Source organism: Halomonas gemina, from assembly GCF_023554995.1.
Classification (GTDB): Bacteria; Pseudomonadota; Gammaproteobacteria; order Pseudomonadales; family Halomonadaceae; genus Halomonas; species Halomonas gemina.
On the sequence record NZ_JAMJPK010000006.1, the window covers coordinates 281,341 to 339,011 of the forward strand.

47 protein-coding genes (1 of these 47 running past the window's edge) are annotated in these 57,671 nt (G+C 64.6%); 32 read left to right on the forward strand and 15 right to left on the reverse strand.

The features are described 5' to 3' along the window. Positions 1-90 precede the first annotated feature (90 nt). Positions 91-213 carry a hypothetical protein gene (locus tag M8009_RS19130; RefSeq protein ID WP_284047841.1) on the forward strand — a complete coding sequence of 41 codons (123 nt, stop codon included), beginning with the start codon at positions 91-93 and terminating at the stop codon, positions 211-213. A 324-nt stretch (positions 214-537) separates the two neighbouring features. After that, complete coding sequence (locus M8009_RS14700) at positions 538-687, forward strand: hypothetical protein (protein ID WP_250062494.1); 150 nt, start codon at positions 538-540, stop codon at positions 685-687. Between the two features lie 118 nt (positions 688-805). Here M8009_RS14700 and M8009_RS14705 read toward each other — a convergent pair whose 3' ends face one another. Continuing rightward, entirely contained in the window at positions 806-1,936 is a 1,131-nt protein-coding gene (locus M8009_RS14705; RefSeq protein WP_250062496.1) for an alcohol dehydrogenase family protein, read from the reverse strand. 557 nt (positions 1,937-2,493) lie between these two features. On the opposite strand from M8009_RS14705, the gene M8009_RS14710 reads away from it, so the two are divergent. After that, the gene (locus tag M8009_RS14710; RefSeq protein ID WP_250062498.1) at positions 2,494-2,664 is read left to right on the forward strand and encodes a hypothetical protein; all 171 of its coding nucleotides are present in this window, start codon (positions 2,494-2,496) and stop codon (positions 2,662-2,664) included. A gap of 158 nt (positions 2,665-2,822) precedes the next feature. Continuing rightward, the gene (locus M8009_RS14715; protein WP_250062500.1) at positions 2,823-3,731 is read left to right on the forward strand and encodes a LysR substrate-binding domain-containing protein; all 909 of its coding nucleotides are present in this window, start codon (positions 2,823-2,825) and stop codon (positions 3,729-3,731) included. 33 nt (positions 3,732-3,764) lie between these two features. Here M8009_RS14715 and M8009_RS14720 read toward each other — a convergent pair whose 3' ends face one another. Further along, complete coding sequence (locus M8009_RS14720) at positions 3,765-4,352, reverse strand: HD domain-containing protein (protein ID WP_250062502.1); 588 nt, start codon at positions 4,350-4,352, stop codon at positions 3,765-3,767. Beyond that, positions 4,353-5,489 (reverse strand): TauD/TfdA family dioxygenase, encoded by a 1,137-nt coding sequence (locus M8009_RS14725; protein ID WP_250062504.1) that lies wholly within the window; start codon positions 5,487-5,489, stop codon positions 4,353-4,355. Positions 5,490-5,817: 328 nt separating this feature from the next. On the opposite strand from M8009_RS14725, the gene aldA reads away from it, so the two are divergent. From aldA to M8009_RS14780, 11 genes are all read left to right on the forward strand, one after another. Next, positions 5,818-7,242, forward strand: a complete 1,425-nt coding sequence (gene aldA, locus M8009_RS14730) for an aldehyde dehydrogenase (protein WP_250062505.1) — start codon at positions 5,818-5,820, stop codon at positions 7,240-7,242. Positions 7,243-7,512: 270 nt separating this feature from the next. Next, complete coding sequence (locus tag M8009_RS14735) at positions 7,513-8,748, forward strand: mandelate racemase/muconate lactonizing enzyme family protein (protein ID WP_250062507.1); 1,236 nt, start codon at positions 7,513-7,515, stop codon at positions 8,746-8,748. 4 nt (positions 8,749-8,752) lie between these two features. Further along, the gene (locus M8009_RS14740; RefSeq protein WP_250062509.1) at positions 8,753-10,369 is read left to right on the forward strand and encodes a GMC family oxidoreductase; all 1,617 of its coding nucleotides are present in this window, start codon (positions 8,753-8,755) and stop codon (positions 10,367-10,369) included. A gap of 104 nt (positions 10,370-10,473) precedes the next feature. Further along, on the forward strand, positions 10,474-11,229 hold the full coding sequence (locus M8009_RS14745) for an IclR family transcriptional regulator (RefSeq protein ID WP_250062518.1): 756 nt from the start codon (positions 10,474-10,476) through the stop codon (positions 11,227-11,229). 5 nt (positions 11,230-11,234) lie between these two features. Beyond that, on the forward strand, positions 11,235-12,152 hold the full coding sequence (locus M8009_RS14750; protein ID WP_250062520.1) for a LysR substrate-binding domain-containing protein: 918 nt from the start codon (positions 11,235-11,237) through the stop codon (positions 12,150-12,152). A gap of 270 nt (positions 12,153-12,422) precedes the next feature. Further along, the gene (locus M8009_RS14755; protein ID WP_250062522.1) at positions 12,423-13,400 is read left to right on the forward strand and encodes an NAD(P)-dependent oxidoreductase; all 978 of its coding nucleotides are present in this window, start codon (positions 12,423-12,425) and stop codon (positions 13,398-13,400) included. Positions 13,401-13,530: 130 nt separating this feature from the next. Then, positions 13,531-14,952: an aldehyde dehydrogenase family protein gene (locus M8009_RS14760; RefSeq protein WP_250062524.1), complete on the forward strand. Its 1,422-nt coding sequence runs from the start codon at positions 13,531-13,533 to the stop codon at positions 14,950-14,952. A 334-nt stretch (positions 14,953-15,286) separates the two neighbouring features. After that, entirely contained in the window at positions 15,287-15,952 is a 666-nt protein-coding gene (locus tag M8009_RS14765) for an ABC transporter permease (RefSeq protein ID WP_250062526.1), read from the forward strand. Between the two features lie 39 nt (positions 15,953-15,991). After that, positions 15,992-17,152: an ABC transporter ATP-binding protein gene (locus M8009_RS14770; RefSeq protein ID WP_250062528.1), complete on the forward strand. Its 1,161-nt coding sequence runs from the start codon at positions 15,992-15,994 to the stop codon at positions 17,150-17,152. Positions 17,153-17,156: 4 nt separating this feature from the next. Further along, entirely contained in the window at positions 17,157-17,888 is a 732-nt protein-coding gene (locus M8009_RS14775; protein WP_250062530.1) for an ABC transporter permease, read from the forward strand. Positions 17,889-17,938: 50 nt separating this feature from the next. After that, positions 17,939-18,820 (forward strand): glycine betaine ABC transporter substrate-binding protein, encoded by an 882-nt coding sequence (locus M8009_RS14780; RefSeq protein WP_250062532.1) that lies wholly within the window; start codon positions 17,939-17,941, stop codon positions 18,818-18,820. 462 nt (positions 18,821-19,282) lie between these two features. Here the strand turns inward: M8009_RS14780 and M8009_RS14785 are convergent, their stop codons facing one another. The 6 genes from M8009_RS14785 to M8009_RS14810 all read right to left on the reverse strand — a co-directional run bounded on the left by M8009_RS14785 (position 19,283) and on the right by M8009_RS14810 (position 27,098). Continuing rightward, the gene (locus tag M8009_RS14785) at positions 19,283-20,632 is read right to left on the reverse strand and encodes a NarK family nitrate/nitrite MFS transporter (protein WP_250062534.1); all 1,350 of its coding nucleotides are present in this window, start codon (positions 20,630-20,632) and stop codon (positions 19,283-19,285) included. Positions 20,633-20,941: 309 nt separating this feature from the next. Beyond that, entirely contained in the window at positions 20,942-21,310 is a 369-nt protein-coding gene (gene nirD / locus M8009_RS14790) for a nitrite reductase small subunit NirD (protein ID WP_250062536.1), read from the reverse strand. A gap of 100 nt (positions 21,311-21,410) precedes the next feature. Further along, positions 21,411-23,933, reverse strand: coding sequence for a nitrite reductase large subunit NirB (gene nirB, locus M8009_RS14795; RefSeq protein ID WP_250062538.1), 2,523 nt, complete (start codon positions 23,931-23,933; stop codon positions 21,411-21,413). Further along, complete coding sequence (locus M8009_RS14800) at positions 23,930-25,222, reverse strand: NAD(P)/FAD-dependent oxidoreductase (protein WP_250062540.1); 1,293 nt, start codon at positions 25,220-25,222, stop codon at positions 23,930-23,932. The genes nirB and M8009_RS14800 overlap by 4 nt, the downstream gene beginning before the upstream one ends. 236 nt (positions 25,223-25,458) lie before the next feature. Next, positions 25,459-26,502 (reverse strand): CmpA/NrtA family ABC transporter substrate-binding protein, encoded by a 1,044-nt coding sequence (locus M8009_RS14805; RefSeq protein WP_250062542.1) that lies wholly within the window; start codon positions 26,500-26,502, stop codon positions 25,459-25,461. Further along, positions 26,499-27,098, reverse strand: a complete 600-nt coding sequence (locus tag M8009_RS14810) for an ANTAR domain-containing response regulator (RefSeq protein WP_250062544.1) — start codon at positions 27,096-27,098, stop codon at positions 26,499-26,501. The genes M8009_RS14805 and M8009_RS14810 overlap by 4 nt, the downstream gene beginning before the upstream one ends. Before the next feature lie 408 nt (positions 27,099-27,506). Between M8009_RS14810 and M8009_RS14815 the strand changes: the two genes are divergently transcribed. The 3 genes from M8009_RS14815 (at position 27,507) to M8009_RS14825 (ending at position 32,516) form a co-directional block, all read left to right on the forward strand. Then, entirely contained in the window at positions 27,507-30,254 is a 2,748-nt protein-coding gene (locus tag M8009_RS14815) for a nitrate reductase (protein WP_250062546.1), read from the forward strand. After that, the gene (cobA, locus tag M8009_RS14820) at positions 30,211-31,155 is read left to right on the forward strand and encodes a uroporphyrinogen-III C-methyltransferase (protein WP_250062548.1); all 945 of its coding nucleotides are present in this window, start codon (positions 30,211-30,213) and stop codon (positions 31,153-31,155) included. Before M8009_RS14815 ends, cobA begins: the two co-directional genes overlap by 44 nt. Before the next feature lie 335 nt (positions 31,156-31,490). Next, positions 31,491-32,516, forward strand: a complete 1,026-nt coding sequence (locus tag M8009_RS14825; RefSeq protein WP_250062549.1) for a D-alanine--D-alanine ligase family protein — start codon at positions 31,491-31,493, stop codon at positions 32,514-32,516. A gap of 6 nt (positions 32,517-32,522) precedes the next feature. Here the strand turns inward: M8009_RS14825 and M8009_RS14830 are convergent, their stop codons facing one another. Beyond that, positions 32,523-34,556: a CocE/NonD family hydrolase gene (locus M8009_RS14830; RefSeq protein WP_250062551.1), complete on the reverse strand. Its 2,034-nt coding sequence runs from the start codon at positions 34,554-34,556 to the stop codon at positions 32,523-32,525. Between the two features lie 240 nt (positions 34,557-34,796). Here M8009_RS14830 and M8009_RS14835 point away from each other — a divergent pair, with 240 nt between their 5' ends. Next, positions 34,797-36,806, forward strand: a complete 2,010-nt coding sequence (locus M8009_RS14835) for a CocE/NonD family hydrolase (protein WP_250062553.1) — start codon at positions 34,797-34,799, stop codon at positions 36,804-36,806. Between the two features lie 141 nt (positions 36,807-36,947). Continuing rightward, positions 36,948-38,126: a cation diffusion facilitator family transporter gene (locus tag M8009_RS14840; protein WP_250062555.1), complete on the forward strand. Its 1,179-nt coding sequence runs from the start codon at positions 36,948-36,950 to the stop codon at positions 38,124-38,126. A 97-nt stretch (positions 38,127-38,223) separates the two neighbouring features. On the opposite strand, the gene putA is transcribed toward M8009_RS14840, so the two are convergent. Continuing rightward, positions 38,224-41,889, reverse strand: coding sequence for a bifunctional proline dehydrogenase/L-glutamate gamma-semialdehyde dehydrogenase PutA (gene putA / locus M8009_RS14845; RefSeq protein ID WP_250062557.1), 3,666 nt, complete (start codon positions 41,887-41,889; stop codon positions 38,224-38,226). Between the two features lie 269 nt (positions 41,890-42,158). On the opposite strand from putA, the gene M8009_RS14850 reads away from it, so the two are divergent. From M8009_RS14850 to purU, 12 genes are all read left to right on the forward strand, one after another. Next, positions 42,159-43,079: a beta-keto acid cleavage family enzyme gene (locus M8009_RS14850; RefSeq protein ID WP_250062559.1), complete on the forward strand. Its 921-nt coding sequence runs from the start codon at positions 42,159-42,161 to the stop codon at positions 43,077-43,079. Next, positions 43,076-44,032 (forward strand): L-carnitine dehydrogenase, encoded by a 957-nt coding sequence (locus tag M8009_RS14855; RefSeq protein ID WP_250062561.1) that lies wholly within the window; start codon positions 43,076-43,078, stop codon positions 44,030-44,032. Before M8009_RS14850 ends, M8009_RS14855 begins: the two co-directional genes overlap by 4 nt. Beyond that, a complete protein-coding gene (locus M8009_RS14860) occupies positions 44,032-44,487 on the forward strand; it encodes a thioesterase family protein (RefSeq protein WP_250062563.1) in 456 nt (151 codons plus the stop codon). Before M8009_RS14855 ends, M8009_RS14860 begins: the two co-directional genes overlap by 1 nt. 60 nt (positions 44,488-44,547) lie before the next feature. After that, positions 44,548-45,513 (forward strand): GlxA family transcriptional regulator, encoded by a 966-nt coding sequence (locus M8009_RS14865; RefSeq protein ID WP_250062565.1) that lies wholly within the window; start codon positions 44,548-44,550, stop codon positions 45,511-45,513. A gap of 104 nt (positions 45,514-45,617) precedes the next feature. After that, positions 45,618-46,838 carry a TauD/TfdA family dioxygenase gene (locus tag M8009_RS14870; RefSeq protein ID WP_250062567.1) on the forward strand — a complete coding sequence of 407 codons (1,221 nt, stop codon included), beginning with the start codon at positions 45,618-45,620 and terminating at the stop codon, positions 46,836-46,838. A gap of 372 nt (positions 46,839-47,210) precedes the next feature. Further along, positions 47,211-48,266, forward strand: a complete 1,056-nt coding sequence (locus tag M8009_RS14875) for a GlxA family transcriptional regulator (protein WP_250062569.1) — start codon at positions 47,211-47,213, stop codon at positions 48,264-48,266. A 284-nt stretch (positions 48,267-48,550) separates the two neighbouring features. Further along, on the forward strand, positions 48,551-49,870 hold the full coding sequence (gene glyA, locus M8009_RS14880) for a serine hydroxymethyltransferase (RefSeq protein WP_250062571.1): 1,320 nt from the start codon (positions 48,551-48,553) through the stop codon (positions 49,868-49,870). Positions 49,871-49,908: 38 nt separating this feature from the next. Beyond that, on the forward strand, positions 49,909-51,159 hold the full coding sequence (locus tag M8009_RS14885) for a sarcosine oxidase subunit beta family protein (protein WP_250062573.1): 1,251 nt from the start codon (positions 49,909-49,911) through the stop codon (positions 51,157-51,159). Positions 51,160-51,323: 164 nt separating this feature from the next. Continuing rightward, positions 51,324-51,698 (forward strand): sarcosine oxidase subunit delta, encoded by a 375-nt coding sequence (locus M8009_RS14890; protein WP_250062575.1) that lies wholly within the window; start codon positions 51,324-51,326, stop codon positions 51,696-51,698. Then, positions 51,695-54,745, forward strand: coding sequence for a sarcosine oxidase subunit alpha family protein (locus M8009_RS14895; RefSeq protein WP_250062577.1), 3,051 nt, complete (start codon positions 51,695-51,697; stop codon positions 54,743-54,745). Before M8009_RS14890 ends, M8009_RS14895 begins: the two co-directional genes overlap by 4 nt. Continuing rightward, on the forward strand, positions 54,738-55,388 hold the full coding sequence (locus tag M8009_RS14900; protein WP_250062578.1) for a sarcosine oxidase subunit gamma: 651 nt from the start codon (positions 54,738-54,740) through the stop codon (positions 55,386-55,388). Before M8009_RS14895 ends, M8009_RS14900 begins: the two co-directional genes overlap by 8 nt. 62 nt (positions 55,389-55,450) lie before the next feature. Next, positions 55,451-56,317 (forward strand): formyltetrahydrofolate deformylase, encoded by an 867-nt coding sequence (gene purU, locus M8009_RS14905; RefSeq protein WP_250062580.1) that lies wholly within the window; start codon positions 55,451-55,453, stop codon positions 56,315-56,317. A gap of 80 nt (positions 56,318-56,397) precedes the next feature. On the opposite strand, the gene M8009_RS14910 is transcribed toward purU, so the two are convergent. The 4 genes from M8009_RS14910 to M8009_RS14925 all read right to left on the reverse strand — a co-directional run. Continuing rightward, the gene (locus tag M8009_RS14910) at positions 56,398-56,838 is read right to left on the reverse strand and encodes a DUF411 domain-containing protein (protein ID WP_250062582.1); all 441 of its coding nucleotides are present in this window, start codon (positions 56,836-56,838) and stop codon (positions 56,398-56,400) included. Continuing rightward, positions 56,835-56,978 carry a hypothetical protein gene (locus M8009_RS14915; protein ID WP_250062584.1) on the reverse strand — a complete coding sequence of 48 codons (144 nt, stop codon included), beginning with the start codon at positions 56,976-56,978 and terminating at the stop codon, positions 56,835-56,837. The genes M8009_RS14910 and M8009_RS14915 overlap by 4 nt, the downstream gene beginning before the upstream one ends. Before the next feature lie 78 nt (positions 56,979-57,056). After that, complete coding sequence (locus M8009_RS14920; RefSeq protein WP_250062586.1) at positions 57,057-57,359, reverse strand: hypothetical protein; 303 nt, start codon at positions 57,357-57,359, stop codon at positions 57,057-57,059. Positions 57,360-57,478: 119 nt separating this feature from the next. Further along, positions 57,479-57,671, reverse strand: the final stretch of a protein-coding gene (locus tag M8009_RS14925) for a Spy/CpxP family protein refolding chaperone (protein WP_250062588.1). 458 nt of this gene lie beyond the right edge of the window; only the last 193 of its 651 coding nucleotides appear in the window; the start codon falls outside the window, past its right edge; it ends in the stop codon at positions 57,479-57,481.

A 57,671-nucleotide genomic window follows, 5' to 3' on the forward strand; every position in this document is an offset into this window, starting at 1 on the left:
TCACTACGTGGTCCGCATGCTGGGAGAGCTGGATCTGCCCAGTGTGGCCACTGTCGGCGCGGCCAACGCTACGTTACGGTGTTCCTCGAGATGCAGCGCAAGCAGGAGCCGGTCATCTTCGCTGTGCCCGGGTATGGCAAGGCCACCATTACGGCCTTCAGCTCCTTTCTGGCGGAGCATGACGGCAACCCGGACAATCTTCAGGGACGTTGACGGGGGGCTGGGATATGTCGCAAGCCTTCCTGAGCGGGATTGCCGAGAACCTCCCCAACGGCGAAGTTACGGTCTTCTGGTTCCACACCTGCAGACCGCGCTGGACGAGGTCCGCAAGAAAGGGCGCCGTGAGAAGGGGTATCCCAAAGTGCTTCGGTGGGCGGTCTTGAAGCGCCTGGATAGCGGTAACCTGACGGCCAGGCAGATTACCTTGCTTCAGGAACTGTTGAGTGACTGGAGCGCCTCGGCCGATGCCTGGGTCATCACCGATAAGCTGTGCTGGATTCAGCATGCTCTGACGCCGCGTGCCTCCTGTGGCGCATCATGAACTACCTCAAGGTCATGCGGGAGGCCGTCCCCGGCCAAGCATTGCTCAAGCCGATAACGAAGGCCCTGACGGCGCTGAAGCGGCATGCTGAGCAGGAGGTGAGGCTCTGGATCCCCGGCCTGAGAAGGATATTCCAGGTGGCCTGATTAAGCACCCGTGGCTACCTGAGCGAAGCCAACGTCATCGTGATGATCTACCTGATCGGCAGCACCGTCGGTCATCTTTTTGATCAGGCCAAACCCACATTATGTGACGAAGAATCTTTCATAGTGGTGGCACCAGTACAAAGTTTCCAAAATGTTCCTTCTTGAGAAATTCCTTTTGCGCAGTCGCTATGTCTTTTAACTCGAACGTTCTTGCGACCAGCGGGCGTATGTCATCTTTTTCAATGTAATCTATGAGGTTTGAAAAGATTGGTTCATCCCAGGCTGTGCAGCCAATAAGCGTTAAATCCTTGAGATAAAAATCGCGCATATCGATGGTGGTCATCGCCCCGGCAATTGCTCCAGACGAAGCATATCGACCACCGCGAGCCATCAGCTTTAAAAGCTTTCCGACCTGCTCACCAGCGACATTGTCGATAACAACATCCACCGATGAATCCTGAACCTCAGTGCTAAGGTCCGAGCCTCGGGGAATCACTTGGTCGGCTCCCAGACTCCGGACAACATCCAGCTTACTTTCGCCGGTTACGGCGATAACATAAGCACCCCGACGTTTGGCCAACTGCACGACTGCTGATCCGACTCCACCCGACGCTCCAGTAACCAACACGCGATCAGCTTCTTTAACGTCTGCACGGTGCAGCATGTTTTCCGCCGTTCCATAGGCACAAGGTATTGTCGCAAGCTCTACATCGCTCCAATCGCAATCGATTTCAAATACTTCGCTGGCCGGAGCCGTGACGTATTGAGCAAACGCTCCATCAAAGTCCGAAGCGATCCAAAGATTATCCAGATAATCAAAGCCGTTAAGACGCATGCAGGCCCTGACAAGAACTCGCTTCCCAATATCCGGCCAGTTAGTACCCTCACCCCAGGCAACAACCTCGCCACAGCAATCCGTACCCTGAATAAATGGAAAAGGAGTTTCTTCGTTCCAGCCGCCGTCCTTGATATCTGGCTCATGAACGTTTTCAGATAAGTGCTCGGTCCCACCCTGAACCGATGAAGAATACCAGCCAAGTCGGGTGTTGATCTCTGTGTTATTGACCCCGGCCGCCAAGACCCTGAGTAACACCTCGCCTGGCCTCGGTATGGGAATCGGGACATTGCAGTAGTCAAGTTTCTCATAACCGCCGTTGCCCGTCGTCACTACTGCTTTCATCGTCGGTTGGTCACCATGAATTTTGAAACGGTTGGGATCGAGTGTTCGCAGGTAACTTAAATCAGGCATTTTTACCCCATAGAATAATGTGAGAATTCCGTGACTAAAGAGTCTTCGTTCACAACTATTGTAAATCATTGAGCCATAGTTTTGAAATGATCTGTCACCAAGGGGAGTGACCCTTCCGCTTGGGCTCAGCCGCCGTTTTGGAGGCGCAGCGCGCTGGAAAAGCAGTCGGCTTGCAGCCTCTAGTTAGGCATGTTTACCACGGTTCTCCACAAGCCGGCACAAAATCTGGTTCTTCGCAGACTGGAGTGAAAGAAAAGTGATCTTAGGGGACGTCGGAACAGAGAAACGGCGGTAAATCCGATTAAGCTGATGTTCACTACAAATGTCAGCCTACTGATACCGCCGTTGCCATGGATGCTACCCCGCTCTGCCTGTTCTGGAAAAGTTTCACCGTCGTCCATCATTAGCTCCTGGACCCCCAGACGCTGAGGCTGCAACTGGAGCCGGAGACCGCGTGCCGCCTGCTCTGCCCCGTCTGTGGCCCGACTCACGAAGTATCGACTGGCTGCCGGGCCGTTCACCCGTGCATCACGCTGCGCCAATGGGTGGAGGGCCTGATGACCCTGCTGCCGGTCCGGCACGTCGCCGACCTGGTTGGGCTGCACTGGCATACCCTCAAGGCCAACGACAAGCAGCAGCGCCCTTCAGCGCGACCTGCCGGCGCCGGACCCGACATGGCGTACTTCTTCCTGAAGATCCGTGCCGCGTTTCCCGGTAAAGTGTGGTGAACCAAAAAGGAGGCGATCCTCGTTCTATCCAGCACGCAGAGTGCGCTTTCTCACCCAGCAGGCCGACCTCGCGACACTGATGCAATATTCGAGCTAGGCAGGCAGCTGCTACATTTGGCACGCTATTAATATCTTGTGCCCGAGAAGTGACTGCCCACGTGAGCCAGCGTCCCCCTTCCATGGCCTCTCTCATCGCGTTCGAAGCCACGGCGCGCCTAGGCTCCATGACGTCGGCCGCCGACGAGGAGCGCACCACCCAGCCGACCATTTCCCAGCGCATTCGGGCTCTGGAAGAGCGGCTGGGGGTGCCGCTTTTCCACCGTCAGGGAGGCCGCTTGACCCTGACTGCCCAGGGCGAGCGTTTCTATGACGAGATAGCCCCCGGCTTGAAGCAGATCCGGGAATCCTGCGAGCGGTTGATACAGGATGGCAAACGTCCCTCTCCTTCCGTGGTGATCGCCGCCGGCTCCGGCTTCACGCACCTGTGGCTGCTGCCGCGCCTACCGGCGCTCAAACGGGCCTTTCCGGACTTGACCTTCAAGCTGATGCCGATAGATCGCGCCGACGCTCCAGAGCTACAGGGGGCCGATATTGCGATTCGCTTTGGCCCTTACGTACCGCAGGATCGGGGACGCCTGGTGGCTAGTGAAGCCGTGTTCCCCGTGTGTAGCTCTGACTATGCCCGCCAGTACGACCTGAAGGACACGCTGACCACTGCGGATCTGCCGAGGATTTCCCTGCTTCACCAAGACATTCGCGACCCCCGCTGGCTGAACTGGGCGCAGTGGTGCCGGCATGCCGGCCTGACCCTGGCGCCCCGGGACGACCTCTTCGCCTACCACAACTACGCCCTGCTGCTGAATGCTGCCCTCGCCCATCAGGGCGTTGCGCTGGGCTGGTCGATCCTCGTTCAGGACTATCTGGCGAGCGGCCAGCTGGTTGAGCTGGGGCCCCGGGTCACGCGCAAGGACTACGGCTACTGGCTCAGCGTCAAGCATCACCGCAGCGCCGTGGTCGAGCCGGTCAGCGACTGGCTGCTCGAGGCCGTCCCGACGCTGCCTTCCTGAGCCCGGCGAACCACCGCCTTCCCGGGAGCCGACTCATGGCTCCAGCGGCCGCTCCTCGCCGATCACCGCCGGATCGAAGGGCGTGCGCGAGAAGACCCGCCGCAGCATCGGCTCGAAGTGCTCAAGCGACGGCGTCGGGTAATCCGGGTCGAAGGCGGCCTGGTCGTAGCGCTCGCAGAAGTCGACGCAGCTCTGGTACCAGGGATGGTCGCGGTAGCGATCACGCTCATGCGGGTCGTCGCCGAAGTGGTGCGCGTAATAGACCTTCTGGAACAGGCCATGGTGGTGCACTACCCAAGTCACCTCGCCGCGCACATAGGGGCGGATGATGGCCGCGGCCAACTGGGAGTGGTTGTAGGGCGCCAACTCGTCGCCGAGATCGTGCAGCAGGGCGCCGATGATCATGTCCTCGTCGGCGCCGTCCGCCTCGGCGCGCCCAGCCGATTGCAGGGAGTGCTCCAGCCGCGTGACCTGGTAGCCGCTCAGGGTGTTCTCCAGGTTGCGCAGCGCCTGCAGTAGACGATCCACCAGCCCCTGATTGAACGCCTCTTCCAGGCGGTCGAGAAAGACATACTCCTCACGGGTGCCGTCCTTCATCTGTCGAAATGCGACCTTGTCCATTCAGGCCACCTCCTCGATGGATTCATGATGTTTCAGCAGGCTGGCGAATCGTTCGCGCGGACCGTCGGTGTCCAGGTAGCAGCCCTGCAGGTGACGCTGCCCTTCGCTGGGGTCGTAGCTGGTGCGCCCATGCAGCACACGGCTGTTGTCGAACAGCATCAGCTCGCCTGCATCGAGGGTAAAGCGTGCCTCGTAGGTGGGATCCGCCAGCAGCTCGCCGAGCCGCTGACGCGCCCGGTGGAACTGCCGGGTCTGGGCATCGGAGAGCAGCGGCAGCGCGTCCAGACGAGGGCTGTAGTGAACCCCGGTGGGATGGCCATCATCGTCGGTCTGGATCATGGTGCGCTGGGTGACCAGCTCGGTACCGGCGTCGACGAAGCGAAAGCGCACCGGCGTGGTCTTGAGCAGCGCATAGCCCTCGGGCTCTTCCCGGCGCAGCCGCTCGAGAACCTTGAGGCTGTCAGCCAGGGTCGACAGCCCGCCGCTGGTCTCGTTGACCAGGCAGTGCAGCAGCTGGATGCCCGGCACCGGGTTGCGATAGGGGTTATCGGTATGCGGCCCCAGCGCCACGCTGCGATAGGCCAGATCGTTGCCGCTGGGCCGCGAGTAGACCTCGAAGTAGCGCCCGAAGTTGGTCTCCTTCACGTAGCCGTAGTGGCTGCCCACCTGGAGGATACGCTCGGGGTCGGTGGGCACGCCGTAGAGGATGAGATAGCCATAGCGCAGGTAGGCGTCCAGGGAGTCGCGGAAATAGGCCGGTTCCTTGAGCACCCGCCGCCAGTCGAAGCGCACCCGCGCCTGATCCAGGCTGGCATCCCAGGGTTCGGCGGCAGGAAAGATCGCCGCGGCGTCGTCGAGCTCATCGGCCAGTACGCGGAGATCATACGTCTCGCGATGCCCATCGCTGAACGCCAGCGCCACATGCTGCTCATCGACCCGTGACGCACTCTCCAGCGTCAGGGCCGCGTCGATGGCGTGGGAATCGAATAGGCGCTGCCGGGTCATCGCCTCCAGCTGGTCCGACGCCTGGGTGCGCTCGCGCAACCACAGCGGACTGATCTCTCGCGTCTGCTGGCCGTCGTCGAGGACGACCGCCGGGGGCTGCTCGTGAATGACAAAGGCGTAGGGGGTGGACATCTCGGGCTTCCTCGGTTGGCTTCGGTCATCACGCTAGCGCTGGTGAGCATGATGAGCCCCATGCCGGGAAGCGAGTAGAGCTCATCGCTTATCCCGATGCATGCAATTTTCTTATGCCCTTGAGTTAAACATGATCGTCAGGCCTCCCAACTCATAGGGGAAATAGGGAAGGAGTGTCACGGGACCAGCCCGGTGCAATTTCCGGGCTAAGGCTCATCACCGCGGAGAATATAATTCCATATATGGAATTATATTTTTACATGCGGAATTCCATTGACAGCCCTGGGCCCGCTTCTTAGTCTGGCGCAACATATTTCAGGAGTGAGCAATGAGCACCGACGGGAATTTCATCAACAACGACTTTGTCACCTCTCCGCAAGGCGCCATGATCCCGGTCTACAACCCTGCCACCGAAGGGCTGGTGGGGCAGGTGCACGCCGCGACTTCCGAGCAGGCTCTCGAAGCAGTTGACGGTGCTGCCAAGGCTCAGAAGGCGTGGCGCCGCCTGACGAGTGCCGAGCGGGCGAGCTATATGCACAAGCTTGCCGAAGCCTTGATGGAACGCCGAGACGCGATCGGACGGGCATTGGCCGACGAGTCGGGCAAGAGTCTCGAGGATGCGACGAACGAAGCGGTCTACGCCGCGGACATCACTCGTTACCACGCTGAGTGGGCGCGCCGCATTGAGGGCGACATCGTGCCAAGCGACACGCCGGACGAAAGCCTGCTGCTTCAACGCGAGCCGATCGGGGTGGTGGCCTGCCTGATTCCGTTTAACTACCCTGTCTTCACCCTGCTTAGAAAGATAGCTCCGGCGCTGATTACCGGCAATACCGTGGTGGTGCGACCCAGCAATAACACTCCCTGCTCGGCCTTTGAGATCGCCAAGGCGGTCAAGGATGCGGGGATCCCTGCCGGTGTGGTGAACATCCTGACAATGGATCACGCTACCGCAGAAGCTGTTTGCACTCACCCGAAGATCGGCATGATTACGTTGACCGGCAGCGTCGGCGCGGGCCGCAAGGTGCTTGAGTATTCTCAGGTCAATATCGCCAAGGCCTCACTGGAACTGGGCGGTAAGTCACCGGCCATCGTCGAACCGGATGCAGACCTTGAACAGGCCGCACAACAGATCATCGGTTCCAAGACCACCAACTGTGGTCAACTCTGCACAGCTATAGAGCGTGTCTATGTGCATGAATCGGTCTCCAAAGAGTTTATCGGTCTACTGAAATCGAATCTCGAGGCATGCTCATTCGGCAATCGCGCCGAGAATAGCAGGCTCATGGGGCCGCTGATTAATGAGAATACTCGCCTTAACGTTCATCAGATGGTAGAACGGGCAATTGATGATGGTGCGAGCCTGCAAAGCGGGGGCTATATTCCAGAAGGTCCCGGGTACTTCTATCCTCCGACCTTGCTGACGCAGTGCCGGCAGGATATGGAAATCGTTCAGGAAGAGATATTTGGTCCCGTGCTACCGGTACTGACCTACGGCAATATCGATGAAGCACTGGCCATGGCGAATGACCATCAGTTCGGTCTCGCGTCAGTTATCTTCACCGAGAACTACCGTACAGCCATGAAAATTGCCAACAATATTGAGGCAGGCGAAGTCTACATCAATCGTACGCCCTCAGATCCTTTTCAGGGCTATCACGCTGGCTGGAAGCGTTCCGGCCTGGGCGGAGATGACGGCAAGCATGGCATGCTGGACTACACCCAGACGCGCCTGGTAGTGATGAGTTACTGACCGATGTTTCTCGGTGATGTCGCTGACGTTCCGAACAGGTCATTCTCTTAACATCCTGATTTCATCAACTTCCAGGACCGTTAGTCCCTACCTGGTTGAAGAGGCCTTCTTCGACCAGGTAAGAAAATGCTAGATACAGCGGCGGCGGCAAGATGACTCAATGCCTGAATTTGTAGGAGGACTTAGGTGCTTTTTCGGCTAATGGCTGGCTTACCCTTCGCACGCTAGTCACGTCATCTTCCAGCATGCCAGCTTGAAAAGGATTCTTTCATGAAAATTGTCAGTTGTGAGACCTACGTTGTTGCAACGCCTCCACCACATGTCGGAGGTATGTATTGGATATTCCTCAAGCTTGGTACGGCGTGCGGCGTCGAGGGCGTCGGAGAAGTCTATGCTGCTTCGTTTCATCCACAGGTCATGACAGCGGCTATCGAGGATGTTTTTGATCGCTATCTGAAAGACAAGAATCCGCATCAAATCGAGCGTCTATACCGTGAAGCTTACTCGAGTGGGTTTACCCAGCGTCCAGACCTTACCTTGATGGGCGTACTCAGCGGCCTCGAAATTGCTTGCTGGGATATAGTGGGAAAGGCCTTAGGCAAGCCTGTCTATGAACTGATTGGTGGCAAGGTTCATGACAAGCTGCGTTCCTATACCTACCTCTACCCAAGTGATGCCAGAGGTAACTACGACTACGACAACGTGGAACTGGCTGTTGAGTGTGCGCAGGAAAACAGAGCGCTTGGCTTTACCGCACTCAAGTTTGACCCGGCCGGTCCCTACACCGCCTACTCGGGCCATATGCTTTCCCTGGAAGCCATGGCGAAGAGTGCCACCTTCTGCCAACGCATCCGGGAAGCAGTAGGTAACGACTGTGACCTTCTGTTTGGTACTCATGGCCAGATGACGCCAGCGGCGGCTATCCGTCTTGCCAAAAGGCTCGAGCCTTTCGATCCATTGTGGTTCGAGGAGCCGGTGCCGCCGGGCCAGAGTGAAGCTATGGCCCGGGTGGCGGATAACACGACCATCCCGATTGCGACGGGTGAGCGCTTGACAACAAAGTATGAATTTCACGACTTGCTCACCCACAAGGCGGCATCCATTCTGCAAATGAACCTGAGTCGAGTTGGTGGCATTCTAGAGGGAAAGAAGATCGCTGCCCTGGCAGAAGTTCACTACGCTCAGATCGCTCCTCATGTCTATAACGGTCCGATTGGTGCAGCAGCAAGTATACAGCTGGCAACTGCCACTCCTAACTTTCTTATACAGGAAAGCATCGGAACCTGGGAAGGGTTTCATGCAGATGTTCTCGAAGAGAAGATCGAATGGCGTGATGGCTACATCATCCCTTCGAACAAGCCGGGGCTGGGAGTGGAACTCGACATGGCCGTGGTCAGAGAGCACTCGCCTTATTCCGGCAGGAGGCTTCACCTGAGCATGGATCCAAAACCTTACGACTACAAAGACCAGTCGGCCACAGACTGGAAAAGCATTCCGGAGAAATGATGTGATGGAATACGACTTCATCATCGTCGGAGCGGGGTCGGCAGGGTGTGTCCTGGCCGATCGCCTTAGCGCCTCTGGGCATAATCGCGTGCTAGTGGTCGAAGCGGGTGGGCGCGATGCTTCCCCGTGGATCAAGGTGCCGGTAGGTTTTGCGAAAACTTATTATAATCCGAAATACAACTACATGTACTATAGCGACGCACAAGCGGCGTTGGGCAATCGCAGGATTTATGCTCCTCGAGGAAAAGTTCAGGGCGGCTCTGGCTCTATCAATGCCATGATCTATGTCCGGGGGCAAGCCTCGGACTTCGATGATTGGGAGCGTGCCGGTAACAAAGGTTGGAACTACTCTTCCCTGCTTCCCTATTTCAAGAGGCTCGAAGAACATCCTGCTGGTGACACCGAGTATCACTCCAGTCAGGGGAAGATCGGTATTACGCAGCTGAAGGACGGTGCCCATTCGATCTGTCAGTCATATCTTCAGGGTGCTCGCGAATTTGGCTACCCGCTAAATGAGGATTTCAATGGTGCTTCGATTGAAGGGGCAGGTATTTACGAGGCGAATATTCGTAATGGACAACGTGACTCCAGCAATACTGCCTATCTGAAGCCTGCCTTGTCACGATCGAATCTCGATTTGAAGCGGGTTTGTCAGGTGGAGAGAATTCTCCTAGACGACGACCGTCATGCTACGGGAGTCGAATATCGCGTCGAAGGGGGTACAAGAATTGTTACGGCTAAGCGCGAGGTTATTCTCTGCGCTGGTGCGGTAGATTCCCCCAAGATTCTGCAACTTTCCGGTATCGGAGATGCCGAGCTCCTGGCAAGGGTAGGTATCAAGCTAGGCTTACACTCACCAGCGGTAGGAAAAAATCTCCAGGACCATTTGGCTGTCAGCTACTATTATCGGGCCAATCGAAGAACTCTGAATGACGATTTTTCCTCTTTCTGGGGTAAAGTCAAAGCAGGCATACAGTATTTGGTAAATCGCAGCGGCCCTCTGGGAATGAGTGTTAACCAGGCGGGTGGGTTCTTCAAGGGGCGGGAGCAGGAAACGCAGCCAAATATCCAGCTCTACTTCAATCCTATGTCTTACCAGATACCCAGCAACCCGAATGCCAAGCTGTCACCAGAGCCTTACTCTGGTTTTGTGCTGGCGTTCAATTCCTGCCGCCCAACGAGTCGTGGTAAAGTTGAAATTTCATCTTCTGACCCGACTGTTCCACCGGCGATTTGCCCCAACTATCTCAGCACGCAAAGGGACGTGGATGAGGCTATACAAGGGAGCAAACTGATCAGAAAACTGATGAGAGCAAAGGGATTGCAGGCGATCACGGAGGCTGAAGTAGCACCAGGCGCGGACGTTAACGACGAGGAGAGTATGCTGGAGTATTTTCGTGCTAACGCAGGCTCTATCTATCACCTTTGTGGTACCTGCACCATGGGACCGGATCCGGATAAGGCGGTTGTGGACAGTCGCCTGAGGGTACATGGTATTACGGGGCTGAGAGTGATTGATGCCTCAATTTTTCCCAACATTACCTCCGGCAACCTCAATGCCCCTGTGATGATGGTAGCCGAAAAGGGCGCTGAGCTGGTATTGGAAGATCACGACACCTGAGGGGCGAATGGCGTAGACTACCCTTGATCGACAAGGCCTGTTGAAGGCAAGAACGTCAAGGCCCGTCGGCCTCCGCTTACACGTTTTGGAGCGTCATCCTGATCATGAATTCTGAAAAGACCAAGGCACCAGCGGTCGATCATAGCGTCATGATCCTGGACCTTCTTGCCGCATCGTCCTATCCGTTGACCTTGTCTGAAATCTGCGAAGATACTGGTATTGCGCCTGCAACGGGTCATCGAGTCATCAACTCCCTTTTGCATCACCAACTGGTTGCACAGGATCCTGGCAGGAAAAAGTCATACTGCATCGGGTCCAGGATATTCCAGATATCATCTACTATCTACAATAAACAGAGTGTGATACCATTTTTTTACCCAATTGCTGAAATTCTCAAGAATGAAATTCATAAGTCTATTTTCTTGAGTGTGCCTATCGGAAGCAAGGTGGTTGTCGTGTCCAAGGTGGATAGCTCATCTAATAATAACTTTAGCATCTACATTGGTAAGACCATGGGGTTTAATGAGGCGGCTGCCGGGAAGGCGATACTTGCCATGCGCCCTGAGGCATCGTGGAAATATTACCTTGAAAAAGAACTGTGTCTAGCACGAGAAGGCAATAGCTATGAAGGCCTCATGTCAGAGCTTCAACGGACGCGTCGCCTTGGCTACGCGACCTCGTCAGGAGAGACACAGAAGGGTATGAACTGTTTAGCAACACCGGTTCTAAACTTTCGCAACGAGCCCATTGCGGCAATCAGTGCAGCAATCAGCAGTGACTTCTTGAGTGCTCAGGATGCCCGTGATTACTCAAAATTTCTCGTTCAGGCTGCTCGCCAGCTATCATCCCGTGTTATTTGATAACCATGCTTACACCCCTGCCACTTAACAAGCTTCCTCCACTGAGCTCTCTGAGAGGGTTTGAAGCCGCAGCTCGTCTGCAAAATCTTCGTGCAGCTGCTGAGGAACTGCATCTGACTCACCCTGCTATTGCCAACCAGATTCAGCGCCTTGAGGAGAGCCTGGGCGTCAAGCTGTTTGAACGCCAGGGGCGTCATGTCGTTCTGACGGAAGCGGGCCATCGCTTTTATCCTCATGTACGAGAAGCCATCTCGACCCTGATCAATGGTGCCGAAGCGGCTCGCCAGTTGCATCATGCTGACCCACTCCGCATGCAGGTCTACGTCACCACATCTATACGCTGGTTGGCGCCTCGTCTTGTCCATTTTTATGAAAGTCATCCTGACGTAGAATTACAGGTGATGACTTATAGTGTGGGTTGGGAGTTCGATGAAGCCAACGCCGATATTGCTATTATATATCGTGATAAGCCTCTCCCTTCACACCTTCATTGGGTGCCCTTGTTTCCCTCTCAGATTTTCCCGGTTTGTAGTCCGGACATGGTGAAGGCGCTTGCTCCTTCTTTGCCCTTGGAGGAACTGATGAACTACCCACTCATCGAAGTCTATACAGAAAGCTGGAGCTGGGAGAGCTGGTTCAGCGCACTATCGCCATCGCTGCCGACATACGAGTCTGATTTTCCTCGAGGGAAAATTGTCGTTGATACCTTGGCTGCTGCTCTCGAGATGGCCGAGAGAGGTGAAGGGGTGGCACTTGTCAATGGTCCCTTTGCCGATGACGCTCTTGCTGAAGGTCGCTTGATCAATCCTGCAAATCAGGTAAACGAGTCTCAAGGTGAATGGGGTATCGTATGCCATAAGGATATTGCCTTCAACAGAAGGACCAGCTCCCTCATCAGTTGGCTTGCTTCTCAAACCTCCTGATCTATCAAAGTTTTTTCGGTTCTCATTAATTAGGAGATAAAGTTTTTTTCGGCATTGTCATGTCAGGAAGAGTTTATTTTCGGCCATCTAAAGGGATTTTACCAATACCAAAAAAAACGTGAATTGTCTTGGCGCCCTGTCTTCCATAGCCTTCCTTCGTATCGGCTTGACAGCGACAAGGCTTGAGAAATTTCTACTTCGAATTTCTCTTCGTGTTGTCTGTGATGAAGCGCGATCCGCCGAACGTGAATCTGGATGGGAAGGCAGCACATGAAAATCGGTTTTGTAGGTCTCGGAAACGTGGGGGGCAAGCTTGCAGCCAGTCTGCTCCGTAATGGTCATGATGTGACAGTCCGTGATCTGGATCCTCAGCTCGTACAGACCTTCATCGATCAAGGTGCTTCCCGAGCCGACTCTCCCAGGGCGCTTGCAGAAGCCTGCGACCTGATCATCACCTGTCTTCCGTCACCAGCAGCCTGCAGCGCCGTGATGGAAGCCGAGGATGGCATCATTGCCGGGCTTTCGGAGGGCAAGGTATGGCTCGAGATGAGTACCACCGACGACAAGGAACTCATCCGCATTGCCGATAGAGTGCACGAGACTGGCGCCATGGCCATGGAGACGCCGGTATCCGGTGGCTGTCATCGTGCCGCCACCGGCAACATCTCGATCTTTGCCGGGGGTGACCGAGCTACGTTTGACCGTGTGCTACCGGTGCTGACCACACTTGGTCGCCGTGTCCTGCATACTGGACCGCTGGGCTCGGCCTCGGTGCTCAAGGTCCTGACCAACTATCTGGCAACCGCCAACCTGTGTTCCCTTGCCGAGGCCCTGACCGTGGCGCGTAAGGCCGGTATGGACATGAATACGACGTATGAGGCGATTCGCATCTCCTCGGGAAATTCCTTCGTTCATGAGACAGAGTCTCAGGTCATCCTTAACGGCAGTCGTAATATCAGTTTCACCATGGATCTTGTCCTCAAGGATGTTGGCCTCTTCGACTCACTGGCCAGGAGTCTGGATATCCCGCTGGAAATCTCACCCTTGCTACTGGATATCTTCCATGACGGCCAGGAAGCCTTTGGTGCCCGGGAGTGGTCTTCCAATATCATCCGCCGTCTCGAGGAGCGTTGTGATATCAAGGTGCTTGGCGAGGGGTTTCCTGCCGAGCTGACCGACGACGAGCCGGAAGAGGTTGGACACGAAGTCCACGTAAGAACTCAGCAGGCCACAGAAGCGTCGCGCTGAGGTTCCGCGACAGGGCTGACTTCTTGCCCTTACCTGACACAAGCTGTCGTTTTTTCGATCCACGGTACGAGCGGAAAGGAACGCAACGTAGCGTCTTCCACCTCGCGCCCAGCGTCATCGGAGGTCGCGCATGCAACATAGAGACCATTTCTATCTCAACGGCCAATGGCAGGTCCCTATCAGCAGCGAACGTATGGAGGTGCTGGATCCGGCCACCGAAACGCTCTGTGCTTCCGTACCTCGCGCAGGCTCGGAGGATGTCGAGAGGGCCATCTCGGCAGCGCGTGAAGCGTTCCCCGCCTGGGCAGCCACACCGGCACAACGTCGCTACGAGCTGCTGATGGCTGCCGCGGACGAGATGCAGCGCCGCTACGATGAGCTTTGCGATGTCCACATCATGACCCTGGGCAGCCCGGTCCAGGTAACTGGAGCCATCCATGTGGATGGTCCTATCGAAGGCATGCGCTACTACGCGGAACGTGCCTTCAGGATGGAGCAGGTCGAACGCAAGGAAGGCGTCGCCATCGTTCGTGAGCCTATCGGCGTCTGCTCCCTGATCAATCCCTGGAACTATCCATTGCACCAGCTCATCGGCAAGCTGGCGCCCGCCCTGGCGGCAGGCTGCACCGTGGTGGCCAAGCCCGCGGAGCAGACACCCTTGCAGGACTTCATCATGGCCGAAATCTTTGACAGTGTCGGGGTGCCGCCGGGTGTCTTCAATCTGGTGACCGGCGTGGGGAGCGAAATTGGCCCGGTCATGGCGGGCCATCCGGACGTGGATATGGTCTCCTTCACCGGGTCCACCGCGGCCGGTATAAAGGTAGCGGAAAACGCGGCGCCAGGCGTCAAGCGAGTCTGTCAGGAGCTTGGCGGGAAGTCCCCGCTGTTGATCACCGAAGAGGCAGACATCAACGCGGCGGTCCGCCTGGGCGTGGAAAACGTGATGGCCAATACCGGACAGACCTGCGATGCCCTGACACGTATGCTGGTACCGAGGTCGCAACTTCAGAAAGCCGCCACCCTGGCCGGCGAAATCGCAAGGGAACAGGTGGTCGGTGATCCCGGGGATAAGCGAACGACGATGGGACCCTTGGTTTCTCGCCGCCAGAAGGATACTGTACTGCGGTTCATTCGAAGAGGCCTGGAAGAGGGCGCCACCTTAATCGAAGGGGGAGCGCAGGAGCCCGAAGGGCTCTCCCGGGGCTACTATGTTCGCCCCACCATCTTCAGCGATGTGCACAATGACATGGCAATCGCTCGCGAAGAAATCTTTGGTCCGGTGCTGTGCATCATTGCGTACGACACGCTGGAGGAAGCGATCGAGATTGCCAATGACTCGGATTATGGACTTTCCTCGGCGGTGTTCGCCCGCAGCGTCGATGATGCACTTCCCATCGCTCGACGCCTGAAGGCTGGCCAGTGTTATCTTCAGGGCGCGGAATTCTCGTTCGATGCCCCCTTCGGCGGCTACAAGCTATCGGGTAACGGTCGCGAGTGGGGGGACGAGGGCCTTCTCGAGTACGCCGAGACCAAGGCGCTACTCGGCGCCTGATACCTCGGCGCTGTCTGACACGCTCCCCCTCCGCGGGGAGCGAACGATCGCCAACAACCTCGTGGTGAAAGGGAAGGGCGGTGTCGTTACCACACCGCCCTTGAAACGTTGCCGACACCTCCTTTCCCTCGGTTTTCGTCACGCCTTCATTGCTTGCCCTTTTCACGGCGACCGGGAGCGATCGCCGTGCGTCTGTCCGAACCGGCCAGGCGCGAGCGTCGACGTTCATGCCCCGCCAAAGTACTGGAAAGCTACGGTGGCCAAGCATCTCGCCATGCAACAGTAGCGAGCCATGCGTATGGCGCACGACCCTTCGATCAAGAGGAGAGTTGACTTGGAACTGATTCAGTACGCACTGGACAACCTCGACCTGCTGGTCACGCGCACCCTGGAGCACATCTCGCTGGTCGGCGTGGCCGTCGGCATCGCCACCCTGACCGGTGTACCGATCGGTATCGCCATCACCAAGAACGAGCGTGCCGCCAAGAGCGTGCTCTACGCCGCCTCGATCATCGTCACCATTCCGTCGATTGCGCTGTTTGGCATCATGATCCCGGTGCTCTCGCTGATCGGCCAGGGCATCGGCTACCTGCCCGCGGTGATCGCCGTGCTGCTCTACTCCCAGCTGCCGATCATCCGCAACACCTATACCGCCATCAACAACGTCGATCCGGCGCTGCGCGAAGCGGCCCGGGGGATCGGCATGAGCCCCAACCAGCGCCTGCGCTTCGTGGAGATTCCGCTGGCGGTGCCGGTGATCATGGCCGGCGTGCGCATCGCCGTGGTGCTCAACATCGGGGTGATGGCGATCGCCGCCTACATCGGCGCCGGGGGCCTGGGCACCTTCATCAGCCGCGGCATCTCGCAGTCCGACCCGCGCCAGCTGATCGTCGGCGCCGTGGCGGTGAGCCTGCTGGCGATCATCGTCGACTACACCCTGCTCTTCGTGCAGAAGCGCCTGACGCCCCGCGGCATGGAGCTCGACGCCTCCACCGCCTGATCGCGAGCCTCTGACGACCGAGACGACAAGGACACCCGAATGATCCAACTCGATAACCTGACCAAGGTCTTCGACACGCCCGAGGGCGCCGTGGTCGCCGCCGACCACATCAGCCTGGAGGTGCCCAGCGGCGAGATCTGCATCCTGCTCGGCCCCTCGGGCTGCGGCAAGACCACCACCCTGAAGATGATCAACCGCATCGTGACGCCGACCTCCGGCAAGGTGTTCATCAGCGGGGAGGACACCACCGACATGAATACCCAGGATCTGCGCCGCAATATCGGCTATGTGATCCAGCAGATCGGCCTGTTCCCCAACATGACCATCGAGGAGAACATCACGATCGTGCCCAAGCTGCTGGGCTGGGACAAGGCCAAGTACAAGGCGCGGGCCCGGGAGATGATGGCGATGATCTCCATGGAGCCCGACGCCTTCCTCAAGCGCTTCCCCAGTGAGCTCTCCGGCGGCCAACAGCAGCGCATCGGGGTGGCCCGCGCGCTCGCCGCCGACCCCCCGGTGATGCTGATGGACGAGCCCTTCGGGGCCATCGACCCCATCAACCGGGCGGTGATCCAGGACGAGTTCCTCAAGATGCAGCAGGAACTCAACAAGACCATCATGTTCGTCAGCCACGACATCGACGAGGCGATCAAGATGGGCGATCGGGTGGCGATATTCCGCGAGGGCAAGCTGGTGCAGCACTCCTCGCCCGACGACCTGCTGGCCGCGCCGAAGAACGCCTTCGTCGAATCCTTCCTGGGCGAGGACCGCGCGCTCAAGCGCCTCAACCTGGTCAAGGTCGAGGAGGTGGTCTCCGACGAGATCGCCACCGTTTCGCCCGGCGACACCCTGGAGACGGCACTCGCGCGTATCGAGGATTACGGCTACCAGAACGCCATCCTGATGGTGAACGACCGGCGCCAGCCGGTGGGCCTGATCACCCGGGCCAAGGCGCGCACCACCAAGGGCTACTGCCGCGACCACTTCGAGAGCGTGCCGGGGACCGTGACCCTGGATGACGACCTGCGCAAGGTCGCCTCACTGATGTTTTCACAGGACGCCACCTGGCTACCCTGCGTAGATGATCAGGGACGGGTCTGCGGCCAGATCACCCAGCGCGCCATGACGCACCACCTGGGGTCGCGCTTCCGCGCCCGCGAGGCCGCCGCCCGGAAACCCGACAGCGCCGTCAAGGAGTGAGCCGATGCCGATCCAGAGCCTGAACGGGGCCCTGCGCGCACTCCTGCTGGTGGCGATCTTCTTCGCCGGGGTATGGAGCCAATCGAGCGGGGTCATCGAAGACTTCCTGTGGTACCTGCCCGATGTGCAGTACCTGGCCATCCAGCACCTGTGGCTGACGGCGATCTCCGGCGGCCTGGCGATCCTGGTGGCCATCCCGCTGGGCATCGTGCTGTCGCGCCCCAGCATGGCGCGCTGGGCGGAATCGCTGATGCAGGTGCTCAACGTCGGCACCACCATCCCCACGCTGGCGGTGCTGGCCCTCTCCATGAGTTTCCTGGGCATCGGCGCGGTACCGGCGATCTTCGGGCTGTTCGTCGCCACCCTGCTGCCCATCACCCGCAACACCTATGCCGGACTCAAGGGCGTGGACCCCGCGCTGATGGAGGCCGCCGCCGGCATCGGCATGTCGTCGACCCAGCGGCTGATGCGGGTGGAGCTGCCCAATGCCCTCTACGTGATCTTCGCCGGCATGCGCACCGCCCTGACCATCAACGTGGGCACCGTGCCGCTGGCCTTCCTGATCGGCGCCGGGGGCTTGGGTGAACTGATCTTCACCGGCATCGACCTGTACGACCCGGTGATGATGCTGTCCGGCGCCATTCCCACCGCGCTGCTGGCGATCGTCGTCGATGCCCTGATCGCCACCGTCGCGTTTCTGGTGGTGCCACGCGGGGTCAACCCGTCACGTGCCTGACCGCTCGTGCCAGGCCACACCATCCACTCGCAAGACAAGGAGAAACCTCCATGAAACACCTGATGACCACCCTTTCCGGCCTGGCCCTGGCCGGTGCCATGACCACCGCCGGTGCCGCCGAGATCACCGTCGGGGGCAAGAACTATACCGAGCAGCTGATTCTTTCCAACATGACAGAGCTGTATCTCGATGCCCTGGGCCATGACGTGACCCGGCGTGACGGCATGGGTTCCGCCGTGCTGCGCCAGGCTCAGGAGAACGGCCAGATCGACCTCTACTGGGAGTACACCGGCACCTCGCTGATGGTCTATAACGATATCAGCGAATCACTGTCACGTGAGGCCACCTATGAACGAGTCAAGAAGCTGGACGGTGAGAAGGGCCTGGTGTGGCTGAAACCCTCTGATGCCAACAACACCTATGCCCTGGCCATGCGTGAAGACGATGCCGAGCAGCGCGGTATCGAGACGATCGATGATCTGGCCAGTGCAGTCAATGACGATAGTATGCTGACTTTCGGCATCGACACCGAGTTCTATTCTCGGGATGACGGCTGGCGACCGCTACAGAAGGCCTACGACTTCAACGTTCCGCGTAGCGAGATCGTTCGCATGGACACCGGCCTCATGTATTCAGCCCTGCGTGATGGTGATGTCGATGTTGCGGATGTCTTTTCTACCGACGGTCGTGTGCCGGCCTTCGATTTACGGATCCTGGAAGACAACCGTAGCTTCTTTCCGGCCTATGCGCTGACCCCGGTGGTACGCGAGGAAACACTTGAGACCACCCCCGAGCTGGCCGAGCAGATGAACGACCTATCCGCGCTGCTTGATGACGCGACCATGGCCTCCCTTAACGCCCGCGTCGACGTGGAGCGCGAGACCATCGAGGACGTGGCCGAGTCCTTCCTCGAGGAGAACGAGCTGCTGTGAAGGGCCCCAGCAGGGCTGGCATAATGCCGGCCATTGCCTACGGCAAGGGAGGCCGCCCACGGGCGGCCTTCCTTGCCGTTAACGGGAGGGATGAAGAATGCATACCGCCTGAGACTGTGTACCGTGCAGATCAACGCCCAACTCGGCGCCTCTTCCAGTTGCCGGCGGCGTACTTCATGAAACCGAAGACCCGCTGCTTCTCCCAGGTCTCTCGAAGCGGATGGCCGACGCGTAGTCGATGTCCAGGGCCAGCTTGGTCTCAGGGACAGGGCCGATGATGACGCGGCGAGGGTTGATGGGCAGCGTAGCTCACCTGCCGCAAATGCGAATAATTCTCCATAAGTGCCTTGCTGCCGATGGTCATCTGTCCGGATTGTGACACCTGGCGATTTCAATGACCAAGCACAACACCACCGCCCGATGGGGCGGTGGTCTGGTTCGGGCACTCAGGTACAGCAGGGGTCAGCGCAGCGACAGGGCGGCACCTCCCTGACTGGCCTCAGCCTCGCGGTAGGCGCTGGCTTCCTGGGCCTCGACCTCCGGCGTAAAGCGCACCAACAGGGTACACAGGGCGGCGATGATCACGGCCACGCCCAGGTAGAAGAGCCCCTGCTGGTAGCTGAGCGACTCGGAGCGGAACAGGAAGCCAGCGGCTACCGCGCCGGCATTGCCGCCGGCACCAACGATCCCGGCCACGGCGCCCAGTGCCCGCTTGTTGATGAAGGGCACCACACCGAAGGTGGCGCCCTCCGCCATCTGCACGAAGAGACTGAATACCAGCATGATGCCGATGGCCAGGGCCAGCACATGCATCTGCGAGAAGAACATCAGGGCGGTGCCCTCGCAGAGCATGGCGATGAACAGCCAGCGCACACGCCCCTTCAGGCCAGCCTGCCGGGCGAAGAGGTCCGAGAAGATGCCGCCCAGGGTGCGGGCGAAGATGTTCATCAGGCCGAAGAGGCCGGCGATCATGCCGGCGGTGGCCAGGGTCAGCTCGAAGTTGTCGAAGAAATAGATGGCGGCGATGTTGTTGATGGTCAGTTCGACGCCGAAGCAGGCGGCATAGACCACGAACAGGGCCCAGACCCGGATGTCCTTGGCAGCGGCCAGGAAGGTCTGGCCGGCACCACTCTCGCCGCTGGCCGCCGGGAGCTCGCCGCTAGCACGTAGCTCATCGAAGTTGCCGTTGGGGGCATCCTGGGTGAAACGGTAGTAGGCGATGCCGGTGAGGAACAGCACCACGCCCGGGACCACCATGGCCAGGCGCCAGCCGAAGGCCTCGTTGACGCCCAGCATCAGCAGGCCCGAGAAGATGAGCGGCATGAGAATCTGGGTGGTACCGCCACCGAGGTTGCCCCAGCCTGCCGAGGTGGCATTGGCGGTGCCCACCACGTTGGGCGCAAACATGATCGAGGTATGGTACTGGGTGATCACGAAGGAGGCGCCGATGGCGCCGATCGCCAGGCGGGCGAGGAGGAAGGTCTCGAAGCTGTTGGCGAAACCGATGCCCATCACCGGCAGGGAGCCGAGGCAGAGCAGCCAGGTATAGGCCTTGCGCGGCCCGATGCGGTCGCAGAGCACGCCGATCAGTAGCCGAACGACCACGGTGATGGCCACCGAGGCGATGATGGTGTTGCCGATCTGGGTCTTGGTCAGGCCCAGATCGTCTCGTACCACTGCCATGAGCGGGGCGATGCCGAACCAGCCGAAGAAGCAGATATGGAAGGCGAACCACGAGAAGTGGAAGGCACGCATCTGTGGCGTATTGAGGGTGAACAGGCGAATCCTGTTGGCCTTGTTGCGGATCTCCATGGGAGTACCTCGTCGAGTGATGGTCGAACACACGATCCTGGGCCTTCGCCATTGAAGGTCGGGTCCGACGCACTCGTACTCCCCGGGAGCCTGGTCCACGCCTGCCTTGCTGTACATGGATAAAGCAAAGTGACTGCCAATCCATTAAAACTCTTTTATTATCAGATAATTGTTGCTGGGATAGATGATGTCGGGCAGCGATGCATGCCCCGAGGGCGGTGCAGGTGAGGGCAACAAAGCGCTCAGCTGCCCTGCCATGGTGCCGCCCATCGTGGAGCTCGGGTCAATTCAGGGTCGGTCGTGCCTGGTTCATGCCTCGATCCATACCGCATTGCCCTTGAAGCTTACCGCCCAGGTGCGCAGGCGTACGCCGGGGTTCTCCAGGCACTGGCCGTCCGCCAGCCGGTAGTGGTGCTTGTAGAGCGGCGAGGCCACGACCGGCTCGCCCTTCAGGTCACCGACGATCCCCCGGGCGTTGACGTTGGCGCCCGCCATGGGGTCGTGGTGGTCGAGGGCATAGAGTTCGGGATCCTTGCCGGGGAGATAGAAGAGGGCCACCTGGGCGGGGCCCTCGGCGGTCTCCACCCAGGCGGCGACGCCGGAGTATTCGACCAGATCGGCCTTGGTGCACAGCTTTTGCCAGGTTTGAGTCATGGTCTTGGCCGTTGCGGTGTTCATGAAATGCTTCCTCGGTTGATATAGGGCGCCTGCCGGCGCCAATCACCCAATGAAGTGGGCTCCCACAACCCCAAGTGACCAGGGGCATGGGAAGTGTCGGTCAAGCGGGGCGGAGCTGGCCGCGCTCTTCGGTCACGATGATGTCCGGGTCGGGGCGGCTGTCGTTGACGAAGCTGCGAAAGCGCTTGAGCTTCTCCGGGTCGTCGATGGCATTGGCCCACTCGCACTGGTAGGTGTCGACCACGGTCTGCATCTGGCGCTCCAACTCCTCGCCTATCCCCAGGCTGTCGTCGATGACCACCTCCTTGAGGTAGGCCAGGCCGCCCTCGAGATTCTCGCGCCACACCGAGGTGCGCTGCAGCCGGTCGGCGGTGCGCACGTAGAACATCAGGAAGCGGTCGATGAGCTGGACCAGCCGCTCGTCGTCGAGGTCGGTGGCGAAGAGCTCGGCATGGCGCGGGCGCATGCCGCCGTTGCCGCAGACATAGAGGTTCCAACCGTGCTCGGTGGCGATGACGCCGATGTCCTTGCCCTGGGCCTCGGCACACTCGCGGGTGCAGCCGGAGACACCGAACTTGAGCTTGTGGGGCGAGCGCAGGCCCTTGTAGCGATGCTCCAGCTGGATCGCCATGCCCACGCTGTCCTGCACGCCGTAGCGACACCAGGTGCTGCCCACGCAGGACTTCACCGTGCGCAGCGACTTGGCGTAGGCGTGGCCGGTCTCGAAGCCGGCGTCGAGCAGTTCGCTCCAGATGTCCGGGAGATCCTCCAGGCGGGCACCGAAGAGATCGATGCGCTGTCCGCCGGTGACCTTGGTATAGAGGCCATATGTCTCGGCCACCCGGCCGAGCACCACCAGCTTGTCCGGGGTGATCTCGCCGCCGGGCACCCTGGGCACCACCGAATAAGTGCCGTTCTTCTGCATGTTGGCCAAGAAGGTGTCGTTGGTGTCCTGCAGCGGGATATGGGCGGCATCGGTGATCGGCTCGTTGAAGCAGGAGGCGAGTATCGAGGCCACCGCCGGCTTGCAGATATCGCAGCCGAGGCGGTGGGTCTCGGGGTTGCCGTGCTTCTCGATCAGCTCGCTGAAGGTCTTGATGCCCTCGACACGCACGATGTCATAGAGCCCCTGGCGGGTATGGGCGAAGTGCTCGCAGATCGAGCGGTCGACCTCCACGCCTCGACTCTCCAACTCGTGCTCCACGACGCTCTTGAGCAGTGCCGCGCAGCCGCCGCAGCCGGTGCTCGCCTTGGTCTCGCCCTTGACCGCGCCCAGGTCCACTGCCCCGCCATCCAGCGTTGCACAGATATCGCCCTTGTTGACGTTGTGGCAGGAACAGATGGTGGCCGTGTCAGGCAGGGCATCCGGCCCCAGGGTCGGAGCGCCTTCACTGCTGGGCAGGATCAGCGAAGCCGGGTCCTCGGGAAGGTCCAGGCCGTTGCTGTAGTACTGCAGCAGGGTGTCGTAATAGCCGTTGTCACCCACCAGCATGGCGCCGACCAGGCGCCTGCCGTCGCCGGAGACCACCAGCTTGCGGTACTGCTGCTTGAGCTGGTCGAGGTAGCGGAATACCCGGGCACCGGGTGTCCGGTCGCCATGGGCATCGCCGATGGCACCGACGTCGACCCCCAGCAGCTTGAGCTTGGTGCTCATGTCGGCACCGCGGAAGCTTTCGCCCTGGGGTTGATCAGGAGAGGCGAGCAGGGTGGCCGCGGCCACCTTGGCCATCTGGTAGCCGGGGGCGACCAGGCCGAAGATGCTGTTGTTCCAGAGCGCCACCTCGCCGATGGCCAGAATCGCCGGGTCGCTGGTCAGGCAGCGGTCGTCGATCACTACACCGCCGCGCTCGCCCATCTCCAGGGCGCTGTCGCGGGCCAGTTCGTCACGCGGGCGGATGCCGGCGGAGAATACGATCAGGTCGGTCTCCAGAATCTTGTCGTCCTGGAAGACCATGCGATGTGTGGCATCCACGCCATCCTCGATGCGTTGGGTGGCTCGGTCGGTGTGTACCTGGACACCCAGCGCCTCGATCTTCTCGCGCAGCAGTTCGCCGCCCTCGCTGTCGACCTGCATGGGCATCAGCCGCGGCGCGAATTCCACCACAGCGGTCTCCAGGTTCAGGCCGCGCAGGGCATTGGCGGCTTCCAGGCCGAGCAGGCCACCACCCACCACCACGCCGGTAGAGGCGTGCTCGGCGGCGGTGCGAATGGCATCCAGGTCATCCAGGGTGCGGTAGACCAGGCAGCCCGGACGATCGCTGCCGGGCATCGGCGGCACGAAGGGGTAGGAGCCGGTGGCCAGCACCAGGCGGTCGTAGGGGGTGCGGCCATTGGCGGTCACCACTTCCCCGGCGTCGCGGTTAATGGCGGTCACGGACTCCGAGAGGCGCAGCTCGATGCCGTTGGCGGTGTACCAGTCGACGTCGGAGAGGGCCAGGGAGTCGGCATCGCAGCCGGAGAAGTACTCGGAGAGGTGCACTCGGTCGTAGGCGCGGTGACGCTCCTCGCCGAAGACGGTGATGGCGTAGCGCTCCGTGGCACCGCGCTCGATGAGCTGCTCGACCAGGTGATGGCCGACCATGCCGTTACCGATGATGATGAGTCGTTGGGCGTCGCTGTTCATGCGGCCTCCTTGGCGGGGCGGTCCGGATTGTCGGAGTGGTGGGCATCGAGCAGGGCGTCGGCATCGGCCGTGCCGAGCAGCAGTGCCCGGCGACAGGCGGCGAGATCGCTGCCCGCCTGGGCCTGGCTGAACAGCCAGGGGCCCATGGCGGTGTCGCCGTAGAGCACGGCGCCCTCCAGTCGGCCATCGCGCAGCAGCAGTCGGCGGTAGTCGCCCTGCTCGGGGTCGTGGTAGGCGAGCACGTCGTGGCCGGCGTCAGCCTCGGTAGGGCCGAAGGCAAACAGCGAGATGCCGCTGACCTTGAGCTTGGTGGCGCTGGGCCTTTCCTCGTAGCGGGCGCTCTCGGCCGGATTCGCTGCCAGGTGCTCGGCGAGCACCTCTACCTGGCGCCAGATCGGCTCCACCAGCCCGTAGGTGGTGCCCTCGAACTGGCAGCACTCGCCCAGGGCGTGGATCGCCGGGTCGCTGGTGGTGAGATGGTCATCCACCACGATGGCGTGCTGCGTGGCCAGGTCAGCCTCACGTCCCAGCTCGACGTTGGGGGTGATACCGGCGGCAACCACCACGCAGTGGGCGGCCAGACGTTGACCGTCGGCGAGGCGCACCCCGGCCACCCGGCCGTGATGGTCGCCCTCGATCGCTGCCAGCTGCGCGCCGGTGTGGATGGCCAGGCCGCGACGACCGAGCTCGGCCTCGAGCAGGGTGGCGGCGGTGGCATCGAGCTGTCGGTTCATGAGGCGCGCAGAGCGCTGCAGCACGCTGATCCGAGCACCACGCTTGCGCATGCCCTCCGCGGCCTCCAGGCCGAGCAGCCCCCCGCCGATCACCACGACGCGGCCGCCACGCTCGGCGATGCGTGCCAGGGTCTCGGCGTCCTCGAGGTCACGGAAACCGTGGACGCCCGACAGCGTGATGCCGGGCACCGCCGGCATGGCTGGGCGTGAGCCGGTGGCCAGCACCAGGCGCTGGTAATCGAGGGCACGACCGGCATCGGTGGTCAGCCGGCGCGCCGCGCGATCGATCGACGTGACCCGCTCGCCGAGCACCAGCTCGATGCCCTGCTCGGCATACCACTCGGCCTCGCGCAGGGTGAGGGCCTGGCGCTCCATCTCGCCGGCCAGCCAGGGCGAGAGCAGGATGCGGTTGTAGGCGGGGGTTGCCTCGTCGCCGATCACGGTGATCCGCGCCGGGCGGTCCGGACGCTTGAGCAGGGCCTCGACCAGGCGGTGGCCGGCCATGCCGTTGCCGATGATCACCAGGTGTTCGGTCTCGTGCGGGGCTGGGTGCATGATCAGGCACCTCCGAGGTGACAAAAAAAGAAGACGTCTCGGTGCTGCCCCGGCATCGGGGAGCACTGAGACGTCTTCGTCCAGGAGGGGCAATCACCGTTGATCGCCATTGTTACCCATGAAGCTACAAGAACCCGGCCAGGAGGCCGGGTTTATGATATTTATTTTGTTATTTCAGCAGGATGGCGATGTCGGCATGGGGTGGCAGAGCATCGTGCGCCGGCCCTGGCTGCACATCACTGGTGCAGGGCGGCATCATAATGCACGGGGGCGTGGCACTCGTGCAGGGTGCGGATATCGAGCGAGCGGCCCCTGGCGTGCAGCTGGCGTTGCAACGCCTCGGCAATCCGGCCCATGGCCTCGACGTCGGGGCGCAGCAGGTCGTCACCGTAGAGGCGCTGGCGGATGGGTGCCTGCCCCGCGGGCAGGCTGTCGAGATGGCTGACCGAGCGATCCAGGTAGGGCGGCAGTGCTAGCCAGTCGCGGGCCTGGCGACGGTGCTCGGGCCTCTCGGCGAGCCAGTCGCTGGCGTTGTTCAGCGCACGCAGCAGCGCCCCGAGCGTGGCCGGGTAGCGTCGTGCCCAGGAGCGGGTCACGCCCAGTACCTTCTCGGGGTGGTCGGCCCACAGCTGGGCGCCGCTGGCCACCAGTCGGCCGACTCCCTCATGCTCGGCGAGGCTGCCCCAGGGTTCGCCGACGCAGAAACCGTCGATCTGCCCCTCGCGCAGGGCGGCTACCATGCGCGGCGGCGGCAGGGCGATCAGGTCGACGTCGCGATCGGCGGCGAGCCCGCCCAGGGCCAGCCACTCGCGCAGCAGGAAATGCTGGCAGGAGAAGGGGTAGACCATGGCCAGGCGTGGCCGCGCTGCGTCCGGATGGCGGGCCCGCCACTCCCCCAGCGCGCGGGCGCTATGGGCCGGGTCGTCGCCCAGCGCCGCACCGCTTCGCTCGCACAGCCACCAGGAGAGCACGAGGGTGTTGCCGTTATGGCTAAGGGTGGCGGGTGCCAGGGTGTCACAGGGGGCGCGTTCCATGCCCAGGCTCATGGCGAGCGGCAAGGGCGCGAGCATGTGGGCGCCGTCGAGCAAGCCGGCAGCGACCTTGTCGCGCAGCGTCGACCAGGCGTTCTCCCGTGACAGCGTGACCTCCAGGCCCTGCCCGGTGAAGAAGCCCTGCTCACGGGCCACGATCAGCAGAACCGCATCGACCAGCGGGATGAAGCCGAGCGTCAGATGTTCGAGTTCCGGTGTCGCGGCAGACGACATGGTGGTGTCCCTCATGACAATGACCCCTTGTCCAGGTGCTCCAGGATATCGATGACGCTCTCGGCCACTTTGGCGATGCGCTGGCCGCGGTCCATGGCGATCTTGCGCAACATGCGGTAGGCCTGCTCCTCGTCACAGTCCTGGTGTTTCATCAACAGCCCCTTGGCGCGCTCGATGCGCTTGCGGTCGGTGAGCTGGTTGCGCACCTTGTCGAGCTCCTGGCGCATCGATTGGAAGGCGTCGAAGCGGGCGATGGCGACCTCGATGATCGCCCTGACCCTTCCGGGCACCAGGCCGTCGACCACGTAGGCGCTGACGCCGGACTTGAGTGCCGCCTGCATGGTGTCGGGGTCGTGCTGGTCGGCGAAGAACACCACCGGCCGGGGGTTCTCGCGGTTGAGCAGCGCCATGCTGTCGAGGGTATCGCGGTCGGGCGATTCCATATCGATGATCACCACGTCGGGTTGGTGACGGGCAACCATCTCGTTGAGGCTGGCCGGGCCTTGCAGCCGACAGGCCACTTCATGACCTTCCTGGGTCAGGGCCTCCTCGACCATCGCGGCCCGCACGAGCTCGTCGTCGACCAGCAGGATCTTCAGGGGTGGGGACATGGTGACATCGCTCGTCGTTTGGCGTCTGACCGACCTGCTAGCAAGATGCATTCCAGATTCGCCTTTTTACGGTAGGGAGCGGCCTTGGCGATGCGGCGACACCACTGGGCCGCCTCATGCTGCACTGCAGTGGTGCGGATGCTTGCCCGGGCGTGTCGCGACTGGTGCAGGCGGGGCGTTCATGATGCGCCGCGAACGACCCGCTGGGCAGGGCAACCGATCAAGATGGCGAAGGTTTTCGTCGCCTGGCACATGGCTTGCTTGAGATAGAGGTAATAACCCGGGGTGGCCAGGCGGTCATCCCCGCGGCAGACGGCAACGACGCCCACCTGCGCCTTCCCGACCGGGACGACGCGGTGGGCGTCTTCGTTTGCCCGCTCATTCTTGGCAAGTCTCGAGGAGGTCGACATGCAACAGGCCCGAACCACCTGTCCCTACTGTGGCGTCGGCTGTGGCGTTCTGGCCCAGCTGGATGACGAGCAGATGACCCACGTGGAGGGGGACGGCCAGCACCCGGCCAACTACGGTCGCCTGTGCGTAAAGGGCTCGGCGCTGCACGAGACGCTGGGCGATCACGGCCGCTTGACCCGGCCTCGGGTCGACGGCGCCGAGGTCGACTGGGCCACCGCGCTGGACAGCGTGGCCACTCGCCTGGCGGCCATCCGCGAGGCGCAGGGGGCGGCGGCGATTGGCGCCTATCTCTCCGGGCAGCTGCTCACCGAGGACTACTACGTCGCCAACAAACTGTTCAAGGGCTTCGTCGGCACGCCGCATCTCGATACCAACTCGCGGCTGTGCATGGCCTCGGCGGTGGCCGCCCACAAGCGCGCATTCGGCGCCGACGCCGTGCCGTGCTGCTACGAGGACCTGGAAGAGGCCGAACTGGTGGTGCTGGTGGGTTCCAACCTGGCCTGGAACCACCCGGTGCTCTACCAGCGCCTCAAGGCCGCCAAGACCCGCAACCCGCTGCTGCGCGTGGTGGTGATCGACCCGCGCGTCACCGATAGCTGCGAAATCGCCGACCTCTACCTGGGCCTGGCGCCGGGCAGCGACGGCCGGCTGTTCACCGGCCTGCTGGCCAGGATGGCCGACACCGGCAAGCTCGACCGGGTCTATCTCGACCGCCACACCGCCGGCCTCGAAAAGGCGCTGGCCGCGGCGCGGGAGGACGACACCAGCGTGGAGGTGATCGCCGCCGACTGTGATCTCGACCCGGAACGGCTGGAGACCTTCTACTACTGGTTCGTCACCCAGCTGCATGTGGTGACGCTCTTCTCCCAGGGCATCAACCAGTCCTCCAGCGGCACCGACAAGGCGGGCGCCATCATCAACTGCCATCTGGCGGGCGGCAAGATCGGCCTGCCTGGCGCCGGGCCCTTCTCGATCACCGGCCAGCCCAACGCCATGGGGGGCCGCGAGGTGGGCGGGCTGGCCAATCAGCTCGCCGCCCACATGGACTACGACACGCCCGGCGCCATCGACCGTGTCACGCGCTTCTGGACCACACCGGGACTGCTGCCGACCCTGCCCGAGGGGCCCGGCCACAAGGCACTGGCGCTCTTCGAGGCCATCGAGAGTGGCGAGGTGCAGGCGGTATGGATCATGGGCACCAACCCGGCGGTGAGCCTGCCCGATGCCAACCGCGTGCGCCGTGCCCTCGAGCGCTGCCCGCTGGTGATCGTCTCCGACTGCGCGGCCGCCACCGACCTGCTGCCCTTCGCCGATATCGTGCTGCCGGCCTCCGGCTGGTCCGAGAAGGATGGCACCGTGACCAACTCCGAGCGTTGCATCTCGCGTCAGCGCGGCCTGCTGCCGCCGCCGGGAGAGGCACGCCACGACTGGTGGATCATGGTCGAGGTGGCCAGGCGCCTGGGATTCGGCGAGGCCTTTGCCTACACCCATCCCGCCGAGATCTTCGATGAGCACGCGCGTCTTTCGGGCTTCGAGAACCCTTCAGACCCCCAGGGGGAGGGCTCGCGGCTCTTCGACATCTCTGCCCTGGCCGGCCTCGACCGTGCCGCCTATGATGCCCTGGCCCCCATCCAGTGGCCGGTGACGGCCGACGCCCCTCATGGCACCCGCCGGCTGTTCGAGGAGGGTCGCTTCGCCACCCCCGATGGGCGAGCCAACCTGGTGCCGGTGCGGCCTCGCGGCCCCGCGCAGTCGCTTGGCCCGGCCCGTCCGCTACGGCTCAATACCGGCCGGGTGCGCGACCAGTGGCACACCATGACGCGCACCGGCCGGGCCCCAAGGCTGATGAACCACCGCGCCGAGCCCTTCATCGACCTGCACCCGGACGATGCCTCTTCCTACGGCATCGAGGACCAGCAGCTGGCGCGGCTCTGCGGTGCCGGCGGCGACTACGTCGGCCGGGCACGCCTCTCCCGGGGCCAGCGCCGCGGTGAGCTCTTCGTGCCCATCCACTGGACCGACCAGTTCAGCGGCAGGGCGCGCATGGGCTCCCTGCTCGAGGGACACCCCGACCCGCTGTCGGGCCAGCCGGAATCCAAGCACGGCGCCGTTTCCCTCGCGCCCCTGGCCTGTGACTGGGAGGCGACCCTGCTGGTCGCCGATGATCTGGCCGTCGAGCCGGCCTGGTGCGGTGAGGTCGACTACTGGGCGCGCATCCCCCTGGCCCGGGCGCAGCGCTGGCAGCTGGCCGGCAGCGAGGCGAAGGATTGGCTGGCCTGGGCCGCCCGGCGGCTGGAGGTGGTGGCGTCGCTGTGGTGTGACGACCCGGTTCAAGGCCGCCTGCGTGCGGCGGGCCTCGAGGAGGGGCGTCTGCGCTGGTGGCTGATGGTGGGACCGCCTGTCGAGTTGCCCGGTCTGGCCTGGCTCGATGCCCGCTTTACCGAGGCGGCCAGCGGCGAGAGGCTGTCCACGAGTCAGAGGCGTCGGCTGCTGGCCGGCTGCGACGACGGCGCCGGTGACAGCGGGCCATTGGTCTGCAGCTGTCATCAGGTGGGACAGGAGGCCATCGTCGCCGCCATCCGCGAGGGGGATGCCAGCGTCGAGGCGCTGGGTGCCCGTCTCGCCTGCGGTACCCAGTGCGGCAGCTGCATTCCCGAACTCAAATCCCTGATCGAAGAATGTGCCAAAGAGGAGGGGAGCCATGCCCGTGTCACGACGCATCCCGAAGCCATCGATGTTGCTTGAGTCGGCAAGTACGGTGTGCATGCAGTTGGCGCGTCTCGCCCAGGGGTCCGGTCGCTGGCTGGCCGGGCGTTTCGGTGGTACGCGGCATCTCGAGGAGGAGCCGCTGGTTGGCGATTGTCGTAACGGCAGCGTCTATCTGGTGGGCGCCGGTAGCGGGGTTGCTGATCTGTTGACGCTCCGCGCCGCCCGGCTGCTGCGGCAGGCCGATGCCGTGGTCTACGACCGCCTGGTCGGGGATGAGGTGCTGGCGCTGATTCCCGCCGGACGGGGGCGCTACGATGTGGGCAAGGCCCGTGGCCACCATAGCGTCCCCCAGGCCGAGATCGGCGAGCTGATGGTCAGGCTGGCACGCCAGGGCAAGTCGGTGGTGCGCCTCAAGGGTGGGGACCCTGGCGTGTTCGGGCGCATGGGGGAAGAGCTCGCCGCCCTGGGTGAGGCCGGCGTCCCGGTCGAGATCGTACCCGGCATCACCGCCGCCTCGGCAGCCTGTGCCGCCATGGGCATTCCGCTCACCGATCGCGCCCATGCCCAACAGTTGCGTTTCGTCACGGCCCAGCGCTGCCGGGAAGACGGCGAGCCCGACTGGGCCTCGCTGGCCCGCCGGGACGAGACCCTGGTGTTCTACATGGGACTCAGTAAGGTGTCGGCGATCTGTGAGGGTCTGCGTGGGGCGGGGCTCCCCGACGACTGGCCGGTGATGCTGGTGGCCAATGCCAGCCTGGCCGGGCAGCGCTCGCTGGTCGGGGGGCTGGCTGACATGCCGGCCAGGCTTGCCGCCCAACCGCTGCCCTCGCCCTGCCTGATCGTGGTGGGCAGCGTGGTGCGCATGGTGGCCTCCACACCGGCAGGCCATTCGATAGCGTCTGACAGGTTATCGAGGCATGCAACCGTAGGCTCTTGATGCAGGGAAGTAAGTGAGATCGAGGTGAGTCGGAAGTCATCTCCCGTCGGGCAGTCACCTCGGTCAGAGGCCCTGCTCCGTCACCCGCTCGGCTGCTTGGATCTTGAATTCTTCGATATATCGCTGGCAGCTCATGGGCCTGCTGGAGAGTCAGTGTAGGCCCTGGAGGTATCTCCCGGAACCCGCGGCGATTCAGGCCTCGGAGCGGGCGCGATCATCGACAGACGCAGCGGCTATACTGTGCCTACCTGTCGCGTGCCGGGGCATGGCGGCCCAGGCTCGAGTGAGCGGTGGGCGCCTGGTCGGGAGGCATCACCCGGGACGTCGGAGGCGACATGTCGGATATCCAGGTGGCCGTGCTGTTGGGCGATCCGCGTCTTCCTTATGCCTATGCCATCGATGGCGGCTTCGGCGAGGAGGAACTGGCCGCGGTCGTGCACCTACGCAAGGCCCTCGCGCGGCTCCGGGGGTATCGTTTTACCTTTCTCGACGACCATGGGGCCTGGATCGACGACCTGCGGGCCAATCCCCCCGACCTGGCACTGAACCTCTGTGATACGGGCTTTCGCAACGACTGGGAGCTGGAGCGTGATGTGCCGGCGCTACTGGAGATCCTGGGGATTCCCTATACCGGCGCCGACCCCATGGGCATCAGCCTCACCACCGACAAGGCCCTGGTGCGCGCCCTGGCGGCGGGGCAGGGCATTCCCATCCCCAACGAGACCTACGTGGACCTCAGCGCTGCCCCGCTGGTCCTGCCGGCCATCTACCCCTGTCTGATAAAGCCCAACAGCAGCGGTGGCAGCTTCGGCATCACTCGGGACTGCGTGGTACGGGATGTCGGGGAAGCCGAGGCCTATCTGCGCTGGCTGGCGGAGCAACCCGGCGTCGTCGATGCCCTGATTCAGGACTTCCTCACCGGCCCGGAGTATACCCTGGGGCTGATAGGCAACGGTGCGAGCGGCTTCACCGTGCTGCCCCCGCTGGAAGTCGACTACTCGGCACTGGATCCCGACCTGCCCCCCATTCTGACGTACGGCTCCAAGGCCGATCCCGCCTCGCCGTACTGGGAGAAGCTCAGTTTCCGCCAAGCCGAGATCGATGATGTCACCTGGAGTCAGCTGATTGATCATTCGGTCAAGCTGTTCCGCCGCCTGGGGCTTCGCGACTATGCGCGCATCGACTTTCGTGAGGGCGAGGATGGCCAACCGCGATTGCTCGACGTCAACACCAACCCGACCTGGTACTGGGACGGCAAGCTGGCGCTGATGGCCGAGTGGGCGGGCCATCCCTACCATGAATTATTGCGGCTGATCCTCGAGGCGGCGGTTACCCGCCACGGCCTTCGCCGTCCCGCCTGAGCCCCGTCACAGCAGCCGGCGCATGACCTCCTCGTCCCAGTCCCGGCGTGCGAAGAGCACCTCGTCCTCGTAGGCCTTCAGTACCCCGCGGATCCGGAAGCTCCGAGGGGTGGCGGTCAGGCTGGTGCGGCATTCCAGACGGGTGGACCAGTCGCCCCGTTGGTGAGTAGTGGTCTGTTCGACGGTCACCTCGGCCGTATCGGGGTCGTAGTCGTGGATACGGTAGGTCTTGGCGAGGGTATAGCCGACCGTCAGGTCGATGTCTTCGATCCGCGCCAGCGCGGCGTCGCCGAAGTCGCCGCCGGTGGTGGCGATCCGGTAGGTCGACATGCCGGTGGTCAGGTCGCGCTCCACCCGGCGCTGGAAGGGGGCCACCTCGAGGGTGGTCATCTCCGGCATGGGGCCGCGTTCCGGTGGATCGAAGGGCCGCAAGTCGGCGTCCTCGGCGCGCGGCGGCCGTACCGGCAGTGTGAGCCGGCTGGTCCCGGTATGGAGGGTGAGATTGACGGCGGCCGGTGCCGGCCAGATCACCGGCCAGTAGCTGGTCGAGATCGCCAGCCGGATGGTGTGGCCGGGGGCGAAGGCATAGGCGATGTCGTTGAGCCGCACCTCCACGCGATAGCGCCGTCCCGGTTCCAGGGGGCTGGGATCCTCGCGGCTGTCGCGCTGGGTGAGGTTGAGCAGGCCGTAGCTCACCCTCGCCGAGGCGCCGTCCGGGGCGACGTCGTTGAGGCGCACGATGACGTAGGCCACCGGCTGGTCCACCGACAGCTCGAGCGAGACACAGGGGGCACCGAGAATCTCGAGACGCTGATCGAGGGGATCCGAGTCGAAGACCAGGGACTTGCCATCGTCCTCGCGCTGGTCGATGGGCGCCTCGCCCTCGGACCCGAAGCCATACCAGTCGCCGGCGCCCAGGCCGGTGGTCTGGGGCGAGGCGATGCGCATGCGGTCCTCGCCATCGGCCTTTTCGCCCAGCGACAGCACGTTCAGGTAGAGCGTCTTCGGCTGGATTCTCGGCGAGGGCCAATTCGTCTCCGCCACCCAGCGACCCGGGCGCTCGGCATACATCGGGGCGGGCGGGATGTACTCCTCCATCCAGACCCGCAACAGGGGCTCGTTCATGATGCCGGTGTCGCGGCCCTTCAGCCAGTGGTCCCACCAGCGCAGGGCCTCCTGGAAGAAACCGATCGCCGGGCCGGGCAGGGCGGCGTGGGGGAAGGCATGGGACCAGGGGCCGATCAGCCCCCTGCACGGCACCTTCAGTCCGGCCAGCAGGCGGGGGATGGCGTTCACATAGCCGTCGGCCCAGCCGCCCACCGCGAACACCGGGCAGGTCACCGCGGCGAAGTCCTCACAGACCGAGCCATGCTGCCAATAGGCGTCGCGGTGGGGGTGGCGCATCCATATCAGGGGGTAAAAGGGCGCCTGTTCGATGCGGTGCTTCCACTTGGCTCGCCACTCTTCACCGACGATGTCGGGATCCGGTGGGGTCGTGGCGCACGACAGCAGCACGGATCCCCAGCCGAGGTTCTCATTTAGCAGGCACCCGCCCTGGTAGTGGACGTCGTCGCTGTAGCGGTCGTCGGTGGAACACATGGAGATGATGGCCTTGAGCGGGGCCGGCCGCAGGGCCGCCACCTGTAGCGCGTTGAAGCCACCCCAGGAGATGCCCATCATGCCGACTTCACCGCTGCACCAGGGCTGGGCGACCAGCCAGTCGATGGCCTCTACGGCGTCATCGAGCTCCTGCTGGAGATACTCGTCCAGCAGCAGGCCATCGGAATCGCCGCTGCCGCGCAGGTCGAGGCGCACGCAGGCATAGCCATGCCCGGCGAAATAGCGATGCAGCGGCTCGTCGCGCAGGCGGGTGAAGTCACGCTTGCGGTAGGGCATGTACTCCAGAATGGCCGGCACCGGCTCGGACTCCGCGTCGGTGGGGCGCCAGATGCGGGCCGCCAGTCGTGTCCCATCCGGCATGGGAATCCAGACATTCTCGATGACGCGAACCTCACGGGGAAAATCCTCGACGATCTTCATGGCGCTTCCCTCTGGTCAGCACCGGGAGTGGCGGTGCTTGCTGAAGCATACACGACGGCGGAAATTCCGGTGTCTGGTCTCGTTGCCCAGCCGTCGCGAAGGCGTCTGCCCAGCCTAGACCCCTGAGCCGAACAGGAAGCGCGACGGTCCCCAAGGCCGCGACGATCTATGCTGAAGCCTGTCGGCGTTGGTCCATGCAGGCGCCCTGTCGTGGCGCCGGATATCGCGGGAGGAGTGGGGATGCCAGATGCACAGCAGGCCGGGGTGACGGTTATCGAGAATGTCTGGATTCCCATGCCGGATGGCGCCCGGCTGGCCGCCAAGCTCTGGCTGCCGGCGGGCGCCGAGTTGGCCAGCGTGCCCGCGGTCCTCGAGTACATCCCCTATCGCAAGCGGGACTTTCGGGCGATCCGGGACAGCCAGGTCCACGGCCACTTTGCCCGTCACGGCTATGCCGGGGTACGGGTGGACCTGCGCGGCAGCGGCGACTCCGATGGCGTGCTCCATGACGAATACCTGTCCCAGGAGCTGGAGGACGGCGTCGAGGTGATCCGCTGGATCGCCGCCCAGCCCTGGTGCAATGGTCGGGTGGGGATGATCGGCATCTCCTGGGGCGGCTTCAATGGCCTGCAGATCGCCGCCTTGCAACCCCCCGAGCTGCAGGCCGTGATCACCGTTTGCTCCTCGGACGATCGCTACACCGACGATGTCCATTACATGGGCGGCTGCCTGCTTACCGACAACCTCTCCTGGGCCTCGGTGATGCTGTCCTACAATGCCTGTCCTCCGGATCCGGCCATCGTCGGTGAGCGCTGGCACGAGCTGTGGTTCCGGCGGCTCGAGCACAGCGGACTCTGGCTAAAGACCTGGCTGGACCACCAGCGGCGGGATGCCTACTGGCGCCACGCCTCGGTCTGTGAGGACTTCGCGGCGATCCGCTGTCCGGTGTTTGCGGTCAGCGGCTGGGCCGATGGCTACTGCAACACGGTGTTCCGGCTGATCCACCACCTGAAAGGGCCACGCAAGGGGCTGGTCGGGCCCTGGAACCACAAGTATCCCCACCTGGGTGGACCAGGTCCCTCCATCGACTTCCTCGGCGAGTGCCTGCGCTGGTGGGATCGCTGGCTGAAGGATTGCGATAACGGCGTGGATCGGGAGCCCCTGCTAAGGGCCTGGATGCAGGACAGCGTCTCGCCGATCAGCGACGACCGTCCAGGGCGCTGGGTTGCCGAGATGCAGTGGCCCAGCCGACGTGTGCGGCAACGGGTCTATGCGCTTTCCCGGGACGGTCTGGTCACTGATGAGGCACCGGCGGAGGAATCTCCCCTGTCGATCCGCAGCCCGCTCAGCGTGGGGCTGTTCGCCGGCAAGTGGTGCAGCTATGCGGAGAGCACCGATCTGCCCACCGACCAGCGCCTGGAGGATGGCGGCTCGCTGTGCTTCGATACGCCCCCGCTGACCCAGGACATCGAGATCCTCGGCGAGCCCCTTGTGGAACTCGAGCTGTCGGCGGACCAGCCCCAGGCGATGGTCGTCGTAAGGCTCTCCGACATCGGTCCCGATGGCACCGTCACCCTGGTGACCTACGGGTTGTACAACCTCAGCCATCGCCACGGCCACGACCGCCCCGAGCCGCTCCGGCCAGGTGAGACCTGCCGGGTCACGGTCCGCCTCAACCACGTTGCCCAGTGTTTCCCCGCGGGTAACCGTATCCGGGTGGCGGTCTCCTCCTCGTACTGGCCGCTGGCCTGGCCATCGCCGTCGCCGGCGACGCTGACGCTCCATCCGCGAGGCTGTCGCTTGACCCTGCCCCAGCGCCCCCGGCGGGCCGCGGACCGGACACTGCCTGAGCTCGGCGAGCCGCGCATGGCGCCGGGCCCGGCCACCACCCTGCTGGTACCGGCCCACCGGGAGTGGACGGTGCTCTTCAACCTGGCCACCAACGAGGCCACGCTCGGGGTCATCGACAACGATGGCAGCTGGCGTCTCGACGACCAGGGTTTGACGCTAGGCTATGACGTCACCGAGCGTTACACCCAGGCCAACGACGACTACGCCACGGTGAGCGGCGAGGTCATCAATCGGCGAACGTTCGAGCGCGGCGACTGGCGGGTGGACATCGTCACCCGCACGGTGATGACCAGCACGGCGAGTCACTTCCATCTCAACGCCACCCTGGATGCCTACGAAGGCGACGAGCGGGTCTTCTCCCGGACCTGGAACGAGGTCATCTCCCGTGACCATCTTTGAGCCCCTCCGGCCGAAACGTCGACCACCGGGCGCTGGAACAGTGTCAGGCACCTCGACGCCTTGTGCCAATCTGGACCTTTTAGGTACCATTTATTCAACGCCACCAATGCGATTCCCATAAGGGGCGTCCCAGAACCGACCATGCAGACCAATCTCGAGAAACACCAAGCCACCCGTCGCGTCACCTACCTGTCCGTGGTGGTGAACACCGTCTTGGGTGTGGCCAAGATCATCGTCGGCTGGCTCGTCGGCTCGGCCGCGCTGGTTGCCGATGGCGTGCACTCCTTCTCCGACCTGGTGACCGACGGCTTCGTGCTTGCCGCCTCTCACTATGGCCATCAGGGGCCCGACCACGACCACCACTACGGTCACGGGCGCATCGAGACCCTGGCCACCCTGTTCCTGGGCAGCGTGCTGATCTTCGTGGCCGGCGCCATCGCCTGGTCGAGCCTGGATCGCCTCTCCTCTACCGCCGAGATTCCGCCGCCCGGCGTCTGGGCGATCCTGTTGACGGCCCTGGCGCTGCTTTCCAAGGAGTGGCTCTTCCACCTGACACGCCGGGTGGCGCGCCGTATCGGCTCGAAGATGCTGGAAGCCAACGCCTGGCACCACCGCAGCGACGTGCTTTCCACCGGCGTGGTGATGGTCGCCCTGGTGGGCAGCCAGTTTGGCGCCACCTGGATCGATACCGTGGCGGCGGTGATCGTCGGCCTGATGGTCGGCAAGGTGGGCTGGGACCTGCTGTGGGAGTCGGGACGAGAACTGGTGGACACCGCCCTGCCCGTGGCGACCCAGGAGGAGATGCGCCAGGTGGCGATGAACGTGGCCGGCGTCGAGGGCATACATGACCTGCGCACCCGCCTGTCGGCCGGGCATACCATGCTCGATCTGCACGTGGTGGTGTCGCCGCGGATCAGCGTCTCCGAAGGTCACGAGATCGGCAACGAGGTGAGCCGCCGCCTGCGCAATGCCTTCCCCGCCCTCACCGACCTCACCTTCCATATCGACCCCGAGGACGACGCCGGAGAGGGCGACCCCAGCCGCTTCCCGGGGCTGCCGCTGCGTCCCGAGGTAGAAGCCGCCCTGGCGCAGCGTTGGGAGGCGCTGGACGTCTGGCCGGCGATCCGCGAGATCGAACTGCACTACCTGGAGGGCGTGGTCACGGTGGTGATCTGCCTGCCCGAGCAGTCGCCCTTCGACAGCGACGCCGTGATCAGCCGCCTCGAGGAGCGTGCCCAAGACCTCGATTGGTTCTCCCACGTCGAAGTGCGACGCCTGGCGGGCGCCCCGTCCCCGTGCAGCGTTTCCCTGAAGGCATGAACGCGAGCGCCGGGGCTCATGGCCCCGGCGTGTTGGTTGGCAAGCCCCCACCCTGCAAGAAGTTGCCGCGCTTCCCTCGGGTGGATGTCCCCCGAGCCTATTCGGCCGTCGCCAGCAGGCTGGCGTTGCCCCCCGCGGCGGTGGTGTCGATGCACAGGTGGCGTTCCACCACGTAGCGCTCCGGGGCGATGGTCTGGGTCTCGAGCGACACGATGGCGCCGTCGCGCTCGGCGAGCGCCAGGCGCAGCTCGCGGGTCCAGTCGCTGTCGCCGGCCGCGGCCACGGTCTCGATCTCCCTGATCGCGGTCAGGGTGTCGGCCGCGACGCTGCCGTCGAGCGCGGCGACGGGCGCCCCGGCATCGATCAGCGGCTGCACGGCCTGAGTCGCGCCGGGGGCGACGACGACGGCCGGTGAGCCTGCCCCCAGCGCCTGCACCGCCTGGGCGATGGCGATATCCAGGCTCGGCCCGAGGCACAGGGCCGGGCCCTTCGGGTACATCGCCAGGCGATTGCTTTCGCCCGTCGGCCCCGGCAGCGTCTGGGGCGTCATGTCCAGCGCCGCGGTCTCGGCGAGCGCCTTGCGGACCACGCCACCCTTGCCGGAGAGCGCCTTGCGCAGAACTTCGACCCGATCGCGACGCGCCGCCCAGTTGCGTGAATCCAGCCCGTCGAGGGCCGACTGCAGATCCCCGACGGTCACGGCATTCCCTTTCGGCGCCTCAAGGCGCTCGACGGCAGCGGTACGGCGGAAGCGGTTGACGTAGAGCGGGCCGCCGGCCTTGGGGCCGGTACCCGAGAGGCCCTCGCCACCGAAGGGCTGGGAGCCGACGATGGCACCGATCTGGTTGCGATTGACGTAGATGTTGCCGACATGGATGCGCTCGACGATCTGCTGCACGCGGTCGTCGATGCGGGTATGCAGGCCGAAGGTCAGCCCGTAGCCCCTTTCGTTGATGTCATCGACCACCTTGTCGATGTCCCGCGCCTTGAAGGTGGCCACGTGCAGCACCGGGCCGAAGATCTCGCGCTCGAGGTCCTCGATGCCGCCGACCTCGACCACGGCCGGGGTGACGAAGGTGCCGACGTCCGGCGCAGGCAGCTTCTTCAGCACCTTGCCGGCCTTTTCCTTCTCCGCCACATAGGCGCCGATGTCGGCCTGGGCCTCGGCGTCGATCACCGGCGAGACGTCGGTGTCGGTGTTCCAGGGGTCGCCGATGGTCAGCGCGTCCATGGCGCCATCGAGCATCGTCAGCAGCCGCTCCCGCGCCTCTTCCTGGACGTAGAGCATCCTCAGCGCCGAGCAGCGCTGGCCGGCCGACTGGAAGGAGGAGATCAGGATGTCGCGCACCGCCTGCTCGGTCAGCGCCGTGGAGTCCACGATCATGGCATTCAACCCGCCGGTCTCGGCGATCAGCACGGCATCCGGCCCGGCATTCTTCGCCAGGGCCTTGTGGATGATCTGCGCCACCGGGGTCGAGCCGGTGAAACAGACGCCGGCGATCCGCGGATCGCTGGTCAGTGGCCCGCCCACCGTGGGCCCGTCGCCGGGCAGCAGCTGCAGCGCCGCCTCGGGCAGGCCGGCCTCGCGCATCAGCTCGACGGCCCGCGCGGCGATCATCGGTGTCTGCTCGGCGGGCTTGGCGAGCACCGCGTTGCCGGCCGCCAGCGCCGCGGCGAGCTGGCCGGTGAAGATGGCCAGCGGGAAGTTCCAGGGGCTGATGCAGACGAAGATGCCGCGGGCGCTACCCGGCTCTTCGGCGTCCAGTCGCTCGCCCTCGTTTGCGTAAAAGCGCAAGAAATCGACCGCTTCACGCACCTCGGCGATGCCGTCGAACATCATCTTGCCGGCCTCGCGGGTGCAGATCACCGTCAGCTCGGCGATGTGTTCCTCGTAGAGGTCGGCGGTGCGGCGCAGCACCTCGGCCCGCTCGGCCACCGGACGCGCCGACCACTCGCGGAAGCCCTCCTCGGCGGCGTCCAGCGCGGCCGCCACCTCCTCCGGGGTCGCCTCATGCACCTGGCCGACCACCCGCGAGCCGTCGGCGGGCGACACCACATCGTTGGCCGGCCCCTGGGGTGCCGGGTTTCCCGCCAGCATGGGCCCGGCGGTCCAGGTGGTGTCGGCGAATGTCTCGCGAGCCGCCAGCAGCGGCAGGATCGAGGCGGGTTCGTTGATCCGGTAGCCGCGGGAGTTCTTGCGCTCGGGGGCGAACAGCTCGCCGGGCTGGCGGATCATGGGACTGGCGATGGCATCACCCAGGCGTTGCATCTCTGCCACCGGATCCTTGGAGACCTCGCTGGGGGGAATCGAGCTGTCCACTACCTGGTTGACGAAGGAGGAGTTCGCGCCGTTCTCCAGCAGGCGTCGGACCAGGTAGGCCAGCAGATCACGGTGCGCACCAACCGGGGCATAGATGCGGCAATGCGTCCCTTCTGACTCCTTGACGATATGGTGCAGCGACTCGCCCATGCCGTGCAGGCGCTGGAACTCGTAGCTGTCCTTGTCATCGCCGGCCATGGCGACGATGGCGGCACAGGTATGGGCGTTGTGGGTGGCGAACTGCGGGTAGATGCGGTCGCGCCGGTCGAGCAGCAGCTGGGCGCAGGCCATGTAGCTGACATCGGTGTTGACCTTGCGGGTGAAGACCGGGAAGGTCTCGACGCCCATCTCCTGGGCCAGCTTGATCTCGGTATCCCAGTAGGCGCCCTTGACCAGTCGCACCATGATCTTGCGATCGTGTCGCTCGGCCATGTCGTAGAGCGCCTCGATCACCGGCCCGGCGCGGCGTCCGTAGGCCTGTACCACGACACCGAAGCCATCCCAGCCCTTGAGGCTCGGGTCGGAGAGCAGCGCCTCGATCACGTCCAGCGACAGATCCAGCCGGTCCTGCTCCTCGGCGTCGATATTGAAGCCGATATTGGCCTTGGCCGCCTGCCGCACCAGTTCCTGGGCGCGTGGCACCAGGGTCTCCATCACCGTATCGCGGTGGGTGTATTCGTAACGCGGATGCAGCGCCGAGAGCTTCACCGAGATGCCGGGGCTGCCGCGCACGTCGCCCTTGGCCTGCTTGGCGATGGCGGTGATCGCCTTGGCGTAGGCCTCATGATAGCGCTGCGCATCCTCGTCGGTGCGCGCCGCCTCGCCCAGCATGTCGTAGGAGTAGGTGTAGCCCTGCTTCTCGAGTTCGCGGGCATTCTTCATGCCCTCCTCGATGGTCTGGCCGAGCACGAACTGGCGGCCGAGAATCCGCATCGACTGGCCGACCGCCTTGCGCACCACCGGCTCGCCCATGCGGCGCACCAGGCCGCGCAGCGCCCGCGTCGGGCCCTTGGGGTCGTCATCCAGCACCTTGCCGGTCAGCATCAGCGCCCAGGTCGAGGCGTTGACCATCGACGACGACGACTTGCCCAGGTGCGCGCCCCAGTCGGAGGGCTCGATCTTGTCGTGGATCAGGTCGTCGATGGTCTCCGCGTCGGGCACCCGCAGCAGCGCCTCGGCCAGGCACATCAGGCCGACGCCTTCGGCGGTGGAGAGCCCGTACTCGGCCAGGAACGCCTCCATCATCGAGGGCGACCTCTCCTTGCGCACCCGCGCTACATAGTTGGCACCGACCTCGGCCACCCTGCGGCGGTCGTCTTCGGACAGCTTGATACGCTCGACCAGCTCATGCAGTACTGTTGCCTCGTCGGCCGAATAGTGGTCGCGGATGCGCGTTCGCAGCTCGCTCACGGCGCCCTGCGGGTGAAGGTTTGCTTGGTTCATGTTCGATACCCTTTTGCTGCTCGGAACGCATCGTCGATGCACAGGTGCGATTGCCGTCGTCTATGGTGGAAGGCATTTATCTAGCGTAGGCGTCGCGGCCGGAGTTGTGTCCACTGGCGATAGACACTTTATCAACGGACGACTCGTCGGGCATCGATCGCGGCAAGTATGTCGCTAAATGTGGATTTTTTGTCGTGCTGGATCAAAATGCCAGGCCGGGATGACCCCACACTGTAGGCACATCCTCGTTGAGCCACAGGAGGCCGAACGTGAACCGCAACGTCATCCTGACCTGCGCCGTCACCGGCGCCGGCGATACCGCCGGCAAGAACCCCAATGTGCCGATCACGCCGAAGCAGATCGCCGACGACTGCATCGAGGCCGCCCGCGCCGGCGCGAGCGTGGCGCATATCCACGTGCGCGACCCCGAGACCGGCGCCATCAGCCACTCCGTCGATCGCTTCCGTGAGGTGATGGCGCGGGTCCGCGAGGCGGACGTCGACATCGTCATTAACATCACCGCCGGCGGCGGCGGCGACTGGATTCCCGACGCCGAGGACCCCACCCGCGGTGGCCCGGGCACCGACATCCAGACCCCGTCCCAGCGCCATGCGCCGGTGGCTGCGCTGCTCCCGGAGCTTTGCACCCTGGACTGCGGCAGCCTCAACTTCGGCGACATGGTCTACGTGAATCCCGCCGACTGGCTGCGCGAGCACGCCCGGCTGGTGCAGGCCGCCGGCGTCAAGCCGGAGCTGGAGTGCTTCGACCTGGGCCATGTGTGGTTCGCCCGCCAGCTGCAGCAGGAGGGCCTGATCGACGGCGCCCCCCTCTACCAGCTCTGCCTGGGCATTCCCTGGGGCGCCGAGGCCGACCCCGAGTCCATGCTGGCGATGCGCAACAAACTGCCGGCGAACGCCAACTGGGCGGCCTTCGGCATCGGCCGTCAGCAGATGCCCATGGTCGCCCAGGCGATGCTGCTCGGTGGCCACGCCCGGGTCGGCCTGGAGGATAACCTCTACCTGAAGAGGGGGGTGCTGGCCACCAACGCTCAGCTGGTGGAGAAGGCCGGGGACATCATCGAGAGCCTCGGTGGCCGCGTCATGACGCCGGCCGAGACCCGCGCCCACCTGAAGCTGCGCGACCCGGGCACGGGCAAGACCGTTGAACAGGCCGCGGGAGGTCAGGCATGAGCCGTCAACTCTCCGTGATCGGTACCGGGGTGATCGGCAACGGCTGGATCGCCCGCGCCTTGGCACGCGGCTGGGACGTGGTGGCCTTCGACCCCGACCCCGAGGCCCCGGCGCGTACCCGCGCCTTCGTCGACAATGCCTGGGAATCGCTTGCGCGCCCGGGCCTGGCCGAGGGCGCCAGCCCAGCGCGGCTGCGCTTCGCGAATAGCCTCGAGGCCGCCGTCGAGGGCGCCGACCTGATCCAGGAGAACGTCCCCGAGCGCCTGGAACTCAAGCGCGAGATCCTCGCCGCCATCGACGCCGCGGCGGCGCCGGAGGTGGTGATCGGCTCCTCCACCTCGGGCTTCAAGCCCACGGACCTTCAGCAGGAGTGCCGCCGGGCGCCGGGACGGGTGATCGTCGCCCACCCCTTCAACCCGGTCTACCTGCTGCCGCTGGTCGAGCTCGTCGGCGGCGAGGCCACCGACCCCGCGCAGGTCGAGCGCGCCCGTGGGCTCTATCAATCACTCGAGATGCGCCCGCTGGTGGTACGCCGCGAGATCGAGGGCCATATCGCCGATCGCCTGATGGAGGCGCTGTGGCGTGAGGCGCTGCACCTGGTCAACGACGGCGTGGCCACCACCGAGGAGATCGATGCCGCCGTGGTCTATGGCTGCGGCCTGCGCTGGTCGCTGATGGGCACCTTCCTGACCTTCCACCTGGCCGGCGGCGAGCAGGGCATGCGGCATATGCTCGAGCAGTTCGGCCCGGCACTGAAGCTGCCCTGGACCAAGCTCGAGGCCCCCGAACTCACCGATGGGCTGATCGACCGCGTGGTCGAGGGCTGCGAGCATCAGGCCGCCGGGCGCCCGGTGGCCGAGCTGGACCGCCGCCGCGACGACTTCCTGGTGGAACTGCTCGACCTGGTGCAGAAGTACTGGCCGGAGGCCGAGGGCCTGGAGGGACGCATCTGATGGTGATACTGGAGACCCGCGTCGCCCCCGAGTGGGTCGACTACAACGGCCACATGAACGACGCCGAGTACGCGCGGGTGTTCTCGCTGGGCGTGGAGGCGCTGATGGACGCCATCGGCCTCGACGAGGCCGGTCGGGCGCGCCATGGCTACACCCTCTACACCCTCGAGACGCACCTCTGCTACCGGCGCGAGGCCCATGAGGGGCAGCCGCTGCGCGTCAGCCTGACCCTGCTGGATCGCGACGCCAAGCGGTTGCATGTCTTCTTCGAACTGCGTGACGAGGCGGACACCCTGCTGGCCACCAGCGAGCAGATGCTGATGGGGATCGACAGCGAGGCGGGGCGCCCGGCGCCCTTTCCCGCGCCCGCCGAGGCGGCCATCGCCGCGCTGCCCCATGCCACGCAAGACGCCTGGCCGGAACTGGCCGGACGCACCATCGGCATTCGCCGCTGACCCCGGTCGCCGAACGCCAGGCCCCGTCCCGGGCGGGCCTGGTGTATCCTCTCCCAGACCATGAGACTCCAGCCGCCCGACACCGTCCCTGAGCGCATCGGCTTCCTGCTGCTGCCGCGCTTCGCCATGGTGGCCGTCTTCTCGGCCATCGAGCCGCTGCGCATCGCCAACCGCATCGGCGGCCGGGCGCTGTTCGAGTGGGCGCTGATCAGCCGCGACGGCGAGCCGGTGGTGGCCTCCAACGGCATGACCCTGGCGGCGACCTGCGGCCTGGCCGAGGCGCCGATAACGCCCAGCCTGGCGGTCTGCGCCAGCTTCGAGCCCGAGCACGGCATCGATGACGAGCTGACCGCCTGGCTGCGCGAGCGTGCCGTGGCCGGCTGCGTGCTAGGTGGCATGGATACCGGCTGCTATGCGCTGGCCGCCGCCGGGCTCCTCGATGACCAGACGGTGACCCTGCACTGGGAGTGCCTGCCCGAGTTCCGCACCCGCTTTCCCCGGGTCGACGCCGTGGAGTCGATCTATGAGATCACCGCCGAGGGCTTCTCCTGCGCCGGTGGCAGCGCGGCCATCGACATGAGCCTGGACCTGATCCGTCGCCGCCACGGCGAGCCCCTGGCCGACCGGGTCCGGGAGCAGCTGGTCCACGATCAGGGGCGCCAACCGGCCAGCCGCCAGCGTGGCAGCCCGGGACAGGGCGTCGATCCCCTGCTCAACCGCGCCATCGCCCTGATGGAGGCGCATCTGGAGGCGCCGCTGAGCATCCAGGCACTGGCCGGTGAACTGGGACTCGGCTGGCGCGGCCTGGAGCGCCTCTTCGAGCGCTACCTGGCCTGCCCGCCTCAGCGGTTCTACGTGGAGCGCCGCCTGGCCCATGCCCACCGGCTGCTGCTGGAGACGCGGCACCCGGTCACCCAGATCGCCCTGGCCTGCGGCTTCGCCTCGGCCTCCAGCTTCACCCGCGCCTTCCGCCGCCACCATGGCCTGACGCCCAGCCAGCTTCGGCGGCGCCACAGGCCGGGCTGACTGTCGAATTGGGCACAGTTCCTGTCGAATCGCGTCGCATGAGGTCCCGCGTTGACGGGCACCCTGTAGGTCACCACCAACGCCATCGGGAGCCCCACCCTGCCATGACCTCGCTACCCCTGACCCCCGACTACGATGCCTGGCCCATCGAGGCCGATCTCGAGGCCGTCTCCTTCACACAGCGCCTGGTGACGGTGCGCTGGAGCGACGGACGCCAGAGTCGCTACCACGGCGTCTGGCTGCGCGAGAACGCCGCCGACGACACCACCGTCAACCCGGCGACACGCGAGCGCATCCTGGATCTCTCCACCCTGCCGGCCTGGCCCGAGATCGCCGCAGCCGAGATCGATGCCGCCGGCGCGCTGTGCGTGGAGTTCGTGCCCGAGGAGCGCCGACTGCGCTTCCACCCCGGCTGGCTGCACGCCCACGACTACGACAATGCCGGCGATCCCGAGGCACCGCTGGTGACGGTGACGACCTGGCAGGGCGGCCCCGGGGAAGGCCCGGAGAGCCTCGATGCCGCCGGCCTGCTCGACACCGAAGCGGGTGACGAGGCCGAGGAGGCGATCCTTGCCCCGGCCCTGGAAAGCGTGCTGGGCAGGGGGCTGGTGCGCCTGCGCGGCCTGCCCACCGAGCCCGGCTCGCTGGAGGCCATCGCCCGGCGCATCGGCCCGCTGCGGCCCACCAACTTCGGGCTGCTGTTCGACGTCAAGGCCAAGCCCGATCCTGACTCCAATGCCTATACCGCCATCGCGCTGCCGCCCCACGTCGACCTGCCGACCCGGGAGTACCAGCCGGGGCTGCAGATGCTGCACTGCCTGAAGAACAGCGTGGAAGGCGGCGAGGCGGTGATGCTCGACGGCTTCGCCGTGGCCGAGGCGCTGCGCGAACGCGCCCCGGAAGCCTTCGCCACCCTGACTCGGGTGCGCTGGTGCTACGCCAATACCGCCAGGACCACCGACTACGTCTGGTACGCGCCGATGATCCGCCTCGACGCGCGCGGCGAGCTGCTCGAGGTGCGCATCGCCGACTTCCTGCGCGGCCCGCTGCAGGCGCCCTTCGCGGAGGTGGAGCCGGCCTATGAGGCGCTGATGACCCTGCAGCGCATGCTGCATGAGCCCGCATTCGCCATCCGCTTCACCTATCGCCCCGGCGACCTGGTGATCTTCGATAACCGCCGCCTGCTGCATGCCCGCGATGCCTTCGAGGGCGCAAGCGGCCACCGCTGGCTGCAGGGCTGCTACATGGAGCGCGACGAGATCCGCTCGCGCTACCGCATGGTGCTGCGCGCGCGGCGCCAGCGGCGGGTCGCTGCCGAGGCCTGAGGCCTCGCGACAGCTTGCTTTCGCTCCCTTCCCCCTTTCTCTCACTATTCGTCGCTCCGCCGGCAATGGCCGTTCATGGCCCCAGCGGTTCGACGGCTTTTGCGTTTGGCACTCGCCAGGCTCATGGGTCGTGGTCTGGCGCACTCGAGTATGTGGGGGTGTCATTGATGTCGTGAAGGTAGTCCCCTTGTGAGGCTGCCACCTGAAGATGTCTCTTCCCATGCCCGAAATACGGCGGGCGTGGCCACCTTGAGTCGCGGGGTGGAGATTGGCGAAGGATGGCGGGGCTGATTCTGCTTTATGTGGTGCTGGCGCGGGTGGAGGGATACGCTGGATCCTTGGATCGAGTCCGGGATTGGAGATTTGCTTGTCATGACGCCTGGAGCCACTACGGGCCTCCTTCGCCAGGGAGAACCCCTGTCGGTCGGCTTCGTCCTGCTGCACCGCTTCACCCTGCTGCCCTTCGCCGCCTTCGTCGACTGCCTGCGCCTGGCCGCCGACGAGGGGGATCGCAGCCGTCAGCTGCGCTGCCACTGGACCTTCATGACCAGCACCGGGCAGGAGGCCCTCTCCAGCTGCGGTGCCGCCATCTCGCCCTGCCTGTCGTTTCGCGACCCCGGCGAGTTCGACTACATCGTGGTGATCGGCGGCGTGCAGGCTCAGAAGGAGCGCCAGGATTCCACCGCCCTGGCCTACCTGCGCCAGGCGGCCGAGGCCGGTGTGCCGCTGGTGGGCCTGTGCACCGGCGTCTTCGCCCTGATCCAGGCGGGGTTGATGAAGGGGCGGCGCTGCTGCGTCAGCTGGTACCACCATCGCGACATGATGCAGCGTTTTCCCGCCATCGAGCCGGTGGCCGATCGGCTGTTCATCGACGACGGGGACCGCCTTACCTGTGCAGGCGGGGCGGCGGCGGCGGATCTGGCCGCCTATCTGGTCGAGCGACACCTGGGCAAGGCCTGGGCCATGAAGAGCCTCAACATCATGCTGCTCGATGAGGCCCGCGTCGGCACGCACCCTCAGCCGCAGCCGGTGGTCTTCGGCAAGATCGAGGATCGCCTGGTGCGCCGGGCCATCGCCGTGCTCGAGCAGCACCTGGGCGAGGCCATCTCGATGGATGCGCTGGCCGAGCGGGTGGGCACCTCACGCCGGCACCTGGAGCGCCGCTTCCGCGAGATCCTCGGCGTCGGGCCTCAGAAGTTCGCCCGTGACCTGCGCCTGCGCTACGGCCTGTGGCTGCTGCACTACACCGGCAAGAGCATCACCGAGATCGGCGAGCGCTGCGGTTTCGCCGACACGGCCCACTTCTCACGCCACTTCCGCAGCGCCTTCGACATGACCCCCTCGGAGATGCGCAAGCGCGCCGTCGAGCCCGGCAGCGACCGGGTCGACCCCTTCTTCCTGCATATCGACGGCCGCCCCACACCCTGAGCCCTCGGTTATCCCCTACTGATCGCGTGCCCTCACGCCTGCCGTGAGGACGCCTCGGTCCGGCGCCTCCCGCTTGTCGAGCGGCCGTCAGTGTGCCCCGGCGTTCATGAATCCTGTCGCATCTGTTCAATCCCTTCCCGTAGCCGTCGTCTTTAATCGATGCGTACGCCGGACGCGCTGCATGGCGGTTATCCACGCATAAGGACTTCAAATTTTACCGCTGGCAGGTTGCCGACAGATTCAAGGAACACCCTGCCCGCTATCGATAACAACAGGAGTTAGTCATGAACCAGGTAGGTCTCGCCGCCTTCGATTCCCAGATCGCCGCCGCCATCGCCGATGAGGTGGCCCGCCAGGAGGCCCACGTCGAGCTGATCGCTTCGGAGAACTACGCCAGCCGCGCCGTGATGGAAGCCCAGGGCACCCAGCTGACCAACAAGTACGCCGAGGGCTACCCGGGCAAGCGCTACTACGGCGGTTGCGAGCACGTCGACGTGGTCGAGCAGCTGGCCATCGATCGCGCCTGCGACCTGTTCGGCGCCGATTACGCCAACGTCCAGCCGCACTCCGGGGCCCAGGCCAACGCCGCGGCCTTCATGGCCCTGATCAAGCCCGGCGACACCGTACTGGGCATGAGCCTGGCCCACGGCGGCCACCTGACCCACGGTGCCGCGCCCAACTTCTCCGGCAAGCACTACCATGCGGTGCAGTACGGCCTGAACCCGGAGACCGGCGAGATCGACTACGAGGAGGTCGAGCGCCTGGCGAAGAGCCACAAGCCCAAGCTGATTATCGCCGGCTTCTCGGCCTATGCCCGGGTAGTGGACTGGCGGCGCTTCCGTGCCATCGCCGACGAGGTGGGTGCCTGGTTCATGGTCGACATGGCCCACGTCGCGGGTCTCATCGCCGCCGGCCACTACCCGAGCCCGATTCCCCACGCCCACGTGGTGACTACCACCACCCACAAGACCCTGCGCGGCCCGCGCGGCGGCCTGATCCTCTCTGCCCACGGCGACGCGGATCTCTACAAGAAGCTCAACGGCGCGGTCTTCCCGGGCCAGCAGGGCGGCCCGCTGATGCACGTCATCGCCGCCAAGGCGGTGGCCTTCAAGGAGGCCATGAGCCAGGAGTTCGTGCAGTACCAGCAGCGGGTGATCGACAACGCCCGGGCCATGGCCGGCGTGTTCATCGAACGCGGCTATGACGTCGTCTCCGGCGGCACCGACGACCACCTCTTCCTGGTCTCGCTGATCAAGCAGGGCGTCACCGGCAAGGATGCCGACGCGGCACTCGGCCGTGCGCATATCACCGTCAACAAGAACGCCGTGCCCAATGACCCCCAGAGCCCCTTCGTCACCTCCGGCCTGCGCATCGGCACCCCGGCGGTAACCTCCCGCGGCTTCGACGAGGCCGAGTGCAGTGAGCTCGCCGGCTGGATCTGCGACATCCTCGATGTCCTGGCCGAGCGCCACAGCACCGGCGCGGTCGAGGACGAGGTGCGCGAGAAGGTCGCCGCGCTGTGCGAGCGCCATCCGGTCTACGACGAAGCTATCGCCGAGGGTCGCCAGGCCCATGCCCAGGCTGCAGCCGCGTCAGCGGTCTGATCGCCTTAACGAGTCAGGAGCGGTTTCAGGAGAGAGTCATGCAACGCTATTCAGGCTTCGGGCTGGCGAAACACGCGCTCAGCCATCATGAGAACTGGGAGCGCCAGTGGCGCAACCCCACGCCCAAGAAGCAGTACGACGTGATCATCGTCGGCGGCGGCGGCCATGGCCTGGCCACCGCCTACTACCTGGCCAAGGAGCACGGCATCACCAACGTGGCGGTGGTGGAGAAGGGCTGGCTGGGCGGCGGAAACACCGCCCGCAACACCACCATCGTGCGCTCCAACTATCTCTGGGACGAGGCGGCGGCGCTCTACGAGCACTCCATGAAGCTGTGGGAGGGGCTCTCCCAGGATCTCAACTACAATGTGATGTTCTCCCAGCGCGGCGTGCTCAACCTGGGCCATACCCTGCAGGACATGCGAGATATCCAGCGCCGGGTCAACGCCAACCGCCTGAACGGCATCGACGGCGAGGTGCTGGACGCCAAGGGCGTGCAGGAGATCGTGCCGATCATGGACTGCTCGAAGAACGCCCGCTATCCGATCCTCGGCGCCTCCTGGCAGCCGCGGGCCGGCGTGGCGCGCCATGACGCCGTGGCCTGGGGCTTCGCCCGGGCCGCCGATGCGCTGGGCGTGGACATCCTGCAGAACACCGAGGTCACCGGCTTCAAGATCCGCGACGGCCGGGTCTACGGGGTGCATACCAACCGCGGTGACATCGAGGCGAAGACCGTGGGCTGCGTGGCGGCGGGCAACTCGGGGGTGCTGGCGAAGATGGCCGGCTTCCGGCTGCCGCTGGAGTCCCATCCGCTGCAGGCGCTGGTCTCCGAGCCACTCAAGCCGGTGCTGGATACCGTGGTGATGTCCAACCACGTGCACGGCTACATCAGCCAGACCGACAAGGGCGACCTGGTGATCGGCGCCGGCATCGACGGCTACAACGGCTACGGCCAGCGCGGCAGCTACCCCACCGTGGAGCACACCCTGCAGGCCATCGTCGAGATGTTCCCGATCTTCTCGCGAGTGCGCATGAACCGGCAGTGGGGCGGCATCGTCGATACCTGTCCGGACGCCTGCCCGATCCTCTCCGCCACGCCGGTCAAGGGGCTCTTTTTCAACTGTGGCTGGGGGACCGGCGGCTTCAAGGCCACGCCGGGCTCCGGAAACGTCTTCGCCTGGACCCTGGCCAAGAACCAGGCCCATCCGATCGCGGCGCCGTTCTCCATCGACCGTTTCCACTCCGGGGCGTTGGTCGATGAGCACGGCGCGGCCGGGGTCGCCCACTAACTTCTGCGAGCTGCGCCACGCGATGGCTGCGTTGTCCGACTCATCTGCGTCCTCATGTACCTACCCCGTACACTGCGTCGCCTCTTTCGTCGGACGCCTTGCCCTCAAGCGGCTCGCTGGCGCAGAAGCCCAGAGTTCTTATCCCGATAAGGGGGAATAAAAAAATGTTCCATATCTACTGCCCCTACTGCGAGGAGCACCGCGAGGAAGAGGAGTTCCATGCCAAGGGCCAGGCGCATATCGCCCGCCCCGCGGACCCCGAGGCCTGTTCCGACGAGCAGTGGGGCGACTACCTTTTCTTCCGCGACAACCCGCGCGGCATCCACCATGAGCTGTGGGTGCACGCCGTGGGCTGCCGCAAGTTCTTCAACATCACGCGCAACACCGTGAGCTACGAGATCCTCGAGACCTACAAGATGGGCGAGCGGCCGCGCTTCACCGCCGAGCATCCCGAGGGCAAGCCCGCCGAGACAGTGGCTGCCGAGAAGGTCGCCGACGAGGCGGACATGGTCGAGCGTCAGGAAGGAGTCAAGGCATGAGCCAGTCGTCGAATCAGCCGAATCGTCTTGGCGAGGGCGGACGCATCGATCGCGCTCGTACCCTGAGCTTCACCTTCAATGGCAAGCGCTATCAGGGCCATGCCGGCGACATCCTGGCCTCGGCGCTGCTCGCCAACGGGGTGGACATCGTCAACCGCAGCTTCAAGTACTCGCGGCCGCGCGGCATCGTCGCCGCCGGCGCCGAGGAGCCCAATGCGCTGGTCCAGCTGGGCAGCACCGAGGCGGCCCAGGTGCCCAACGTACGTGCCACCCAGCAGGCGCTGTTCGAGGGCCTCACGGCACAGAGCACCAACGGCTGGCCGAACGTCCAGCGCGATGTCATGAGCCTGGTCGGCAAGCTGGGCGGTCGCTTCATGCCGCCGGGATTCTACTACAAGACCTTCATGGCGCCGGCCTCCATGTGGATGACTTACGAGAAGTATATCCGCAAGGGCGCGGGCCTGGGCCGCAGCCCCATGGAGCGCGACCCTGACAGCTATGACCACCTCAACCAGCACTGCGACCTGCTGGTGATCGGCGCCGGCCCCGCGGGCCTGGCGGCGGCGCTGACCGCGGCACGTGGCGGGGCCCGGGTGATCCTCTGCGACGAGCAGGAGGAGATGGGCGGCTCGCTGCTCGACAGCCGCGAGCTGCTCGACCACCAGCCCGCCGCCCGCTGGGCCGAGCAGGTGGTCGCCGAGCTGGCCGGGCGCGACAACGTCACCCTGCTGGCCCGCACCACCGCCAATGGCTATCACGACCATCACTTCGTGACCCTGCACGAGCGGCGCACCGAGCACCTCGGCGAGACCGCGCCGACGGTCAACGGCTATCGTCCCGCGCGGTCGCGCATGCATCGCGTGCGTGCCGGCCAGGTGGTGTTGGCCACCGGCGCCCACGAGCGGCCGCTGGTCTACGCCGGTAACGACGTGCCGGGCAACCTGGTCGCCGGGGCGGTCTCCACCTATATCCGCCGCTTTGGGGTGGTGCCGGGCGAGAAGCTGGTGCTCTCCGTCAGCAACGACCACGCCTACCGCGCCGCCCTGGACTGGGACGAGGCCGGCCGCGAGGTGGTGGCCATCGTCGACGCCCGCCTGGCGCCGGACGGCGACCTGGTGGAACAGGCCCGTGCCCGCGGCATCCGCATCATCGAAGGCGCGGCCGTGCTCGAGGCCAAGGGGAGCACTCGCGTGAGCGGCGCCCGCGTCGCCACGATCGACGCCGAGGCCTTCACGGTCACCGGCCAGGCCGAGACCCTGGCCTGCGACACCATCGCCAGCTCCGGCGGCTACAGCCCGGTGATTCACCTGGCCTCCCACACCGGCGCGCGGCCGACCTGGAACGACGAGATCCTCGGCTTTGTGCCCAGCCTGGTGAAGGGCGTGCACGCCGCCGGCAGTGCGCGTGGCATGCATGACCTGGCCAAGGGCCTGGCCGACGGGGTTGCCAAGGCGTGCGAGGCGCTCAGCGCGCTGGGCCTGTCGGCCGATGCCATCACGCTGCCCCAGGTCGATGCCATCCGCGAAGGCAGTGGCTGCGCGCTCTACCAGGTGCCCCACGAGAAGCCGACCCTGCGCGCGCCGAAGCAGTTCGTCGACCTTCAGAACGACGTCACCTCGGCGGCCATCGAGCTGGCGACCCGCGAGGGGTTCGAGTCCATCGAGCACGTCAAGCGCTACACTGCCATGGGCTTCGGTACCGACCAGGGTAAGCTCGGCAACATCAATGGCATGGCCATCGCCGCGCGCTGCCTGGGCAAGTCGATCCCCGAGGTGGGCACCACGGTATTCCGGCCCAACTACACCCCGGTGACCTTCGGCGCCATCGTCGGCCGCCACTGCCGCGAGCTGTTCGATCCCGAGCGCTATACCGCCCTGCACCAGTGGCATGTCGAGAACGGCGCCGAGTTCGAGGAAGTGGGCCAGTGGAAGCGCCCCTGGTACTTCCCGAAAACCGTCAATGGCAAGCAGGAGAGCCTGGACGAGGCCGTCGCCCGCGAGTGCCTGGCGGTACGCGAGAAGGTCGGCATCCTCGACGCCTCGACCCTCGGCAAGATCGACATCCAGGGCCCCGACGCCCGCGAGTTCCTGGGGCGCATCTACACCAACAAGTGGGCCAAGCTGGCGCCCGGCCGCGCCCGCTACGGGCTGATGTGCAAGGACGACGGCATGCTGATGGACGACGGCACCACCAGCTGCCTGGCCGAGAACCACTTCCTGATGACCACCACCACCGGTGGCGCTGCCGGAGTGATGGAGTGGCTTGAACTGTGGCACCAGACCGAGTGGCCGGAGCTGGACGTCACCTTCACTTCGGTGACCGACCACTGGGCGACCATGACGGTGACCGGGCCCGAGGCACGCAAGCTGCTCGCCGAGATCACCGACATCGACCTCGACCGCGACGCCTTCACGTTCATGGACTGGCGCGAGGGCAAGGTGGCGGACGTGCCGGCGCGGGTGTTCCGGATCTCCTTCACCGGCGAGCTCGCCTACGAGATCAACGTCCAGGCCAACTACGCCATGCACGTCTGGAAGACCCTGTTCGCGCACGGCGAGAAGTACGGCCTGACCCCCTACGGCACCGAGACCATGCATGTCCTGAGGGCGGAGAAGGGCTTCATCATCGCCGGCCAGGACACCGACGGCTCGGTGACCCCAGAGGATCTGGGTATGCAGTGGGCCGTCGGCTACGACAAGCCCAACTCCTGGGTGGGCAAGCGGGCCCTGTCGCGCTCCGACACCCGTCGCGCCGACCGCAAGCAGCTGGTGGGCCTCAGGCCCAAGGATCCCAAGGTGGTGCTGGAGGAGGGGGCCCAGATCGTCTTCGATCCGGATCACGCCATCCCCATGCCCATGGTGGGTCACGTGACCTCCAGCTACTACAGCCCGACGCTGGGCAGCGGCTTCGCCCTCGCCGTGGTCAAGGGCGGCCAGTCGCGCATGGGTGAGACCGTCTACCTGCCCATGGCCGACGGCAAGACCCACGCCGCGGAAATCGTCGGCACGATCTTTGTTGATCCCAAGGGAGAGCGCCAGAATGTCTGATCACACTGCGACCTGGTACAACCTCTATGACGCCCGGCCCCACTCCGAGGTCCCGGCCGAGTCCCCGCTGGCCTGGTCCTACCACCATAGTGGCCGCCCGTCGGTCAGTCAGAAGAGCCGCGTGGTGCTGCGCGAGCGCGCCATGGCGGGCCACCTGATCCTGCGTGGCGGGGCCATCGTCCTCGACGAGGCGGTGCGCGGGGTGCTGGGGTTCGGTCTGCCGGGCCGACCCAACACCCTGACCCTGGACGAGCGTGGCGAGCGCTCGATTCAGTGGCTCTCGCCCGACGAGTGGCTGCTGATCGTCCCCGGCGGCGAGGAGTTCGCCCTGGAGAAGCGGCTGCGCGAGGCCCTGGGCGACGCCCACTACGCCATCGTCAACGCCAGCGGCGGCCAGACCCTGATCGAGCTGACGGGCGACAAGGCCCGCGAGCTCTTGATGAAGTCGACGCCCTACGACGTCCACCCGGAGGCTTTCCCGGTGGGCAAGGGCGTGACCACGGTGTTCGCCAAGGCCAACCTGATCCTGCGCCGCCCCACGGAGGAGCGCTGGGAACTGGTGCTGCGCCGCAGCTTCGCCGACTACCTCTATCGCTGGATCCTGGATGCCGGCGCCGAGTACGCCATCGGCGTGGAAGAGTGACAGCTGTGGCTTGATAGTAGGGAGAGGGCCGGCATCTGTCGGCCCCTTTCGGGAGAGATGAGATGCAAGACAACAACAATCGCTGGATCCTGGCGGCCCAGTGCCCGAGCCGGCTGGGCACCGTGGACGTGGTCACCCGCTTCCTCAAGGAGAGCCGCTGCTACATCACCGAACAGCACTCCTTTGACGACCGGCTCAGCGGGCGCTTCTTCATCCGCACCGAGTTCCGTCCGGAAGATGAGGGCTTCGATGCCGAGGCCTTCCAGGCCGAGTTCGCCGCGCGCGCCGCCGAGTTCGAGATGACCTTCGAGCTGACCGCCCCCGGTACGCGGATACCGGTGGTGATCATGGTCTCCAAGGCCGACCACTGCCTCAACGACCTGCTCTATCGCTACCGCATCGGCCAGTTGCCCATCGAGATCCGTGCCATCGTCTCCAACCACCCGGACCTGGAGAACCTGGCGACGTGGCACGGCCTTCCCTACCACCACCTCCCGATCACGCCGGAGACCAAGCCCGAGCAGGAGGCGCAGGTGTGGTCGGTGGTCAAGGAGTCCGGGGCCGAGCTGGTGATACTCGCCCGCTACATGCAGGTCCTTTCCAGCGACATGTGCGAGAAGCTCAGCGGCCGCGCGATCAACATCCACCACTCGCTGCTGCCGGGCTTCAAGGGGGCGAAGCCCTATCACCAGGCCTACGAGAAGGGCGTCAAGCTGGTCGGTGCCACGGCTCATTACATCAACGACGACCTCGATGAGGGACCGATCATCACCCAGGGCGTGGAGCCGGTGAGTCACGCCGACTACCCCGAGGACCTGGTGGCCAAGGGGCGCGACGTCGAGTGCCTCACCCTGGCCCGAGCGGTGGCCCTGCATGTGGAGCGGCGCGTCTTCCTGCACGCCAGGCGCACCGTGGTCTTCGACCGCTAGCTGAGAGTTCTCGGTAGGTAGGCGCGAATCGCCCCGGCACTGGCCGGGGCGAAGTCGTGATGGATGATCGGGATGGGCCCTCAGAGCGTCATGAAGGCAGCGTCCTGTCGGTCGGTGAACTGGTAGACCTTGTAGGGCGCCTGCTGGGGGCCGGGCATGCCGGGTGTGCCGATGGGCATGCCGGCGAGGCCGATGCCATCGATGGCCGGCCGTTCCTCGAACAGCTTCTCCACCGCCGCCAGCGGCACATGACCCTCGATCACGTACCCGCCCATCTCGACGGTGTGGCAGGAGCCGAGCCCGTAGGGCAGGCCCGCGGCCTCCTTGATCTGGCCGAGATCCCGGTCGTCGATGACGGTGACCGCGATGCCCATCTCCTCGAGATGTTCGGCATAGCCATCGCAGCAGCCGCACTGGGGGTTCTTGTAGAGCATGGCCTCGGCCGGCAGGGCGGCCTGGGCGGTGGTGGCGCCGGCGAGCAGCGCGCCGGAGAGGAACAGGGTGGGGGCGAAGCGGTTCATGAGCGATTCTCCTGGGAACGACGGGACGTGAACACATATTTGGCCAGGGCGGCGATGCCGAGGCCCAGCAGTAGCATGAAGGCCAGCGGCATCAGCCAGCCGATCCAGCCCATGAGGGCGAAGCATTCGTTGCTCATCATGGTGAGACTCCTGACGAAGGTGCAGCGCAGTCGGTTAATGGCCGGCGTGCCGGCGTCATCGTGTGACCGGGGTGAGCGTCAGGATCTGGGAGGTTCGCGGGGTGGCGGGGCGATGAATTCGACCGCGGCAGCGCCGTCGGTGTCGGCCATTGTATCCGGGGTGGCAGGCATGACGAGTGGCGTCGCCGCCATGGCCGCGCAGCCAGCGCAGTCGGGGTCGGCGTGATCGAACATCTCGACCTCGGCCGTGCTGCACTCAGCGGCGCAGCTCTCCATGGCCGCCTGGTCGGCCAGACTGGTCACCGACAGCAGCAGCACGAGCAGCAACGCCAGCAGGCGTCCTCCTCGGGTGCGGCGCAGCGCTCTGGCCTGTTCGGTCATGGTGAGTTCCTCGTCATCCTGGCGTCATTCTGTGCCCGTCATGCGATCAACCACATTGACCCAGCGCAATATCGAGCGAGATGGCTGGGGTATGCCCGCCAGGCGGCGGGCACCGGGTATCACTGCGGGCTGTTGCGGGAGGAAGAGCCCTGTTTCAGCTGCTCGCGCTGCTCGTCGGTCAGCAGGTCCTGCATTCGATTACGCATGCGTACCTTGTCCGCCATCATCTCGCCATGGAGGGTGGCCATCTGACCATGGAGTGCCTGGACCTCCTCCGGATCCGGGCGCTCTGCCTGCATCAGCAGCTGCATG

Coding starts and splice junctions, on each gene's coding strand:
- M8009_RS14785 (WP_250062534.1), bottom strand. CDS start 20,632: ATGGAGATCCGCAACAAGGCCAACAGGATTCGCCTGTTCACCCTCAAT.
- M8009_RS14860 (WP_250062563.1), top strand. CDS start 44,032: ATGGTGATACTGGAGACCCGCGTCGCCCCCGAGTGGGTCGACTACAAC.
- M8009_RS14910 (WP_250062582.1), bottom strand. CDS start 56,838: ATGAACCGCTTCGCCCCCACCCTGTTCCTCTCCGGCGCGCTGCTCGCC.
- M8009_RS14870 (WP_250062567.1), top strand. CDS start 45,618: ATGACCTCGCTACCCCTGACCCCCGACTACGATGCCTGGCCCATCGAG.
- nirD (WP_250062536.1), bottom strand. CDS start 21,310: ATGAACACCGCAACGGCCAAGACCATGACTCAAACCTGGCAAAAGCTG.
- aldA (WP_250062505.1), top strand. CDS start 5,818: ATGAGCACCGACGGGAATTTCATCAACAACGACTTTGTCACCTCTCCG.
- M8009_RS14805 (WP_250062542.1), bottom strand. CDS start 26,502: ATGAGGGACACCACCATGTCGTCTGCCGCGACACCGGAACTCGAACAT.
- M8009_RS14770 (WP_250062528.1), top strand. CDS start 15,992: ATGATCCAACTCGATAACCTGACCAAGGTCTTCGACACGCCCGAGGGC.
- M8009_RS14755 (WP_250062522.1), top strand. CDS start 12,423: ATGAAAATCGGTTTTGTAGGTCTCGGAAACGTGGGGGGCAAGCTTGCA.
- M8009_RS14705 (WP_250062496.1), bottom strand. CDS start 1,936: ATGCCTGATTTAAGTTACCTGCGAACACTCGATCCCAACCGTTTCAAA.
- glyA (WP_250062571.1), top strand. CDS start 48,551: ATGAACCAGGTAGGTCTCGCCGCCTTCGATTCCCAGATCGCCGCCGCC.
- M8009_RS14915 (WP_250062584.1), bottom strand. CDS start 56,978: ATGATGAGCAACGAATGCTTCGCCCTCATGGGCTGGATCGGCTGGCTG.
- M8009_RS14725 (WP_250062504.1), bottom strand. CDS start 5,489: ATGTCCACCCCCTACGCCTTTGTCATTCACGAGCAGCCCCCGGCGGTC.
- M8009_RS14920 (WP_250062586.1), bottom strand. CDS start 57,359: ATGACCGAACAGGCCAGAGCGCTGCGCCGCACCCGAGGAGGACGCCTG.
- M8009_RS14900 (WP_250062578.1), top strand. CDS start 54,738: ATGTCTGATCACACTGCGACCTGGTACAACCTCTATGACGCCCGGCCC.
- M8009_RS14835 (WP_250062553.1), top strand. CDS start 34,797: ATGCCAGATGCACAGCAGGCCGGGGTGACGGTTATCGAGAATGTCTGG.
- M8009_RS14890 (WP_250062575.1), top strand. CDS start 51,324: ATGTTCCATATCTACTGCCCCTACTGCGAGGAGCACCGCGAGGAAGAG.
- M8009_RS14750 (WP_250062520.1), top strand. CDS start 11,235: ATGCTTACACCCCTGCCACTTAACAAGCTTCCTCCACTGAGCTCTCTG.
- M8009_RS14775 (WP_250062530.1), top strand. CDS start 17,157: ATGCCGATCCAGAGCCTGAACGGGGCCCTGCGCGCACTCCTGCTGGTG.
- M8009_RS14810 (WP_250062544.1), bottom strand. CDS start 27,098: ATGTCCCCACCCCTGAAGATCCTGCTGGTCGACGACGAGCTCGTGCGG.
- M8009_RS14840 (WP_250062555.1), top strand. CDS start 36,948: ATGCAGACCAATCTCGAGAAACACCAAGCCACCCGTCGCGTCACCTAC.
- nirB (WP_250062538.1), bottom strand. CDS start 23,933: ATGAACAGCGACGCCCAACGACTCATCATCATCGGTAACGGCATGGTC.
- M8009_RS14720 (WP_250062502.1), bottom strand. CDS start 4,352: ATGGACAAGGTCGCATTTCGACAGATGAAGGACGGCACCCGTGAGGAG.
- M8009_RS14865 (WP_250062565.1), top strand. CDS start 44,548: ATGAGACTCCAGCCGCCCGACACCGTCCCTGAGCGCATCGGCTTCCTG.
- M8009_RS14885 (WP_250062573.1), top strand. CDS start 49,909: ATGCAACGCTATTCAGGCTTCGGGCTGGCGAAACACGCGCTCAGCCAT.
- M8009_RS14700 (WP_250062494.1), top strand. CDS start 538: ATGAACTACCTCAAGGTCATGCGGGAGGCCGTCCCCGGCCAAGCATTG.
- M8009_RS14855 (WP_250062561.1), top strand. CDS start 43,076: ATGAGCCGTCAACTCTCCGTGATCGGTACCGGGGTGATCGGCAACGGC.
- M8009_RS14740 (WP_250062509.1), top strand. CDS start 8,753: ATGGAATACGACTTCATCATCGTCGGAGCGGGGTCGGCAGGGTGTGTC.
- M8009_RS14895 (WP_250062577.1), top strand. CDS start 51,695: ATGAGCCAGTCGTCGAATCAGCCGAATCGTCTTGGCGAGGGCGGACGC.
- M8009_RS14815 (WP_250062546.1), top strand. CDS start 27,507: ATGCAACAGGCCCGAACCACCTGTCCCTACTGTGGCGTCGGCTGTGGC.
- M8009_RS14780 (WP_250062532.1), top strand. CDS start 17,939: ATGAAACACCTGATGACCACCCTTTCCGGCCTGGCCCTGGCCGGTGCC.
- M8009_RS14825 (WP_250062549.1), top strand. CDS start 31,491: ATGTCGGATATCCAGGTGGCCGTGCTGTTGGGCGATCCGCGTCTTCCT.
- M8009_RS14745 (WP_250062518.1), top strand. CDS start 10,474: ATGAATTCTGAAAAGACCAAGGCACCAGCGGTCGATCATAGCGTCATG.
- M8009_RS14735 (WP_250062507.1), top strand. CDS start 7,513: ATGAAAATTGTCAGTTGTGAGACCTACGTTGTTGCAACGCCTCCACCA.
- M8009_RS14760 (WP_250062524.1), top strand. CDS start 13,531: ATGCAACATAGAGACCATTTCTATCTCAACGGCCAATGGCAGGTCCCT.
- M8009_RS14710 (WP_250062498.1), top strand. CDS start 2,494: ATGACCCTGCTGCCGGTCCGGCACGTCGCCGACCTGGTTGGGCTGCAC.
- putA (WP_250062557.1), bottom strand. CDS start 41,889: ATGAACCAAGCAAACCTTCACCCGCAGGGCGCCGTGAGCGAGCTGCGA.
- M8009_RS19130 (WP_284047841.1), top strand. CDS start 91: ATGCAGCGCAAGCAGGAGCCGGTCATCTTCGCTGTGCCCGGGTATGGC.
- cobA (WP_250062548.1), top strand. CDS start 30,211: ATGCCCGTGTCACGACGCATCCCGAAGCCATCGATGTTGCTTGAGTCG.
- M8009_RS14830 (WP_250062551.1), bottom strand. CDS start 34,556: ATGAAGATCGTCGAGGATTTTCCCCGTGAGGTTCGCGTCATCGAGAAT.
- M8009_RS14875 (WP_250062569.1), top strand. CDS start 47,211: ATGACGCCTGGAGCCACTACGGGCCTCCTTCGCCAGGGAGAACCCCTG.
- purU (WP_250062580.1), top strand. CDS start 55,451: ATGCAAGACAACAACAATCGCTGGATCCTGGCGGCCCAGTGCCCGAGC.
- M8009_RS14800 (WP_250062540.1), bottom strand. CDS start 25,222: ATGCACCCAGCCCCGCACGAGACCGAACACCTGGTGATCATCGGCAAC.